The sequence below is a fragment of the Streptacidiphilus sp. EB129 genome (genome assembly GCF_041262645.1).
In the GTDB taxonomy this organism is placed as follows: Bacteria; Actinomycetota; Actinomycetes; order Streptomycetales; family Streptomycetaceae; genus Streptacidiphilus.
Map to the genome: position 1 here is coordinate 1 of NZ_JBGCCS010000042.1, position 52,569 is coordinate 52,569.

29 protein-coding genes and 2 pseudogenes are annotated in these 52,569 nt (G+C 73.4%); 6 read left to right on the forward strand and 25 right to left on the reverse strand.

What is annotated here, in order from left to right; translation table 11 throughout:
- Nucleotides 1–270 precede the first annotated feature (270 nt).
- Nucleotides 271–765, reverse strand: a complete 495-nt coding sequence (locus ABH925_RS32510; protein WP_370153892.1) for a hypothetical protein — start codon at nucleotides 763–765, stop codon at nucleotides 271–273.
- Between the two features lie 299 nt (nucleotides 766–1,064).
- On the opposite strand from ABH925_RS32510, the pseudogene ABH925_RS32515 reads away from it, so the two are divergent.
- The 3 genes and pseudogenes from ABH925_RS32515 to ABH925_RS32525 form a co-directional block, all read left to right on the forward strand.
- Nucleotides 1,065–1,475 (forward strand): annotated as a pseudogene (locus ABH925_RS32515) (DUF6879 family protein); the annotation flags it as partial.
- Nucleotides 1,476–1,508: 33 nt separating this feature from the next.
- A pseudogene (locus ABH925_RS32520) lies at nucleotides 1,509–1,712 on the forward strand (helix-turn-helix domain-containing protein); the annotation flags it as partial.
- 285 nt (nucleotides 1,713–1,997) lie between these two features.
- Complete coding sequence (locus tag ABH925_RS32525; protein WP_370153945.1) at nucleotides 1,998–11,159, forward strand: hypothetical protein; 9,162 nt, start codon at nucleotides 1,998–2,000, stop codon at nucleotides 11,157–11,159.
- Between the two features lie 42 nt (nucleotides 11,160–11,201).
- Here ABH925_RS32525 and ABH925_RS32530 read toward each other — a convergent pair whose 3' ends face one another.
- The 11 genes from ABH925_RS32530 to eccD form a co-directional block, all read right to left on the reverse strand.
- Nucleotides 11,202–11,408, reverse strand: coding sequence for a zf-HC2 domain-containing protein (locus ABH925_RS32530; RefSeq protein ID WP_370153894.1), 207 nt, complete (start codon nucleotides 11,406–11,408; stop codon nucleotides 11,202–11,204).
- A 39-nt stretch (nucleotides 11,409–11,447) separates the two neighbouring features.
- Nucleotides 11,448–21,713, reverse strand: a complete 10,266-nt coding sequence (locus tag ABH925_RS32535) for a hypothetical protein (RefSeq protein ID WP_370153896.1) — start codon at nucleotides 21,711–21,713, stop codon at nucleotides 11,448–11,450.
- A gap of 47 nt (nucleotides 21,714–21,760) precedes the next feature.
- Nucleotides 21,761–22,054, reverse strand: coding sequence for a hypothetical protein (locus ABH925_RS32540; protein WP_370153898.1), 294 nt, complete (start codon nucleotides 22,052–22,054; stop codon nucleotides 21,761–21,763).
- Nucleotide 22,055: 1 nt separating this feature from the next.
- Complete coding sequence (locus tag ABH925_RS32545) at nucleotides 22,056–22,469, reverse strand: YbaB/EbfC family nucleoid-associated protein (RefSeq protein ID WP_370153900.1); 414 nt, start codon at nucleotides 22,467–22,469, stop codon at nucleotides 22,056–22,058.
- An 83-nt stretch (nucleotides 22,470–22,552) separates the two neighbouring features.
- Entirely contained in the window at nucleotides 22,553–23,794 is a 1,242-nt protein-coding gene (locus ABH925_RS32550; protein ID WP_370153902.1) for a hypothetical protein, read from the reverse strand.
- 39 nt (nucleotides 23,795–23,833) lie between these two features.
- Nucleotides 23,834–24,343 carry a WXG100 family type VII secretion target gene (locus ABH925_RS32555; RefSeq protein WP_370153904.1) on the reverse strand — a complete coding sequence of 170 codons (510 nt, stop codon included), beginning with the start codon at nucleotides 24,341–24,343 and terminating at the stop codon, nucleotides 23,834–23,836.
- A 43-nt stretch (nucleotides 24,344–24,386) separates the two neighbouring features.
- Nucleotides 24,387–24,818 (reverse strand): hypothetical protein, encoded by a 432-nt coding sequence (locus ABH925_RS32560; protein WP_370153906.1) that lies wholly within the window; start codon nucleotides 24,816–24,818, stop codon nucleotides 24,387–24,389.
- A gap of 11 nt (nucleotides 24,819–24,829) precedes the next feature.
- Nucleotides 24,830–25,144, reverse strand: a complete 315-nt coding sequence (locus tag ABH925_RS32565; RefSeq protein WP_370153908.1) for a WXG100 family type VII secretion target — start codon at nucleotides 25,142–25,144, stop codon at nucleotides 24,830–24,832.
- Between the two features lie 57 nt (nucleotides 25,145–25,201).
- Nucleotides 25,202–25,558, reverse strand: a complete 357-nt coding sequence (locus ABH925_RS32570; protein WP_370153910.1) for a WXG100 family type VII secretion target — start codon at nucleotides 25,556–25,558, stop codon at nucleotides 25,202–25,204.
- A gap of 119 nt (nucleotides 25,559–25,677) precedes the next feature.
- Complete coding sequence (eccB, locus tag ABH925_RS32575; protein WP_370153912.1) at nucleotides 25,678–27,156, reverse strand: type VII secretion protein EccB; 1,479 nt, start codon at nucleotides 27,154–27,156, stop codon at nucleotides 25,678–25,680.
- Between the two features lie 3 nt (nucleotides 27,157–27,159).
- Nucleotides 27,160–28,536 carry a type VII secretion integral membrane protein EccD gene (eccD, locus tag ABH925_RS32580; RefSeq protein ID WP_370153914.1) on the reverse strand — a complete coding sequence of 459 codons (1,377 nt, stop codon included), beginning with the start codon at nucleotides 28,534–28,536 and terminating at the stop codon, nucleotides 27,160–27,162.
- Nucleotides 28,537–28,702: 166 nt separating this feature from the next.
- Here eccD and eccCa point away from each other — a divergent pair, with 166 nt between their 5' ends.
- Nucleotides 28,703–32,677, forward strand: coding sequence for a type VII secretion protein EccCa (gene eccCa / locus ABH925_RS32585; protein WP_370153916.1), 3,975 nt, complete (start codon nucleotides 28,703–28,705; stop codon nucleotides 32,675–32,677).
- A 90-nt stretch (nucleotides 32,678–32,767) separates the two neighbouring features.
- Here the strand turns inward: eccCa and ABH925_RS32590 are convergent, their stop codons facing one another.
- Together ABH925_RS32590 and mycP are read right to left on the reverse strand one after the other, a co-directional pair.
- Nucleotides 32,768–33,154, reverse strand: a complete 387-nt coding sequence (locus tag ABH925_RS32590) for a hypothetical protein (RefSeq protein WP_370153918.1) — start codon at nucleotides 33,152–33,154, stop codon at nucleotides 32,768–32,770.
- Between the two features lie 75 nt (nucleotides 33,155–33,229).
- A complete protein-coding gene (gene mycP / locus ABH925_RS32595; protein ID WP_370153920.1) occupies nucleotides 33,230–34,441 on the reverse strand; it encodes a type VII secretion-associated serine protease mycosin in 1,212 nt (403 codons plus the stop codon).
- A 303-nt stretch (nucleotides 34,442–34,744) separates the two neighbouring features.
- Between mycP and ABH925_RS32600 the strand changes: the two genes are divergently transcribed.
- A complete protein-coding gene (locus ABH925_RS32600) occupies nucleotides 34,745–38,239 on the forward strand; it encodes a right-handed parallel beta-helix repeat-containing protein (protein ID WP_370153922.1) in 3,495 nt (1,164 codons plus the stop codon).
- A gap of 7 nt (nucleotides 38,240–38,246) precedes the next feature.
- On the opposite strand, the gene ABH925_RS32605 is transcribed toward ABH925_RS32600, so the two are convergent.
- The 3 genes from ABH925_RS32605 to ABH925_RS32615 form a co-directional block, all read right to left on the reverse strand.
- Nucleotides 38,247–39,305, reverse strand: coding sequence for a hypothetical protein (locus ABH925_RS32605; RefSeq protein ID WP_370153923.1), 1,059 nt, complete (start codon nucleotides 39,303–39,305; stop codon nucleotides 38,247–38,249).
- A 43-nt stretch (nucleotides 39,306–39,348) separates the two neighbouring features.
- Nucleotides 39,349–41,604 (reverse strand): hypothetical protein, encoded by a 2,256-nt coding sequence (locus ABH925_RS32610; RefSeq protein WP_370153925.1) that lies wholly within the window; start codon nucleotides 41,602–41,604, stop codon nucleotides 39,349–39,351.
- A gap of 90 nt (nucleotides 41,605–41,694) precedes the next feature.
- The gene (locus ABH925_RS32615) at nucleotides 41,695–42,264 is read right to left on the reverse strand and encodes a sigma-70 family RNA polymerase sigma factor (protein ID WP_370153927.1); all 570 of its coding nucleotides are present in this window, start codon (nucleotides 42,262–42,264) and stop codon (nucleotides 41,695–41,697) included.
- Nucleotides 42,265–42,588: 324 nt separating this feature from the next.
- Between ABH925_RS32615 and ABH925_RS32620 the strand changes: the two genes are divergently transcribed.
- Entirely contained in the window at nucleotides 42,589–44,004 is a 1,416-nt protein-coding gene (locus ABH925_RS32620) for an AAA family ATPase (protein ID WP_370153928.1), read from the forward strand.
- A 28-nt stretch (nucleotides 44,005–44,032) separates the two neighbouring features.
- Here the strand turns inward: ABH925_RS32620 and ABH925_RS32625 are convergent, their stop codons facing one another.
- From ABH925_RS32625 to ABH925_RS32660, 8 genes are all read right to left on the reverse strand, one after another.
- Nucleotides 44,033–45,289 (reverse strand): histidine kinase, encoded by a 1,257-nt coding sequence (locus tag ABH925_RS32625; RefSeq protein WP_370153930.1) that lies wholly within the window; start codon nucleotides 45,287–45,289, stop codon nucleotides 44,033–44,035.
- On the reverse strand, nucleotides 45,286–47,040 hold the full coding sequence (locus ABH925_RS32630; RefSeq protein WP_370153932.1) for a cation acetate symporter: 1,755 nt from the start codon (nucleotides 47,038–47,040) through the stop codon (nucleotides 45,286–45,288). Before ABH925_RS32630 ends, ABH925_RS32625 begins: the two co-directional genes overlap by 4 nt.
- Nucleotides 47,037–47,396, reverse strand: coding sequence for a hypothetical protein (locus ABH925_RS32635; protein WP_370153934.1), 360 nt, complete (start codon nucleotides 47,394–47,396; stop codon nucleotides 47,037–47,039). Before ABH925_RS32635 ends, ABH925_RS32630 begins: the two co-directional genes overlap by 4 nt.
- 170 nt (nucleotides 47,397–47,566) lie before the next feature.
- Nucleotides 47,567–47,836 carry a hypothetical protein gene (locus ABH925_RS32640; RefSeq protein ID WP_370153936.1) on the reverse strand — a complete coding sequence of 90 codons (270 nt, stop codon included), beginning with the start codon at nucleotides 47,834–47,836 and terminating at the stop codon, nucleotides 47,567–47,569.
- A gap of 195 nt (nucleotides 47,837–48,031) precedes the next feature.
- The gene (locus tag ABH925_RS32645) at nucleotides 48,032–48,862 is read right to left on the reverse strand and encodes a LytR/AlgR family response regulator transcription factor (RefSeq protein WP_370153938.1); all 831 of its coding nucleotides are present in this window, start codon (nucleotides 48,860–48,862) and stop codon (nucleotides 48,032–48,034) included.
- 59 nt (nucleotides 48,863–48,921) lie between these two features.
- Nucleotides 48,922–49,764 carry a carbohydrate ABC transporter permease gene (locus tag ABH925_RS32650; RefSeq protein WP_370153939.1) on the reverse strand — a complete coding sequence of 281 codons (843 nt, stop codon included), beginning with the start codon at nucleotides 49,762–49,764 and terminating at the stop codon, nucleotides 48,922–48,924.
- Nucleotides 49,761–51,110, reverse strand: coding sequence for a carbohydrate ABC transporter permease (locus ABH925_RS32655; protein ID WP_370153941.1), 1,350 nt, complete (start codon nucleotides 51,108–51,110; stop codon nucleotides 49,761–49,763). Before ABH925_RS32655 ends, ABH925_RS32650 begins: the two co-directional genes overlap by 4 nt.
- Before the next feature lie 7 nt (nucleotides 51,111–51,117).
- Complete coding sequence (locus ABH925_RS32660) at nucleotides 51,118–52,452, reverse strand: ABC transporter substrate-binding protein (RefSeq protein ID WP_370153943.1); 1,335 nt, start codon at nucleotides 52,450–52,452, stop codon at nucleotides 51,118–51,120.
- Nucleotides 52,453–52,569: the final 117 nt, after the last annotated feature.

Here is a 52,569-nt window from a genome sequence, read left to right on the forward strand (position 1 = left end):
ACCACGCCTCAACTTGTTTGACCGTCAGCTCATCAGCACACAGTCAGACCAACGAGCACGCACGCTCACAGTCACGCCCAGATGCGGTTGCAGTACTAAGGGCTTTGGCCGTGATCCCCGACGTGACGCAGGGCCAGAAGGGCCCCAGGCTGAGAACGTCGTCCCGGCCTAACCCCTGCTTGCCGCGGCGCCCCGTACCGGACTGGTGCGGGGCGCCTCGCTGTTCCCGGGCTGCGTGGTCAGCTGCACCACGCAGGCCCCGTTCAGTCGTCAGCCGGTGACGTTGAGGGTCCAATCGCACTCGGAGTTGATCTCAAGGTGGTGGGTGCCCCCGGTGTACTGGGGGCTGGACCCTGATCCTTTGGCCTTAAGTTCGTTGACGAGGGGCATGCCGGTTTCGTCGGACACGACGAAGTTGCCTTGGCTGCCGAACGCGGTGCAATCGAACGTGTAGGCCACGGTCCAGGCTGAGCCGGTGGTGAACTGGGCGGTGTTCTTGATGCCCGTGCCCTTGAGGGTGAGGAGGGTCTTCGGGGCGGCTGCTGCTGGTGCGGGTGCTGCTGCTCCGCTGGTGGGTGCACCGGCTATGACCGGGGCGGCGCTGCTGCTCGTCGGGGTGTTCTTGTTGCTCATGGCGGAGGCGACGCCGATGATCACGATGACGGCGATGACGCCGAGGCAGCCGATTCCGGCGCAGCCCTTCGCCTTGGACTTCTTGGGTGCGGGAGTAGCGGGTGCCGGCTGGCTGAACTGAGGCATGGTCATGGCGCTGGTCCCCCAGAGGGTGGTTGGAGCGGCCAGCGTTCCAGGGTTGCGAGAGGCGTGTGCGCAGCGTTACTGAACGGTTACTGCCCCACTTGCCGGGGTGGCAGCCGCTGGTCCGAGCCGGACAGATATGCGACGCCACACCTCCCGCCTACCGCGATGTGACCGCGTCTTGACGGGCAGTCACCAACCCGAGAGGGTGACCAGGACCGCGAAGGCCTCACAGGCGCGGAGGGGATCATGACGCTCCACTACCTCGGCATCGACCCGGCCACCGAGACGGGAGACTCATCAACCACTGGCGCCAGACCGGGGAACGGGACAACGACCCTCACTCCTCGCACTGGCAGCCCTGGACGACGCTGATCAAGGACATGATCTCCTCCGGCGTGGTCGTGCGCCGGGCCCGGATCGTGTCCGAACCGGTGACCGACTACATCAAATATGAGCACTCCGGCACCCACGTGATCCTCTCCGCAGGTGAGCTGGTCCGGTGGCTCCCGCGGGCCCAGGCCTCGGACCTCGCGCTGCCCGGGAACGACTTCTGGCTGTTCGACGGAGCCCTGGTCCGCTTCGGCCACTTCACCGGTGACGGCGCCCTCGCCGGCCACGAGTACCGGAGCGAGCCCGCCGTCGCGAAGCTGTGCACCGACGCCTTCGAGGCCGTATGGGACCGAGCTGTCCCGCACGAGGACTACAAGATCCGATAGGCGAACCGTCGCCCTGAGCGCAGGTCGGGATCCATGACCAAGTCTCCCTCCTCCAGCGCCCAGGCGGCCCGTGAACGAGTCGCCGCACAACTGCGCGACATCCGCCTCGATGCAGCACTCAGTGCCCATGAGGTGGCCCTGCGCTGTGGCTGGAGCGACTGCAAGTCCTCCCGGCTGGAGCACGCCAAGGCCATCCCCTCCGACGGTGATATCCGGGCGTGGTGTGCGGCCTGCGGCGCTGTGGGTGCCGACAACTCATCCGGGCAGGTGAGGCCGCATGTGCTGCTCGTCGGGCGCGGAGGAGACCGAAACCTGTTCCAACTGAGTGGGCTGAGCTGGCGGTGGGCTGATCCGACGACACCCGGCAGTCGGCGTCCATGCTCAGGCAAGCTCCGATTTACCTCGCGGGGCAGCCGTGAACAGTTGCCGACCGGAACATGGCAGCTCCGTACCTGGGGCGCTGCCGGGCCTGGGACGCGCGCATCCTCGGAGCAGCAGTGGTTACCGACGGGGAGCGTCACCATGGGTATCCAGTTTCCCGAGTCGCTGGACTGGCTGGCCAAGATAGCCGCAGGGACCTTTCCCCGGCTGGACGAGGACGAGGTCCGGTCGCTGGCGGCCACCGTCTCGCTCTTCGGTGACCAGTTCGACGGTCTCGCGAACGACGTCGGCGAGGCGCTGGCAACCGCCGGAGGTGCGGTGGGCGGCCAGGGCGGTGAGCAACTCAACGCCTACATCAAGGGCTTGGGGACGGACGGCCCGCAGGTGCTGCACGGGCTGGGCGACAGTCTGCGGGACACCTCGGCGAGCCTGAAGGCCACCGCCCTGTCGGTCGAGTCGGCGAAGCTGCAGGTCATCGAGATGCTGGCCTGGCTCGCCGGGGAACTGCTGTGGGCGGCGGCGATGGCCCCGTTCACCGGCGGCGCGAGCGAGGCGGCGGTGCCCGCACTGGTCGAGGCGACCCAGTCGATCCTGGTCACGGTGGCCCGGACCGCGCTGCAGGAGATCGCCAAGGGCGCGGCGATGATGGCGGGAATGGACGCGCTCACCCAGGCCATCGAGATCGCCCAGGGCTACAAGCAGAACTTCGACTTCAAGGAGTCCCTGGAAGCCGCCGGCATGGGCGCGCTGGGCGGGGCCGTCGGGATGGGCCTCGGCCTCGGCGCGGGAAGGGTGCTGGGCGACACCGCCAACACCTTCGCCGGCAGGGTCGGCACCGGAGCGGTGGTCGGCGGCGCGTCCAACTACATCACCCAGGTGATCGTCTCGACGGCGCAGGGCGAGGCCGACTTCGACCCGATGGGCTTCGTCACCGGTGCGTTCGGCGGCGGGCTCGGCGGGTCGATCCACGGGGGCGGCGGGCACGGGTCGGGGAGCCCGGACGGCGGCCCGGAGCTGGGGCAGGGGCCGGAGGGCAAGCTGGGCGTGGTGCCGCCGCCGGTGCTCCCGCCGGTCGTCCCGCACCCGACCGAACCGTTGTCGGCTGCAGGGGCGGTGACCGGCACGGGTGGGCACGGGGCGCCGGTGCAGGAGCACAGTGCCCCGGTGGTCGAGCCGGCCGTCGTCCCGGTCGCCGTGCCGGGGGAAGAGGGGCTCGGCCAGGGGCAGGGGCCAGGACGGGGACAGGCCCGGACGCCGTCGCAAGCGACGGTGCCGAGCCCGGAGCCGGGCCTGGGGACTGTGCATCAGGAGCACGGCGGGCAAGCGCAGTCAGGCGCAGGTGCGGGGCTGCCTCCGGTGGCCGGTGTGCGCACCGGTACCGGAGAGGCGGGCACTGGCATTACCGAGGGCGTCCCGGCGGGGCGGTCCGATGCGCCCCGCACGCCGGAGCCGGTGGCCGGCGGACAGCAGCCCTCGACCGGGACGAGCACAGCGCCGGCCACCGGGACAACCACAACTCCGATGCGCGGCACTGGAACCGGCGCCGGGACGGAACGGACGACCGGCACCGGCGGCAGCCCGGGCAGCGGTTCCCACGGGCCCGAGAACACCGCCGCGCCGCAGGCCCAGGGCGAGCGCCCGGTCGGTGCGCCCACCGAACCGGTGCCGTCCTCGGTCGGCATCGACACCGGGCGTCCTGCGCCGCTGCCCGGCGGGACCGCGGCGCCGCATGTCGGCGAGTCCGGCACCACGGGTCCGGTGAACCGGTCCGGATTCCCGGAGGCGAGGACCGCGACCCTTGTCCCGTCTGGTACACGGGGAGCGGCCGAGCACCAGACCACGGCTACGCCGTCCGCGTCCACGTCCATCGGACCGGGCGGTGCGCCCGAGGAGGGTGGCGCACCGCCGTCGTCGAGGACGCACACCGAGCCGGTGGTCGGGCGCACCGGCTCGCCCGGGTCCGCGACCTCGCCGCCCGAGCGCAGCACCCCCGCACCGGTCGTGTCGACGCCGGAGGCCACCGGGTCGACGGGTCACGGCAGCGGGCTGCCCGAGCCGAAGGCCGCTCAGACCCGGGGGCCGCAGGAGCAGCACTCCCCCGGGGAACCGGCCACCTCCAACGCCACCGCCAACGCCGTCGCAGGCGGCCGCCCGGAGGTCGGGCAGCCGGGCCGGGGCGGCACACACCAGCCGGTCGCCGAGACGAAGCCCGGCACCGAGACGAAGCCCGGCACCGGGCATCCGTCCGTGGTGCGGACCGGACGGCCCGATCCGTCCCGGTTCGAGCAGGGGCCGCTGTCGCCGACCGGCGCGCACTCCGCTGCCGGACACGAGGCCGTGCCGCTGCCGGACGGGGTGTGGTTCCCCCGGCCGACCCGCAGTTCGCTGACCGAGACCGCCGCACGCGCCGTCCCAGCCGCCGACGGCTGGAAACTGATGGTGGGTCACGGCGCGCCCGGCGGAATCGAGGTGAACGGGCACCTGGTCGGCGCGGACTCCGCGCTGCCGCACGTCGGAACCGGCGACGACCTGGCGTTCGTGGTCTGCTACGCCGCCGCGCCTGGTGCCGGAGGCGTGTCCCTGCTGCAGCACGCGCACGAGCTGTCCGGCAAGGCGGCGCTGGGTCCCACCCACGAGGCCGTGGTCACCCCGGACGGCGATGTGGTGTCGGGTGTGCTCGGTGTGGACGCGACCGGCCGTCCGGTGGTCGTGCCCAAGGGCGGCTGGGTGGTCTACCGGGACGGCAAGGCCACGCCGCTGGGCACGGTCTCGCTCAAGGAGGCCTGGTTGAAGCTGGGCGGCACCAGCAAGCCGGCGGCCGGGCCCGCGCCGGACGAGGCGCTGGCCTTTGTCCGCAAGCCCGGCGAGGGCGACCCGACCACGCCCGCACCGAAGCCGCCGGCCACCCCCACCGCACCCCAGCCCCGGCGCACCCCCCGGGTCCACGTCAACGCCGTGGCCGGCGGCAGCCGCGATCCGGCCCCGCCGCTGCGCCACGCTCCGCCGCAGCAACCCCTGGCCACGCAGCACACCGACAATCACATCACCAACCACGCCGACATCATCACCGAGCACCGGACCGCCGACGACCACACCGTCCCCGCGCCGCCCCTGCATCCGCGCTACGACCTGGCGTTCGGCCCGCCCGTCCCGCACCCGCCGGAGGCCGTGCGGCTGCCGCCGTCCCGGATCACCGCGGACCACCAACTCGGCGCGTCGGACCTGTTGGTCGGCCTGCACCAGGACGACGAAACGGTCACCAACCAGATCACCGACCTGGTCTCGCACGCCTTCGGCAACGACCTGGAGGCGGCGAGGACGATCTCACAGAGCCTCTTCGACGCCCCGGCGCTGCGCCCCAAGCTGTCGGTGCTGTCACGCGGCGACGTACTGGAGGCGCACTTCGACTCCAACGGCTGGTCCGGGAAGGTGACCGCCCGGGTCACCGTCGAGGAGCACGTCTACCTGGACACCGCACCCAAGGTGGAGTTCGAGGGCGGTTCCGAGCAGCAGGGCTCGTCCGCCCTGATCGGGGACCGCCGTTGGCGCTTCACCGGCGGTGTGCTGGGCAAGTTCAAGCCGGCCGGCGGCGAGGTGACCATCCCGCTGACCTACAGCCACGACCGGATGCGCCGCACCGGACGCCTGGACGCCGGCCGCACCATCGCCCGTGGCAAGACGGTCGAGAAGGGCGCCCTCTACGGGACCGGACTGCGGCTGCACCTGGACTTCTCCGACCTGAAGCGGTGGGGCACCCCGTTCCGGCCGGCCCCGGGCCGGAACACCCACACCCTGGACATCGGGGCGACGGTCGCGGTCCCGCACCGGGAGACGACCGCGTTCGACGGCAACCGGCCGCCGCTGCGGCAGCGGTTCGCACCGCCGCAGCGGATCGTGGACACCCACCGGCTCGGTGGTTCCGACATCGTCACCGACATCACCGCGGGCCCCCACGGCGGCCCGGCGGGGCCCAGGGGCACCGAGGCGGTGCTCGCCCAGGCGGACCCGAACGGCCGGGCCTTCTTCGGCGACCAGTGGCCGGACGTGCGGGCCAAGTTGGGCGAGGAGCTGGACCTGGGACGGATCCAGCAGGACCTCAAGGGCATGATGGCCGGCGACCGGATCCGGGTCGAGGTGGTCAGCCGGACCGGACAGGTCGCGCAGGTCGAGATCGGCGCGTCGGTGGCGTCCATGCACCATGTCGGCAACACCGACCAGACCGAGTTCAACGTCGGTACCGGTGTCATGCGTTCGGATTCGCAGCAGAACAGCCGCAACACCATGCTGACCGTCCCCGCACCGGCCACCGGCAGCGCCACGGCGACCGCGCCGGGGCTGATCGGCGGCGCCGGTTCGGTGCAGGGCGGTCGGCAGCGGATCGCGATCTCCGGCAGCACCCAGGAGGTGACGGTCACCAGCAAGCTCAAGGCCCCCGGCGCACTGTTCGACGGGCAGGCCAGCCTGGGCATGGCCTTCACCATTCGCCCGACGCTCGGACGCCAGGTCCGCAACGGCGGGGCCACTGCCCACATCGGGTTCACGTCCCTGGTGGAGCAGCGCGAGGCCCGCCCGGTCGTGGACCCGCCACCCCCGCCGGTCAACGACCCGACCACCGCGCACCCCGATCCCCACCACCCCGACACCGCCCATCCCGGACAGCCGGCCGCGCCGCCCGTCGACCCGACGCGCTTCACCGCCGCCGGGCCGACCACCGTCCCGGCCCGCCGCACCTTCGACACCGGCAGCGAGGTCCCCGCACCCCCGGACGAGGTCTGGGCGACCGGCCCCGGTGGCGGCCTGCGGGACACCGTCACAGTCCGCGACCTCGGCAACATCCAGGCCCTGCACGCCGAACTCGACACCATCGGCCTACGCGAGCTGGGCAACGACTGGCACGACATCAGGGACGAGGTGCTCTGCACCTACAGCCACACCCTGGTGTCCTCGCGGATCACCTCGATGACCCGCGGCCTGCCGCTGGAGACACCGGAGTTGACGGCCGCCCTGCTGAAGCGCGGCATCAAGTTCTCGGCCACCGCGCATGTCACCGAGCTGGAGTACAAGCGCACGGACGACAAGGCCGAGCTCAACACCGTCGCCGAGAGCACCACCTTCGACTCCAGGCGGACCGTGCTGCAACGCACCTGGGCCGGGCAGGTCCAGGGCGGCGGCACCGCGCCGCTGCACGAGTCGAGCACACCGAAGCTGGACTCGGCCGGTCATCCCGTCCTCGACTCGACCGGGAGCCCCGTCCTTGACACCACCAAGGAGTCGGCGGACATCCAGGGCAACTACGGCCTGCAGATCCGCAACCGCAGCGGCTGGCGCAGCGGCGACTCCGGCAAGGTCCACGCCAACGGCAAGTACGCACAGCCCCAGGCGCTGTTCACCGGGAAGGTCGCCGTGGACCTGCGGATCACCCGCGGCAACCGCGCCTCCACGCCGTCCACCGTCTCGCTGGACGGCGAGTTCAGCATGGACGCCCGCGACACCCGCAGCCACCAGGTCGGCGACGACGGCCGCGGGGTGTTCCGGGCCCCCGGCAGCGGCGCGCCGAGGACGGACGCCCGGCCCGCGCCCGCCCGGCTCCACGACGCCCCGCAGCGGATCACCCAGCGCGGCGCGATGGGCGCGTCCGACACCGTGCACAGCCTCGGCGCGGACGACACCAGGCTGCTCCGCAGCATCGAGACGACGCTCGGCACCCATGCCGGGCCGATCCCGGACGATGTCGTGATGCGGCTGCGGCAGCGCTTCGACCCGTTCACGGTGAAGGCCGAGCTGTCCCGGCTCAGCCGCGGCGGGGAGCTGACCGAGACGGTCTCGATCCACGGCTGGAGCGGGACCGTCACCGTCCGGCCCCGGCTGAACAACTTCACCCACACCGAGACCGTCAACGGCTTCGAGTTCGAACTGGGCAGCCAGCTGCGCGGCTCCGCCGGGATATCCCGGGACAACCGCACCCGGCACATCCTCGGCGGGAACATCAAGTTCAAGGTCCCGCACGTCGATATCACCGGCGCCTACAACCGGCTGTTCGACACCTCGACCAGGCTGACCGCCAACGGGGTGGGCGGCACCTCCAGCCGGGGCAAGACGGTCGAGCCCGCCGGGCTGTTCACCGGCGACGCCGACTTCACCGTGCACTACTCGCTGACCCGGCTCGGCAGGCGCTTCCCGGTCCCGCAGGAGGCGGTGACCCTGCACCCCACCATCGCCGTGCCGCTGCGCGACGCCCCCCTGCACGGCCAGGCCGCCCCGCCGCCGGTGGCCCACCCGATCGAGGTGCCGAAGCGGATCCGGGCCACCGAGCGGCTCGGCTCGTCCGACATCGTCACCGACGTGTATCCGGTGTTCCCCGGCGCGGACCAGCGGGCTTCGCTCCAGGCCACGGTCGATCACCTCAACAACTCGGGCAGCCGGACCCTGGGCTCGGACTGGCCCGGGATGCGCGCCAAGATCCTGGACGCGATCGATCCCGGCAAGCTCCAGCCGATGCTCAAGCCGATGATGTCCGGGCACCAGATCGTCATCGACCACGGCCGCAGCCGGACCAGGATCAGCGCGTCGGTCAACCGCATCGAACAGAAGGGCAACACCGCCGCAACCGAGTTCAACTCCGGTACCGGCGTGCAGAACTCGATCACCCGGGCGGACGACGACTCCACCGCGACCAATGGCCGCAGCCACAATGTCACCGTCACCGCGCTCGCCACCAGTGACCCGTTCGGCAGCGGCGCGGCCGTGGTCGGCGGCGGCGGCGTGACCCGCGCCTGGGGGCAGGAGCGGCTCGGCGCGCAGGCCGGGTCGACCACGGCCGGCATGACCACCAAGTCCAAGATGCCCGGGTCGGTCAACGACGGCGTCGCGAACCTGATCGTCACCATGGAGCGACGGCCGCTGCTCTCCCTCGGCAGCCCGGACCGGATCGTCCCGGAGCCGGTGCCCCGCGTCCACGGCGGCGAACCGGTCAACCGGAACACCCCGCGGCCCCCGCGCACCGTCGGCGAGGACGACCGGCAGGCCGTGCCCGTCCCGGCGCCGAACGTGCCTGCGCATGTGCCCGGCGAGGGCGGCACGGGCGGGAACGGCGGGCACGTGCCCGCCGAGGGCGGGAACGGTGCGGGCGCGGCCCACCCCGGGGGTGGCGGGACCGGAACGAACGCGGGGCGGTTCGCCGGGAAGGTGCTGCGCTCGGTGCAGCGTCTCGGTACCACCAGACGCACCGTCGGGGTGACCAGGATCGGCTTCGAGAGCACCGTCCAGGCGTCCGAGGGCCGACCGACCGACACAGTGCGGCCTTTTACCGCCCCCGGCCCGGGCGACCGGCAGCCCATGCCCAGGGAGCCGATGGCGGGACCACCGGTCCAGGTCCCGGTGCGGATCCCGCCGCAACGGCTCTGGGACGGCGGTATGCGCGACGTCGACGTGGTGCGCTGGCTCGGCGACTCGTCCGGCGTCCAGGACATCCTGCGCAGCGTCGGCCCCACGTTCTTCGGCAGGCAGACCTGGAACCGGCTGGAGAGCGTCTCCCGCAGCAGCGTCGGACACAGCCAGCTCTCCGGCAGGTTCGGCGGCGCGACCCGCGGCGAGGAACTCGGCACACCCGAGTCGGGGCACCTCGTCGGGACCAGCCGGGCCGGGGTGACCGGCACGGTCCGGCTGATCCAGCTGGAGTACCGCACCACCGAGACCGGGGTGGAACTGAGTCCCGCCAACGAGACCGTCAGTTCGTCCGGGAGTACCCGGCTCGACTGGGGCACCTGGGGCGGGACCGGGCAGATCGGCGTCAAGGCCGAAGCGGGCAAGGCAGAGGCCAGCGTGATCTTCACCGGCGGCGCGCAACGCCGGGGACGCGACGGCGTGACGCGGACCAACGGCGGACGGGTGATCGCCAGCGCCAAGTTCAACACCCCGATGGCCCGCTACGACGGCTACGCCGAGGTCACACTGAACTTCCGGGACGGCAACCGGACCCGCCGGGAGAGCGGGATCGTCCCGGTCACCATCGACATCCCCGCGCTGGAGACCACGGCGGGGACGGTGCCCGGCAACCACTACCTGGCGTTCAGCGCGGAGGATCCGCAGGGCCGTCAGATCCCGTTGGACCGCACGGACCTGGGCGACCCGCCGCCCCTGGACGCCGACTCCTCCGCCGAGGAGCTGACGTTGCAGCAACCGCCGCCACCCCTCCGCATCACCGTGCCGAACACCACCCAGCAGGTCCGCAACCCCCTGCCGGTCATCCAGGAGCACCCAGCGACCGGGCGGCAGCCCGAACCCGCGCAGGAACCCATCGCCCAGCCGACGCCTCCCGAGCCGCCCAGGACCGTCCTCGAAACGCCCGCCCCGGTCATCGAAACGCCCGAGCCCGTCATCAAGGCCCCGGAACCGGGCGTCGAGGCCCCAACAGCACCTCCCGAACCACCCAGGACGGTCATCACGACACCCGCCCCGGTCACGGAAACACCACAACCCGTCGTCAAAGCCGCGGATCCAGCCGTCGAGGCACCCCGCCAGGGCGCCGCAGCGGCCGCAGCAGTGCCCCCGCCGACCACCGAGCAGGCCGCACCACCAGCGGCGGAACCGCAGATCGTCGTCGAGGTGCCGCCAGGCCGGCCGGGTCCGGTGCGACCCCCGCAGCCGACCCGCACGCCCCCGCCGCCGCCCGTCCTCGAACAGTCCTCGGTGTCCACCACGCCGACCACGGCGTCGTTCCCCCACGCCGTGGCGTCGTCCTCGAAGCTGCCTCCGCCCGTGGCCTCGTCCACGTCCGAATCCAGCACCGTGCACCACACGCCGACGCTGGAGACCCCGGCCCCCCAGGAGCCGCAACCGCTTCCCCACCACCCGCTCGTCCCGCAGCCGGAGCCGACGGCACTGCCGCCCGAACCGGTCCTCGCACCGGCGGAGCGGACGGTGCCGCCGCAGCGGCCGGTGGTCCCGGCCCCGGAACCGACCCCGCTCCCGCCGGAGCAGGTCGTCCCACCGGCGCAGCAGGCCGCGGTCCCGCCGGAGCAGGTCGTCCTGCCGGCGCAGCAGGTCATCGTCCCGCCGGCGGCGGCCCCCGCCCCGGAGGGGCAGATGCTCCCGCCGCCGCCCGGCGATGAGAATTCCATCCCGCTGCAGACCCTGCCGCCCGCAGTGGTCATCACCCCGGCACCCGCCCCCCAAACGACACCCCAGCCAACCCCGCAGCTGGTGGCCCCGCAGATCACGCCCGGCGCAGACGAGACACCCCTGGAGTCCGAGCCGGAGCCAGCGGTGGGCAGCGTCGCCTGGATCCTCTCGGGTCACCGGTGACAACGCCGCGCCCCTGAGCCGTTGTCGCAGACGAAGGGCGGATCAGTTGCGAGGGGACGGACGCCGCGGCGGCGGATCGCCCAGGAGGGTGAAGGCCGCCGCCGTGTCGACCATCGCGATGAGCTCCTGCTCGCAGTCGGGGCAGACGGCCAGGTGTCGGGCCATCAGTTCGTCCTGCTCGGAGCTCAGTGCGCCGAGCAGGTAGCCGCCGAGCGCTTCGCGCAGCCGGGCGTGTTCCCCGTACACCATGTCCTCATACTGCGGCATCGGGCTTTGACGGTCCACTGCTCAGCCCTGCCCCGCGAGTACCGAGGCGATGCCGCCGGAGACCGGCCCTGCTGCCACCGGCTCCGGCTCCTCCGGGATCACGGTCAGCGGTGTCACCGGCGGCCGGCCGGCCCCGCGGGTGGGGAAGGCCGGCGAGGAGCCGGTGCCGCCCCAGCGCACCGGGGCGGCCGGGGGCAGGACGGCCGGGGTGGTGACGACCACCGGGTGCGGAAGGGCGACCGCCCCCGGTGGCAGGTGCTGGTCGATGCCGGCCCGCAGCGCGGCGGCCAGGTCCGGGCCGAGGTCGACCACCGGTCCGCCGCCGCCGGGGCTCAGCTGCCAGCTCCCCGGCTGCCAGCTGCCGGTCTGCGGGCGGCCGTTGGCGTCGTACTGGAGGTTCCCCGCGAGTACCGACCCGTCGGGCCCGGTGAAGGCCGCACCGCCGGCGGTGATGATGTGCACGCCGGGGTTGGCGGCGCCGAGCAGCCCGGCTGCGGTGGGGCCGCCGGGGCCGCCGACGGGGGTGTTGACGTCACAGCCGACCAGCACCAGCGCCTGACCCGGCGTCAGGTTGTGCCGGGCCAGCACCTCGGCCTGGAACTGCGGGGTCGTCAGCGAGCGGTTGCCGACCAGGAAGTTCCCCGCCACGGCCGGGTCGCCGTGGACGTGGACCACCGTGGTGTTGTCGACCTTGGGGAACGAGGCTGCCGCCTGGAACTCCCGGGGACCGTCGTCGGGCACGGTGGCGTGGCCCCTGACCGGTACGATCACCCCGGAGCGGGTCGGGGTGCCGTTGCTGTGCAGGGCCTGCGAGTCCAGCAGCTGGTGGGCGAGCTCCGGGGTGAAGCCGATCTCCAGGCCGTTCCTGACGTGGAAGTCCATCCGGGTGGTGCCTCCGGGCACATTGATGGGGCCGCGCACATTGCGGGCCTCCACCGTGATCCGGACGATCGCGTCGGACTTGGTGCGCAGCCAGGGCACCTCGCGGTTGCGGGAGACCACCCTGGGCATGTCCTTGTGCACCACGAAGCTGGACTTGCCGCTGCTCTGGTTGGCGCCCACACTCAGCGTCCCGGTGGGCTTCTGCGCCTCGTGCGACCCGGGCGGCAGGTGGGCGTCGGTACTGCCGGTCAGGCCGGTGAAGCCGGCCGAGCCGCCGATGCTCCAGCCGTCCGCGGAGGACTCGTTCTGCCCGTTCTCGTTGAAGTGATAGGAGTTGGACTCCAGCCAGCCGTCGAAGTGGTTCTGCACCCGGGCGTCGAAGGGCTCGACCTGGACGGTGATCCTGGCGTGGGTGTCGGTCAGCAGGCCGCCCTCGCGGACCAGCACCGGCGAGACCAGCCCGTTCGCATCGACCATGAACTCCAGCTCATTGGTCATCATCGGGTGCGACAGCATGGCGTGGATGGCGTCCCTGGACCGGCTGCCCAGGGCGGCCGTCCGCTTGGTGCTGAAGTTCTGCGATCCGTCCTGGGTCGGGGTGTTGCCGGCCAGCCGGGCCAGCACCTCGTCGGTCAGCACCCGCAACTTGTCGTGGTCGAAGCCCAGGTTCACGGCCTTGCGGTCCAGCAGGTGCTGCTTGCTGAGCCCCAGCGGCCGACCGCCGAGTCCGGCGACCGTCTGCCCGCGCGGGACCTCCGCGACCGCGACGTGGTTCGGCGCGGGAACGTAGGGCTCCAGGTCGGGCCGGTGCAGTTGCTTCGGTATCAGCACCCGCTCGGTGAGCGTGACCGATCCGGTGCCGTCGGCCCGGCCCATGTCCAGATGGCCGGTGGCCAGGGCGATCTTCTCGGGAACGGTCAGCAGCGCGGTGTTGAGGAAGCGGGACGCGTGCGTGGTGCGCACCACGGTCATCTCGATCCGCAGGTCGCCCGCGTAGCGGTCGGCCGGGCCGCTGATGAAGAGGGTGTTGCGACTGGCGTCGACGCCGGCGGAGGAGCTGCCGGTGCCCCTGGCACGGGAGGTGCCGCCGCTGGGGGTGAGTCCGACGCCCTTGAAGGTGCCCGTATTCGACGGATTCTCGGCGAACTTGGAGCTGAGGCCCCACTCCCGGCTCTCCGGCCTGGAGCGGCTCTGTTCCTCACGGTTGAGCCGGAAGTGGTAGCGGGAGACGCTGGCCTGGGGCAGTTGCTCGACGAAGTGATAGCCCTTGTTGTCGGGGTCGCGGGTGGCTCGGAGCCGCAGCCAGGTGCGGTTGTTGTGGAGCGCGCCGCTGTCGGTGGTGTGCAGGATCAGCCCGGAGCCGAGCGCGGTGTCGAGCAGGGCCTCCGAGGAGCCGACGTTGAGCAGGTTGGCGAGCTTGGTCGGCACCGGCTGGTGCCGGCTGTTCTGCGCGCCGTCGTGGACCTGCCAGTAGTCCTCCAGCGCGCCCTCCGCGTGTTGCTGCAGCAGTTCCTGGGCCCGGTCGAGCAGCGGGTTGCCGTCGCCGCTGACCTCGGTCCGGCGCGGGTGCGGTACCGGGTTGCCGGGGTGGTTGGCCGGCACCAGCAGCCGTTCCGAGGCGGCGACATGCGGGACCAGAGGTTCCACCGGGAGGGTGCGGCCGGGGCGGCCCGCCGCGATCTCGGCGGCGTCGTGCGGGGTGGCCGCGAAGGTGGGTACCACGCGGTCGTTGGGACGCTGCTGGGGTCCGACCACGCCCGCGCCTGCCGGACGGTTGCTGCGCAGCAGCGTGGGCAGGCCCGCCGGGGCCGGGTTGGTGGCGGCCACCAGCGCCGGATCATGCGGGTCGGGGTGGACACCCGGATCGCGGCGCAGGAACTGCACGCCGTCGGTGATCCGCAGCACGCTGCTGCGGACTCTCGGCAACGAGGAGCCGAACATGTTCTTGGACTGGTTGATCACGGTGATCCGGTAGACCACGTCGGCGGTCTGCTCCTGGAAGTTCTCGCGGACCTGGGTGAGCCGGCCGGACACCGGGCCGAGCGTGTGGGAACTCGCGTAGCCGTGGTTGGGCAGCCCGGGGATCTCACCCGAGCGGCTGAAGCCGGGGAAGACCTGCTGGCTGCTGCTGTCGGCCTGCTGGTGGGCCAAGGCGCCGAAGCTCGCGCCCACCTTGAACCGACTCGTCGCGGAGCCGCCCAGGCTGCCGCTGACGTTGCTGCCGCCCTCGGCGACGTCCATCCGCAGGGTGTTGATGCGCTGCGGGGTGGGGCGGTGGGCCTGCGGGAAGGCCTCGATCCTGACGATGGTGTCGCGGTCCTTGATGATGCCCTGCTTGGACAGGGTGGCGGTGATCGGCGAGGGGCCGCGCACCTGGGCCCCGCTGAGCATCTCGGTGCCGGTGGAGGTCCAGCTGATGTCCCCGGCGGCCTCGGGGCTGATGCCGACGCCCTGCAGCAGCAGTTGCACCTCGGACTCCAGGTGCTCCGAGCCGATGGTCTCCATCACCAGGTCGTCGCCGTGCAACGGTCGGTGGGCGTTCTTCAGCGCGGCGGGGAGGTCGGGCAGGTCCACGATCGGCCGGTGCAGGCCCTGCTCGTGGTTGATCCGGGTGATCACGGGATCCCGCTGCGGCACCCGGGTGAGGTGCCCCGGGCGCAGCCGCTGCTGGGCCGGCGGGACGTGCGGGGTGGTCAGGGCCAGGTTCTCCGGGACCACGAAGCGCACGGTGTGCTCGTTGCCGGGGTCTCCCCTGACGACGGCGGGCAGGCTGCGTCTGCCGTCGCGCAGCCGGGTGGCGATCAAGGCGGCGAAGGGGTCCTGGGGGCCGAACAGCGCCTTGACCTTCTGGTAGGCACGGCCCGGCAGGTCGCTCCAGGCGAGGGGGGTGCCGAGGCGTTTGACGCCGACCTCGATCCGGTACTCGACCTGGTAGTCGAAGGTCCGGGCGGGGCCCTCGTAGAGCATCGCGTGGAGCTGGAAGCCGGACGAGCCGACGCTGGTGGAGGCGCTGTCGCCCTTGCTTCCCGCGGCTTCGCCGCTGAAGCCGAACTGCCGCAGGTCGCTGCCGTCCAGCTTGCCGACACCGGCGGTGAAGCCGCCGTTGACGGCTCCGGACAGGGTCGCCGACAGGCTGTCGCCACCGCCGCCGCCGGCGAAACCGGCGGGCATCAGCTCCAGTTTGGCGTTGTCGACCCGCCCGGCGACCGGCGGCACCGTCGGCACCTTGTGGCCGACCACCCTGACGGTGATCTCCTCGGTGCCGCCCGGCACCTGACGGTAGAACCTGTCCTTGACCCCGCCCGGCTTGAACAGTGCGCTGCCCCGGTTGATCAGGCCTTCCCTGCTGTACTTGGCGAGCAGCTGCCGGCGCAGGTAGGCGTCCTCCAGGGTGGTGCGCTTCGGGGCCCAGGTCCGGCCGAACTCGACCCGGCGCAGGGTCTGCTCGATGGTCGGGATGACCCGCTCCGCGCCGGCGAGCCGGCTGATCGCGGAGAAGCCGATGCCCCTGTCGGCGGCCAGGGCCACCGGCGGGTGCCTGACCTGTGCCTCGGCGGTGACCATGGCGTTCCGCGCGGCGGCACCGCGCGGCCGGGGGTCGAGATCGGGGTGCACCTGCGCGTGGGCCGCGGTCCACGGCGCCGTCGCGGGCGCTCCCGCGGCTTCGCGGGAGATCAGCGCCTCGAACCGGTCGGCCTCGCGGGCCGGGACCCGGATGAACTGGGTGACGTCCTCGGTGACCAGCGGATCGTGCTGGTGGCCCAGGCCGGGCAGATCGGAGAAGACCCTGACGTCGACCCGGCTGGTGACCCGGAACAGCACGCTCTTCTCCGGGTAGACCAGGCCCCGGACCTCGCCCGCGCCGGTGTTCTGGTTGTGGCTGCGGGTGGTCCCGAAACGTGCGCCCAGGTTGAAGCCGACGCTGGCCGAGTGGTTGAAGCCGAACGGGAGGGTGGGGTCGCCGACGGTGTAGCCGAAGGTGCCCTTGATCGGGGTGATTCCGAAACCGCCGGACTCGCTGGTTCCGCTGTTGGTGTTGACCCAGCGCTGGCTCTCCTCCTTCATCGGGACCGGGTCGGTGCCGACCCGCTGCGCGCCCAGCATCCGCGACTGGACGTCCAGAACCGCCGACGACTTGCCGTCCGCCGTGCGGTAGGCCGGGGACATCGCGCCGACCGAGCTCAGGTCGCCGTAGTTGCGCAGCAGGTTGGGCTCGCTGATCCAGTGCCCGATGCCGTCGTGCAGCGGCGATCCCAGTGCCACGGCGGGCGCGGGCAGGCTCGCGACGACCCGCTGGCGCAGCCGTCCCAGACCGGAGAGCGACTCGGGGATGTGCATCACCTGGCCCAGCACGGAGGTGATCCGCCCGGCGGTCGCGGTCGCCACCGGTCCCCCGGCGTCCAGCGCCTGCGCGGTGATCCCCCGGTACGGTCGGGTGGTGCCGCGACGGGCGGCCGGGGCGGGCAGGACACCGACGTTCCCGGGCTGCTGGCGCGGCGTCAGCTCCTTGGGGAAGGCCAGCCGGGTCGACGTCGGCACGACCTGTGGATGCGCAGGGGCGGGCGCGCCCCGGCGGGTGAACTCGATCCGCACGGCGGCGTCCGGGAACTCGAAGTGCGACTCCTGGCCGCCCAGGTCCAGGAAGCGCTTGGTCGCCGACACCCCGTCGTTGCCGAAGGACCAGCCCTTGGCGCTGTCGCCCCCCAGCGAGAACTCCGCGGTGGCGGAGAAGATCTTCGCCGGCAGTTCGCCGAACGGTACCGCGACGTTGACCGCCGCCGACACCGAGCGCCCACTGGAACCCGTGGTCCGGGACCCGGCGATGTTCTCGTGGTCGCCCTCGACCGCACCGTGGTGCTTCTGCCCGTACTGCTGCTGCTGGACCGCGGGGGCGTCGCGCTCGTCGCCCTGGGCCTCGAAGGCGGGCTGGTAGCGGGCTCGGGCCGGATCACCCAGGTCGAGCGAGACGTTCAACTCGTAGTGCACCCCGCCGACGGTCACCGCAGACCGTAGCCCACCCTCCTCCAGCATCTGCTGGGTGACCGCCCGGCCGCCCAGCCGGGTCAGCTGCTCCCGCATCACCCGGTTCACCGCGCGCCGCGCCCCCGCGCTGGTGCCGGCCGGGCCGTTCCTGCTGACCAGATTGGCCATCGCGGCGTCGTCACCGATCCAGGTGGCGCCGATGCGCTGCACCCGGCCCCGGTAGCCGAGCGGGTACTGCCGCCGGTTGTGGGCGTCCAACTCGGCGAACCCGGGCGGCAGCTGACGCGGCGGGTCGGTGCGCAGCCGCTGCTGCCGGGCGGCCTCGCGGCGCAGCCGCCACTCGGCGGCGGACTGGGCCGGGTCCCGGTGCGGGTCCTCGATCTGCCGGCGGGTGTGTTCGGCGGCGCCCGCGCCGAGCTGCTCGCTGTTCCTGACCGCATGCGGCTCGGTGCGCATCAGCGAGGCCCAGGTGAGCCGGTCCTGCTGGTCCGGCCCGTACAACCGGGCCGCATGGCGCTGCAGTTCGGTGTTCTCGGCGGTGAGCTGGGCCTGCCGGGCCGGGCCGGCGGCGCGCTGTTCCGCCTCCCTGACCCGCTGCTGGTGCCAGGTCCGGCCGGCCGCGAGGGCCTCCGCCGAGGCGTTCGCAGGGGGCTGCAGCGGCACCGAGTCGCGCGCCTCGCGCAGCACCCGGTCCCTGGCCTGGATCCCGGCGGCGAGCTTCGCCTGACGGGCCACCGCGCCCAGGGTGCCGATCCGCGCCCTGATGCCCCGGCCGGGCGGGGGCGGGACCGCGACGGCGGCGTTCACCGCCTCGCTGAGTTCCTGGTAGGCGTGCACCCGGGCGGCGGTCCGGGCCGCGACCGGGCTCGGTCCGGCCAGGCCGGCCGCGGTGGCGGCGTTGGCGAGGAGCTGGACGTGGTCCGCCTCGTTCAGCCGGTCGTTCGCCGTGGTGGTCACCTGCTCGTGCACCGCGGACATCCGTTCCAGGATGTCCAGGCGGTCGATCGCGGTGACGTCGCCCTCCAGCGCACGGGCCGTCAGCTGCCGCACCTGGGCGACGTGGTCCGGCAGTCGTCCGGCGATGCCGGAGCCGGTGACGGCCTGCTCGTGGGCCGCCACGGTCTCCAGTTCCACCCGCTGCTCGATGTCCGGACGCCGCACGGCGTCCGCCCCGGCCTGCCGGACCAGGGCGCGTTCGCCCGGGGTCAGCGGCCGGGACCAGGTGCTCGGCCCCGGTCCGGCCGGGACGCCGTGCACCGTGCTCGGGTCGGGCACGGCGCGGCCGCCCGGCCCCCGGTCGGTGGGCACGAAGTGGCTGTCGCCGACCCGGGCCAGCATGAACGGGTTCCCGTCCGCGCGGGCGGTGCGCGGGGCGGCCAGCAGCTGTCCCGCGCCCTCCGGGATGCCGTCGGCCCCGACCACGCCCAGGTCCAGCTGGAAGGTGTCCGCCGCCAGGTGCGGGGCGAGGGCGCCCAGTTCGGGCGTCCAGCGGGCCGGGTCGCCCAGCGATCGGAGCAGCTGGTCGGGGGTCTGGCCGGGCGCGAGGAAATGCGCGTAGCGGGGGGCCGGGCTGCGCAGGTCGGTGCCGAGGTGGGCCAGCATGGCGCTGCGGACCATGGCGACGGTCGGCGCGGTGCCGTGGAAGTGGTTGGTGAGCTCCGGGGTGGTCATGTGGAGCAGCGCGGTGAAGAAGGAGCCCGGCCGGTGCGCCCCGGCCAGGGCGGCCGCGACCGGGGCGTACCCGTAGCGGGCCAGCCCGGTGACCTGCGCGTCGCTGACCCCGTAGGCGAAGCCGACCGCGGTGTCCGGTCCGGGACCGCCGGGGCGCGGGGTCGCGCCCAGCCGGGCCCAGGCCTCGGTGAGCGAGGCGGTACCGAGGCTGCGCGGGCCGTCGCCGTCGTGCACCACCCAGTCGCCCTTCGGGACGACGACGGGGCGGCCGGTGGCGTCCACGCCGATCACTCCGGAGATCACGTCGCCGGCGGGTGTGACGATGGCCTCGTGGGTGGGGCCGAGCGCGGCGTTGCCGGAGGCCTCGAACACGCCCGCGAGCAGCGAGCGGCCACCGTCGGCGGGGGACGCCGCGGCGTAGCAGGTGATCAGCGCGAGGTTGTCCCGGCCGGCGTCGAGCTGCGCCACGGTGGCGTCCGCGCCCAGCAGCCGGCCGCCGAGCTCGGCCTTTCCGCGTTCCCCGTGGGCGACCAGCAGCTTCCAGCCCTCGGCCCCCGGCACGGCGTGAGCGGCGGCGGTGTGCAGCGCGGTTCCTCCCTCCCGTGGGAACCAGAGGCCTCCGCCGGGCAGCGGCATCGGGTCGGTGACCCGGCCCTGCGGCGGGGCGACCGGCTCGGGCCGGCGGGCACCCGGCGACGGCACGGTTCCGCTGTGCGCGGGAGCAGCCTGATGGTTCGCCGGCGGCTGCGGGGAGGAACCGTCAGGCCGCACGCTCTTCGCCCCCGGCAGCCCGGAGCCGTGGACACCTGTAGCAGAACCGGCACGTGCGGGTTCGTGGACGACCGGACCCGAAGTCGCCCCCTTGGCCTCCGGCAGGCCGGTTCGCTGCGACTGCGCGGAAGCCGTGGCCGTGGCCTCGGTCGGCACCGGTTCCCGTACCACCGGGCCCGAGGTCGCGCCCCTGGCCTCCGGCAGGCCCGTGCCCACTCCGGCAGCCCCCGACTGCGGCACCTCGTGCGGCACCTCATGTGTCGCCTCAACGGACGGCAGCCCCTTGCCCTGCGACTGCGCGGAAGCCGTGGCCGTGGCCTCGGTCGGCACCGGTTCCCGTACCACCGGGCCCGAGGTCGCGCCCCTGGCCTCCGGCAGACCGGTGCCCACCCCGGCAGCCGGCGACGGCGGCACCGCCCGCGCGGTCCGGGGCGGCAGTACCCCCTCGGCGAGTGGCAGAGCCGCACCGCTCGCGGGGTTCGTCCCGCCCGGCTCCGGCGTGGTGCCCGGTGCCGGCGCCGCGCCCTTCGTGGGAGCCGAGCCCGGCGTCGGGCTGATGACCTGCCAGCCGCCCTCCCCCGGGGCCCCGGTGCCGGCGCCGGCGCCGACAGCGCCGCCCTCCCCCGTGACGGGTCGGGTCACGACCAGCCCCTGACCGCCCGTTCCGACGGTCACCGCTCCGTCCGGGGCGAACACCGCGACCTGGTGGTCGTCGGCGAACTGCTGCAGCCCCGGGTACTCCTCCGGGCCGACCGGCGAGGTGATCACGACGCGGCTGGGCAGCGGCAGCTCCGCGCCGAGCTGCTGCCGGGTGCCGCTCCAGACCGTGGCGAGATGGTCGCCGAGGCCGCCCTCGGGGATCGGCTCACCGTCCGCGCCGGTCCGGGCCGCGCCCGAACTGCCCAGTACCAGCACGTCCGGGAGGTCGGAGACCGCCGTCAGGAACTCCTCGCCCGGCCCGGGCTCCGCCCCGAGGTGCACCAGCAGCGAGCCCTCGCCGTTGGCCTGGACCCGCAGCGGTGCGCCGGGGACCGACGGCGGCCCGAAACCGACCGGTGGCTGCTCCAACGCGGGAGGGCCTTCCAGCAGGTCCGGCGGCAGCTTCAGGTCCTTCCCCGGCAGGCCGCCGCCGCCCCGTGCCGCGAGGCCGGCGTGGACGCCCGCGCTGATGCCGCCGCCGACCGCCCCCTGGACGAAGCCCAGGTAGCCGAAGTCGGCTTGGCCCTGGGCCGCGGAACCGATGATCTGGGTGATGTAGTTGGACGTGCCACCGACCACCACACCGGTGCCGACCTTGCCGGCGAAGGTGTGCGCCGCGTCGCCGAGGATGCGGCCCGCGCCGAGACCCAGGCCCATCCCGACGGCTCCGGACAGCGCCCCCATCCCCGCGGCGTCGAGCATCTCGTTGAAGTCGAAGTTCTTCTTGTAGCCCTTGGCGATCTCGATGGCCTGGGTGAGGGTATCCATCCCCGCCATCATCGCCGCGCCCTTGGCGATCTCCTTGATCGCGGTGCGAGCGATGCTGACGACCACCGACTGGGTGGCCTCGACCAGCGCGGGCACCGCCGCCTCGCTCGCACCGCCGGTGAACGGGGCCATCGCCGCCGCCCACAGCAGCTCCCCGGCGAGCCACGCCAGCATCTCGATGACCTGGAGCTTGGCGTTGACGATGGACAGCGAGGTGTTCTGCAGTTCGGTGCTGACGTCGCTGAGGCTGGACTGCATGCCCTGCAGGACCTGCGGGCCGTCCGTGGTGAGCTGACGGATGTACGCGCCGAACTGCGCGCCGCCCTGCCCGCCGACCGCGCCGCTCGCCCCGGCCAGGGCCTCGCCGACGTCATTGGCGATGCTGCCGAAGTCGTCGGAGAACTGCGAGGTGGTCCGGGCCAGGGCGTTGACCTCGTCCTCGTCGATCCGGGGGAAGGCTCCTGCGACGATCACGGCGAACTTCGCGAGCCAGTCGGGGATCTCGATGCCCATGGACGGCTCTCCCGTGCTCGTGCCGGTACCGGCGGGTGGGGGTGGGTTCAGGCGCCGGCTGCCCGGTCGGCGGCGTGGTAGCTGTCGCGGGTGATCTCGATCGCGGTGCGGGTGTCACTGACGGTGCTGCCCATGCCCTCTGCGCCCTCGACGGTCTGCGTCAGCGCGGGCTCCAGCCAGCCGCGCAGGCTGTCCGAGTACGGGTCACCCGGCTCGCCGGGGACGTATACGGCGTCACGGAAGTCGTCCGCGGTGTGCTTCAGGTGGTCGCTGACCGAGGCCAGCCGGGTCATGGCCGCGGTGAGGTCGCCGTGGTCGGCGTAGATTCCGCTGTCGGACATGTCAGCTTCCTTCCTCGGGGGCGAGCAGCTTCCTGATCTCCTCGGGCGTGCGGGGCTTCTCCGGCAGCAGCTTGCTCCAGTCGAGCTTGCCGTCGGCGAGTTCGTCGAAGGCCGTGCCCTGCGGCAGGAACGGGGTCATCAACTGCCGGGCCTCGCCGCGGACCTTGTCCCTGGCCTTGCCGAGGGTGTCCAGGATGACCTCGCTGAGCTCGGCGGGCTCCATGGTCTGGTAGTCCTTGGACTCGAACTTCAGGGCCGTCAACTGGCCTCTGGCGTCCACGGTGACACTGACCGATCGGTCCCTGGACCGCACCGTGGCGGTGGTCCCGCCGAGCTGCTTCTGCAGCTCCATGAAGCCGTCGCGCTTGCGCTGGTAGCCGTCGAGCAGTTCCTTCAGCCGGGCTTCGGCGTCCACAACCAACTCCCCTCCGTATGAGTGCTTCTACGGAGGGGCACGGTCATCGGGCCGCCACGGTTCAGTCGTCTTCTGTTCACTTCTCAGTAGCTGTCGTCGTCATCGTCGAACGGGCGGCCGATCGCGCCGAGCAGTACGTCCTCGTCGCCGCCCCAGACGTCGCGGTCCTCCTCCAGCCAGGTGGTGCGCCCCCGGTCACCCTGGCCCGCACCACCCATGCCGCCGCCCATGCCCATGCCGGGCATCATCGGCATGCCGCCGGCCTCGCCGCCCATCGCCGCGGCCTCCTCGGCCGCGCCGGCCGCACCGAGACCGCCGGGTCCGGTGCCGCCCTGTTGCTCGGCGAGGGCGGCGCGTTCGGCCGCGCTCAGCGGCAGGCCGTCCGCGCCGAGCGGTTCGCCGTTGGGGCCGACACCGCCGGCGCCCAGCCCGCGCGCGCTGCTGACCCCGTCCAGGCCGCCGAGGCCGCCGCCGGCCAGACCGCGCGCACCGAGACCGCCGCCTCCGGCCAGGCCGCCAGGGGTGGGCAGGAACGCACCCGCACCCAGGTTGGCGATGCCGCCCCCGCCCGGGCCGCCGGGACCGGAGCCGGGACCGAGGCCGCCGAAGGCCCCGCTGGTGCCACCGCTGCCCAGCGAGCCGGGGTCGAACGAGGTGACCGGGCCGCCGGAGAAGCCCGCGCCGAGGCCGCTGGTACCAGGGGTGAAGTCGGCCAGGTGGGTGCCCGGGTCGAGCGACCCGCCCGGGCCCAGGCCCCCGCCCGCGCCGAGTCCGGTGCCCAGCGTGCCGCCGGGGCCGAGCGATCCGCCGGGGCCGAGACCGTTCGCGGCGAGGTCGCTCGCACCGCCAAGCGGTCCCAGGCTGCTGGCTCCGCCGAGCGGGTCCAGTGCCTTGGCATCGCTGAGACTCGCGGGGCCGAGGTCGTTACTGGCACTGGTCATCCCCTGCAGTCGGGGCAACGTGTCGGACCCGACCAGCGGCGCCAGGTCGGCCGGGCCGTTCGGCAGGTTGGTACCGGGACCGTTGCTGCCCGGGTTGAAGTTGGGGTCGGGCGGCGCGGGCTTGAAGGTCGGCGCGACGGTCTGCTTGAGCTGGCTCTCGATGGTCTGGTAGTTGCCGGCCAGCAGCTTGATCAGGCTGCGCGACGAGGCCACCAGCTCCGGCGAGCGCTGGCTGTGGTAGATCGTCACCGCCCCGCTGTAGCCGGGATAAGTGGCGCTGATGTCGGCCGGCAGGCTGATCGACGAGCTGGGGCCCGACGAGTTGAACACCGAGGTGTCCGGTGTGTCGGGCATGTCGGTCGACGGACCCGTGCTCGCAGCCATGACAGCCTTCCTCTCCAGTTCGGGTACGGGTGGTGCGAGTTACTCGTTGACCCAGTCGGAGTACGGGTCGCTGTTGGCCGCCGCCGCCGCGTCCTGCGCCGCCTGCCACGTGTTGACGGCGTCGTAGGCCATCTTGTTGAGCGCCAGCTGGGCGTCCGACAACTGCTTGCCGGAGGCGGCCATCAGCACGTTGTACTCGTGGCCGATCCGGGTGACGGTGTCGGCGAGCCAGCCGAGGATGCCGTCCATGATGGCGGCGAACTCATTGGCCGCGTCGCCGGTCCACAACGGGTCGTCATGGGTGCCGAGCAGCTGTGTCAGCAGGCTCTGGAAGGTCTTGCCCGCCGTGATCAGCGCGGTGGCGGCGGTGCCGAAGTTCTCGCCGGCCTGCAGCAGGGTGTTGGGGTCGACCACCTCGGCGCTGGGGTCGTTGGCGAAGCCACCGGAGAGTGCACCGACGACCTGCTCGTAGCTGTAGGAGTCGTACATGCCGACGGCGCCCTTGGGGCCGTCGCCGTTGGTGCTGAACGGTGGGGTGTCGTCACTCATGTCGGCCCGACCTCCGGTCAGGTAGTTCGATGCTTCGGCTGGCTCAGACGTTGATGGTCGGCGGGTTCACCACGGGTGCCGGCTGCGCGCCCACCACGCCGGGGAAGTAGGCCTCCAGGTCCGGCCCCACCGCGCTCCACATGTCCTGGGAGGAGGCCTTGGCCAGCGCGTCGGCGTCGGTGTACCTCGCTGCGAAGGCGATCAGGTCGGTGGCGAGCTTGTCCATGCCGTCGGTGAAGGCCTGGATGTTGGTCGCCGCGGTGCTGGCGTAGCCGGTGATGGTGGACTTGAGGCTGTCCGCCTCCGGCATCAGGCCGCGCCCGGCGAAGGTGAGGTTGTTGACGTCCTTGAGCTTCATCTTCGCCTCGGACAGCGAGCCTGCGCCGGTGGCGTCGGCCATCGTCTGCACGGCGGTGGCGAAGGACCTCAGGGCCGACGGTGCTACCGCGATGACCTGCGAGGAGTCGGTTGCCATGATCGGATCCCCTAGCGCATTCCGGCCCAGGCGGCGGCGATCTGCGAGTCCACCGTGCCGTACAGGTCACGGGCCTGACTGACGGTGATGCCGGCGCTCTTCAGCAGGGACTGCATGTCGGCGGCGGCCGCGTTCCACTCCGCCTGGCAGGAGGTGTACATGTCCTTGGCGTCACCGTCCCAGGAGTTGAGCATGGGGCGGATCTGCTGGTCGAGGTCGTCCAGGATGGACGTGAGCTTCTGCGCGGCGATCATCAGATCGTCCATCGCCTGGTCCATGGTGGGGATGTGCGCGTAGAAGCCGCTGCTGCTGTCGCCGGTGGCCATGACTGTCCCTTCGTCTTCGCTGGATGGTGGTGGTGGTGATTCGGGTTGCTGTGCGGGTTACTTGGGGACGACCGGCGTCATGCCGGACAGGGTCCGGCTGAAGTCGCTGGTCAGGCCCATCGCTTCGTACTGCTGCTTGTCGTAGTGGAACTTGGTGTTGGTCAGCTGCGCCTCGATGCGCTCCAGCGAGGCGATGACGTTCACCATGTCCTGGTCCCACTGCTGCATGATGCCGTTGAACGAGCTCGCTGCGTCGCTGGTCCAGCCGCCGCTGAGCGAGGTCACGGCCTCGTTGGTGGCGACCAGGATGGTCTTCACCTCGCCGATCTTCCCGTTGATGACCTGGGCGCCCTGGGCCATGACCGCCGGGTCGCCCCGCTTGACGCTGCCGCCGGTGCTGGTCGCATCCGCCATGTCGCTGCTCCTTCACTCGGTGTACCCCGCCCCTCGGCGGGTGTGGTCCTCTATCCGGTTACACGTACGGACGCGCGTCGGGTTCACCGTCCGCGCGGGACTTTTCGCCGTTGCCGGCGCTACGGCGCGGCGGCCGTGCTCGCCGCCGCCATCGGGAGCGTCTCGCCCGCCGTGGCGGGGTCGAGCACCGGCCCGGTGGGCAGCAGCGCGAGCAGCGTGGTCGGTACCGGCACCGGGTCGACCGCGCCGTAGCCGAGCGTCTTGGCGACGTTCGCCGACGCCAGCGGGTACTTCAGGCCGAGGTCGGTGACCAGGTAGAGGGTGCCGCTGCTGACCCCGGGCGCGGCCAGGGCGACGGCCTCCAGGCCGCCGCCCGGGGGCACCTGGACGTGGTCGGCGACCGGTCCGTCGACCGCTCCGCCGGTCCCGCTGCCGCCGCCGGTCGGTGCGGTGCTCTGCAGCGGGTCGGCCGCACTCTCGGTGGCCACCCGGTAGACCGGGCCCGCGTCGGGCCCGGTGGCCGCGGTGAAGCAGGGGACCTGGGTGCCGCCGGCGGTCGCGCCGACGGCCTGCGGCACCGTCGGCGGGTAGCCGGCCGTGATCGCGGACGTGGCCGAGGGCGGGACCGCGCCGAGCGCGGCGGCGCTGACCGGGATCGGCGCGACCGGGCGGCTGCCGTAGGCGCGGATGGTCGCCGGATCGCCCAGCAGCAGGGCCGCGTCGACCGGGGACAGCGGTGCCAGGCCGTCCCGCAGCAGCACAAACAGGTTGCCGGGGCTGCCGGGGGTGCTGGGGCCGTCCGAGCGGAAGATCTGCCCGACCGTACCCCGGCTGCCGTTCACCACGGGTCCGCTGCTGCCGAGTCCGTCCACCGCGCGCGCCGTCAGGTCCGGTCCGGCCGGCAGTGCGCTGACCCAGGAGGCGCCGACCTGGAACGGCTGCACCGCGTCGTAGCCGAGCGCGGTCCTGGACCCCGCCGGGATCAGCAGCCTTCGGTCGTGCCAGGCCAGGAAGGTGCTGCCGTCCGGGGTGCGGACCAGTAGGGCGCGCCGGTCGTCCAGCACCGTCGGCAGCCGGGCCGGGCCGACCTCAGCGGTGACCACCGGCTGCGGCCGCCCGGCGCTGTCCGGCACCGTGGCCGCGCACACCGACCAGGCGCCCCTGGTCGGTGCGGTCGGCGAGGGCAGCGTCTCCGGCGCGTCCGGAATGCCCACCGGCAGTCCGTGCGGGGCCCCGTCCAGGGCCGAGGAGCTGACCGTCTTCACGGTGGGCGTCGCGGAGTTGAGGATCAGCAGTGCCGAGCTGTAGTTGAGCACGGGGCGCAGCTCGCCGTCGAGGTAGAGGTAGCGGGCCCCGGTCCGCTGGTCCACCAGCAGGGTGTTGGACGCGGTGATGCCGGTGGACGCGGACGGGGAGATCAGTCCGAACAGCGCGGAGCCGACGATGATCAGCATGGTGACCGCGACGCCCACGAAGACCCCGGTGGTGGACCGGCGCATCGGGGTCTCCGGAACGTCCGGCTCGCCCTGGACCAGTCCGGACACCAGCCGTCCGACGGTGAAGAGATGGGCCTGCAGCTGGTCGCGGCGGGTCTGCATCGCTCAGGCCGCCAATCCGTGCGCCCAGCCGAACACGCCGAGCAGACCGGCGGCCATCGGCACCAGGGCGACGGCGGTCAGGATCTCCAGGATCTCCGCGGTCCGCCCCCAGTACGGCAGCATCGGGCGTTCCGGCAGGCTGCGGGACAGTGCGAGCAGCAGCAGTGCGACGGCGAGCACTACCGCCAGGCCGATGCCCAGCCTGCTGTGCGCGGACGCGCCGGCCGCCAGCCGTACGCCCAGGGTGGCCAGCCCGTAGGCGGCGGGCAGCAGCAGGCCGAGCCGCTGCCAGGCGCTGCCCAGCAGCCGGGAGCGCAGCAGCAGCGCCGCGCAGCCGGTGCCCAGCACCACCCGGGCGCCCCAGCCGGCGTCGTGGCCGAGTGCGGTGAGCGCGCCGGCGCAGGCCGCGCCGACGCCGAGGAACAGCGCGGCCTGGAATCCGTCCACGGCGCGGGCCCGGTCGCCGAGTTCGGCGGCCGGCAGCGGGCTGGTGTGCTGCAGCAGCTGCTCGGGGCCGGACGGCAGCGGCGGCACCCGGAGCCCGCCGAGTCGGAACGACAGCATCGGCACCGCCGGATTGAGCGCCAGCGCCACCACCAGCACGCAGGCCCCGGTCTGTGCGCCGCCGATGGTGAAGAACGTCGCCACCAGACCGCCCAGCACCCCGAACAGCGCGGCGGTGCCGGCGCCCAGGTACACCAGGACATGACTGCCGGTCAGCACTGCCGCGAGTACCGCGGTGAGCAGCACCGCCGTGGCCGCGCCCAGTTCGGCCGTGGAGCCGGGCCCGTGGTGCGGGCGCGGGACGATCGCCAGCAGTCCGCCGACGGCCGCGTACGGGAGCGCCGCGCAGCCCAGCAGCAGCGCGGCGGGGGCGTCGTCGTAGGCCCGGCCGAGCGCGCAGGCCGCCAGCAGCAGCAACAGGGCGACCGACCCGGCGGCGACGGCGCGGGGGGCGGACGGGCCGGGCAGCAGCAGCACCGCGACGCCTGCGGCGAGGGCTGCCCCGAGCAGGCCGAGGAACAGCCACCGGGTCAGCGCCGGGGTCCACCGGTCGGCGCGTTCCTTGATCCCGCCGGCCAGACCGGCGACCAGGTCGTCGAAGTCGATGGCCGGCAGGCTCTCCCGGCGCGGCCGGAAGTACAGCCGCTCACCGTCGTGCAGAGCGCAGGCGGCGACCGTGGTCTCCTCGTCCAGCGGTTCCTCGCCGAGGCGCTGCAGTACCCAGCCCTCGTGCTCGGCGCCCTCCTCGGCCAGGTGGGCCCCGGCGTGCTTGAGCAGCGTCGGCAGCAGGTAGGAGATGGGCACGTCCACCGGCACCGCGACGTCGAGCGAGCGGTCGGGGGTCACCAGCACCAGTCGGCACAGATCGTTCGTCATGTCGCGGCGTCCAGGGTCGGCGGTCGGCGGAGGATTTGCGCAGTGCCTTCGATGGCGGTGCGTCCGAAGGCAGTGCACTCGGGTGCACGGCTGAACCGGCCTGCCGGTTCGACCGTGTTTCCCGGTGTCGACGCCTCCCGGTGTCCACCCAGCGAAGGGAGCTGCCGTGACCACCGTGGTCTTTCGCCGGCCGCCGCGTCAGAAGGTTCCGCCGATGCCGCGCGGGGAGCTGACGCTGCAGGAGCCGCCGGTGCTCCCCGAGGCGGGGCGCGGCGGGCTCGGCCAGTCGCTGATGATGCTGCCGATGGCGGCCGGGTCGGGCGCGTCCATGCTGTTCTTCGCGCAACCGGGCAGCAACCACACCATGAGCTACCTGTCGGCGGGCATGATGGCGATGTCCAGCGTCGGTATGGCGGCGGGCAGCATCGGCCGCTCCGGCGGCGACCGCAAGCACAAGCTGCGCGGCGAACGCCGCGACTACATGCGCTACCTGGGCCAGATGCGGCGCCAGGTGCGGGAACTGATCGTGCAGCAGCACGAGTCGCTGCGCTGGAACCACCCGGCGCCCGAGTCGCTGTGGTCGGTGGCGATGAGCCGGCGGCTGTGGGAGCGGCGTACCAACCACCCGGACTTCTGCGAGGTCAGGATCGGCACCGGGCCGCAGCGGCTGGGCACCAGACTGACGCCCCCGCAGACCAAGCCGGTGGAGGACCTGGAACCGCTCTGCGCGGGCGCGCTGCGGCGCTTCCTCAGCAGCTACACCACCGTCCCCGAGGTGCCGATCCCGGTCTACCTGCGGGCCTTCGGGCGGGTGCTGTTCGACGGCGACGAGGCGGTGTCGCGCGGCATGGTCCGGTCGGTGCTGGCGGAGCTGGCGACCTTCCACTCCCCCGACGACCTGCGGATCGCGGTCTGCACCTCGCCGGAGCGGGAGGCCGACTGGGAGTGGGTGAAGTGGCTGCCGCACGCCCAGCACCCGTCCGAGCGGGACGCCTCCGGCAACGTCCGGCTGGTCGCCGGAAGCTTCAGCGAACTGGAGGAACTGCTCGGCGGCGAGGAGTTCCGCGAGCGCCCCCGGTTCGACCCCAAACCCAGCGCCAATCCGGGCGAACCGTATGTGGTGGTGGTGCTGGACGGGGTGCGCATCCCCGACGGCTCGCAGGCCGCGGTCGCCGGGTTCCGCAACACCGTGCTGCTGGACGTCGGCGGCTGCCTGCCGTTCAAGGCGGCCCGCACCGCGCTGCGGCTGCGCACCTCGGCCGCGAAGGTGGAACTGGTCGGCGAGGAACGCACCGGCAAGGACACCTTCAGCACCATCTGCGTCCCCGGCACGCTGAGCGTGGTCCGCTGCACCGCCCTCGCCCAGACCATTGCGCCGTTCCGGCTCGGCGTCACCGCCGAGGCCACCCAGGCGCTGGCCACCGACATCGAGCTCACCGCACTGCTGGGCGTCGGCGACGCCCGCGCGCTGGACCCGGCCGTCACCTGGAAGGCCCGCTCCACCTGGGACCAGCTGCGGGTGCCGATCGGCATCGCCGAGGACGGCACCCCGGTGGAACTGGACATCAAGGAGGCCGCCCGAGGCGGCATGGGCCCGCACGGCATGCTGATCGGGGCCACCGGCTCCGGCAAGAGCGAACTGCTGCGCACTCTGGTGCTGGCGCTGGCGGTGACGCACTCCTCCGAGGTGCTGAACTTCGTCCTGGTCGACTTCAAGGGCGGGGCGACCTTCCTCGGCCTGGACGACCTGCCGCACACCTCCGCCGTGATCACCAACCTGGCCGACGAACTCCCGCTGGTGGACCGGATGCACGACGCCATCACCAGCGAGATGAACCGCCGCCAGGAACTGCTGCGCCGGGCCGGGAACTTCAGCTCCATCCACGACTACGAGAAGGCCCGCGCCGCCGGGGCCCAGCTGGCCCCGCTGCCCACGCTCTACCTGGTGGTCGACGAGTTCAGCGAACTGCTGGCCACCAAACGCGAGTTCATCGACCTGTTCGTGATGATCGGACGGCTCGGCCGCAGCCTGGGCATCCATCTGCTGCTCGCCTCGCAGCGGGTGGACGAGGGCCGGATGCACGTGCTGGAGTCGCACCTGTCCTACCGGATCGGGCTGCGCACCTTCTCCGCCGGGGAGAGCCGCAGCGTGCTGGGCGTCGCCGACGCCTACGAGCTGCCGTCCGCACCCGGCAACGGCTACCTCAAGACCGGCACCTCCAACCTGACCCGCTTCAAGGCCGCCTACGTCTCCGGCCCCTACCAGCAGACCGAACCGGTACGGCGGGCGGCCGTGATCCAGCAGCAGATCGTGCCGTACTCGGTCGGTTTCCTGGCGCCGCCCGCCGAGCAGCCGGAGACCGAGGAGGAGGCCAGGGAGCGGGAGGAACTGGAGGCGGCCCGCGAGGAGAGCGGCGAGACCCTGATGGAGGTGCTGATCGACCGCCTCCGGGACCAGGGGCCGCCGCCGCACCAGGTCTGGCTGCCGCCGCTGTCCGCGCCGCCGCTGCTGGACGAGATCCTGCCGCCGCTGTCCGACGACGCCGAGTACGGGCTGCAGTGCGCCGACGCGCCCTCGCGCGGACGGCTGACCGTGCCGCTGGGCGTGGTCGACCGGCCCGCCGACCAGCGCCGCGACCTGCTGATGGCCGACCTGTCCGGCGGGGCCGGACACGTCGGGGTGGCCGGGGCCTCGCAGTCCGGCAAGAGCACCCTGCTGCGCACCCTGATCCTGTCGCTGTCGCTGCTGCACACCCCGCGCGAAGCGCAGTTCTACTGCCTGGACTTCGGCGGCGGCACGCTCTCCTCACTGCGCGGACTGCCGCACGTCGGCGGCGTCGCCAGTCGGATGGAACCGGAGAAGGTCACCCGCACCATCGCCGAGATGGTCGGCCTGCTCGCCTCCCGCGAGGAACTGTTCCGCCGCCACGAGGTCGAGTCCATGGCCGCCTACCGCGAACTGCGCCGGGCCGGCGGCTTCGCCGAGGACCCGTACGGTGACGTGTTCCTGGTCATCGACGGCTGGTTCACCCTGCACCAGGACTACGAGTCGCTGGAGGGCGCCATCCAGGAGCTCGCCGCGCGCGGGCTGACCTACGGCATCCACCTGGTCGTCTCCGGGGTGCGCTGGACCGAGATCCGGCCCTGGCTGCGGGACCAGCTCGGCACCAAGTTCGAGCTGCGGCTGCCCGACCACATCGACTCCGAGGTCAGCCCCCGGCTGGCGGCACTGGTGCCGGAGGTACCGGGCCGCGGCATCACCCGTGACTCCATGCACTTCCTCGGCGCGCTCCCCCGGATCGACGGCAAGCCCACCTCGGAGGGGCTGGCCGAGGCGGTCCGCGACCTGGTCGACGAGATCGCCACCGCGTGGACCGGGGCCGGGGCACCCGCCGTCCGGCTGCTGCCCACACTGCTCCCGGTCGACCGGCTCCCGCCCGCGGACGGCGACCTGCGGGTCCCGATCGGCCTGGACGAGATCCAGCTGCACACCGTGTGGCACGACTTCGAGCAGCACCCGCACCTGATGGTGTTCGGGGACACCGAGACCGGCAAGACCAATCTGCTCCGGCTGGTCGCACACGCCGTCGCCGGCCGCTACAACCCGGACCAGGCCCGGGTGATGCTCGCCGACACCCGCCGCGACCTGCACGACGTCGTCCCGGCCGAGCACCAGCTCGGATACGCGGTGTCCAGCGGCGCACTGTCCACCAACATCAAGGAAGCGCTGTCGATCCTGCGCGGGCGCGTACCGGGGCCCGACATCGACCCGTCCCGGCTGCGGCTGCGGGACTGGTGGATCGGCCCGATCCTCTACGTCCTGGTCGACGACTACGACCTGCTGTCCTCGCCGATGGACAGCCCGCTGGCCCCGCTGATGGACCTGCTGGCCCAGGGCAACGAGATCGGCCTGCACCTGGTGGTGGCCCGCTCCAGCGCCGGCGCCGGCCGCTCCATGGGCGACCCGGTGATGCGCCGCCTGTGGGACCTCGGCACCCCCGGCCTGATGCTGTCCACCCCGAGGGAGGAGGGCCCGTTCCTCGGCTCGGCGATGCCGAAGAAGCTCCCGGTCGGCCGCGCCCAACTGGTCACCCGCCGCGGCGCGGTGCTGGTCCAGACCCCGGTGGCCGACCGGGCCTGATCGCTCCTGCACCTACGGCGACGGCCGGGTCCCCCTTCCAGGAGGGGGACCCGGCCGTCGCCGTAGGTGCAGGAGCGGTGGGTGGGCGGGCTACCAGGTGTAGTAGTAGTAGTTGTCCGTGGTCCCCTCGGCGCCGATGCCGATGCCGGAAACGCTGCCGTTGTACCAGACCTCGCCGAGGTCGATGGGCTTCGGCGAGCCGGGGTAGATGCCGTACACGTCGATCGGCTCCCAGGAGTCGCCCCCCATCCACCCGTACCAGCAGTCGCCCGGGTTGACCACGGTGGTCGAGAATCCGCCCCGGTAGGGGAACGTCGCGTACGCCGCGTACTTGCCCTGTGCGCAGACCTGCACAAAACCGTTGCTGATGGTCGAGGCCGAGGCCGGACCGGCGGCCACGCCGACCGCCACCGCACTCAGCGCGGCCGTGGCGGCGACGGTCGCGAGCACACGCCTGCCGGATCGAATCGAGATCATGTGAGGAACCCTTCTGACCCGCACCTCCCGCCGAGGTGCGCTCATTCGGGTACACGGTCAATCGTCCGCAGGCGTTCAGTCGGTGTCGGGGGCGGGTCGTCCGGCCGGGCGCCAGCCGCGGCGACGGGCCCTGGGCAGGACGGCGGCGACCGCGAGGACGGCAGCGGCGGCGGTGAGGCCGGCTGCGGCGAGCAGCAGGACCGGGGTGTCGGAGCCGGCCGCGGCGGGCGCGGCGGCGAGGTGCAGCGGGGCCGGGTGCGAAGCGGCCGGGGCCGGGCCGCCGGCCTCCTCGGGCAGGACGGCGGCGACGGCGTTGTAGGGGTTGACGGTGCCCCAGCCGAGTTCCGGGTCCGGCAGGCTGCTGCCGGGGTGGTCGGCGGTGGCCTCCAGCCGGTGCACCACCTGGGCGGCCGTCAGGCCCGGGTGGTAGGCGCGGACCAGCGCCGCCGCGCCGGTGACGAACGCCGTGGCGAAGCTGGTGCCCTGGTCCAGGGCGAGCCCGGGGCCGCCGGTGCCGAGGCTGAGGATGTTGGTGCCCGGCGCGACCAGGCCGACGAAGGACCCGCTCTCGGAGAAGTCGGAGCGTTTGCCGGTGTCGTCGACCGCGCCCACGGCGAGCACTCCGGGGTAGGCGGCGGGGTACGTCACCGGGTTGCCCTGCAGCGCGGAGTTGGAGGCCGCCGCGACGATCAGCACGTCCCGGCTCAGCGCGTAGGCGACCGCGTCCCGCAGCGCCGGGCTGGGTGCGTCCGCCGCGACCGAGACATTGACCACCCGGGCGCCGTCGTTGACGGCCAGGTCGATGGCGCGGGCGAGGCTGGCCGAGGAGCCGTCCCGGCCGTCGGTGGTCTGCCGGATCGGCAGGATCACCACACCGGGTGCGATCCCGACGAAGCCGATGCCGGGGGCGGGCTGGGCGGCGATGATCCCGGCCACGAAGGTGCCGTGGCCCTCGCAGTCGCTGTCGCCGCGCCCGGTCCCGGCCGAGTTCACCGTGTCCGAGCCGCGCAGCACATGCCCGGCGAGTTGCGGCACTCCGGCGTCGACCCCGGTGTCCACGACTGCGACGACCACGCCCGTGCCCCGGGTCAGCGTCCAGGCCCGCTGCGGGTCCAGCCGGATCTGCTGGGACGGCACGGCGCGGACGACGGTCGTGGCGGGGACCGCGCAGTCGGCTGCGGCGGCCGGGGCGGCGGGGAGGGCGAGGGGTGTCAGCGCTCCCAGGCCGAGCAGGACGGCGCAGGCGATCGCCCGCCGGGTGGCACGGGCCGGTTGACGGTTCGTCACGGGTGTCTCCTGGTCGGGGCGTGCGCGGTGCGGTGGCGATCGCGGTGCGGTGGCGTTGGCGGTGCGGTGGGCGTTCGCGGTGCGGTGGGCGTTGGCGGCGCGGTGGGCGTTGGCGGCGCGGTGGCGTTGGCGGTGCGGTGGGCGTTCGCGGGCCGAGGGCGTGCGCAGGACGGGGCCGCTACCCGGTCCCACGTCCGCCGGTCCGGACGGGTTCAGCGCCGGGTCGAACCGATCCGGCCCGGCGCTCGTGCACCGCAGTGGGGCGGTAGCCCCGCACGACAGTGGAACAAGCAGAGGTGACGCATGGTGTCCGTACCTTCCGCGCCGCACCGAGCCGCGGGCGGTCCCGCACGCCAGGTCCTCACCGTGTCGCCGTCCGGGGCCGGCGGGTCCGGGGTGCACCGGAGCATCGGTGCGGCCCTGGCCGTCGCCCGGGAGGGCGCGATCATCACCGTGGGGGCCGGGCACTACTCCGAGCGGCTGGAGATCACGATCCCGGTGACCCTGCGGCGTGAGCCGGACGGCGAGGGCGTGACCGTGAACGCCCCCGGCGGCAGCGCGGTGCGGCTGACCGCCGAGGCCGCCACCCTGTGCGGGCTGACCCTGGTGAGCAGCGACCCGGAGGCCCCGACCGTGGACGCCGCCACCGGGCGGCTCACCCTGGAGGAGTGCGAGCTGCGGGCCGACGCCTGGGGCGCCGTGCTGGTGCGCGCGGGGGCGGCGGCGGTGCTGCGGGACTGCCTCATCAGCAACCCGGGCGGGGCCGGGATCGTCGCGGCCGGCGGCGAGGCACTGGCCGAGGGCTGTGTGATCGAACGGATCGGCTCCTCGGCGCTGGTGATCTCGGACGCCGCCAACCCCGTGGTGCGGGGCTGCACGGTGCGGGAGGTGGCGGGCAACGCGGTGTGCGCGGCGGACCGGGCCCGCGGACTGATCGAGAGCTGCGACATCTCCCGGATCGAGGGGCCCGCGCTGGCCTTCGAGTCGGAGAGCACCACGACGGTGCGGTCCTGCCGGGTGCACGACGTGGCGGACACCGCCGTGCACATCGCGTCCAGGGCCCGGCCGACGCTGGAGGACTGCGAGTTCAGCGATGTCGGCGGCCACGGCGTGAGCGTCACCGACCACGCCGATCCGATCCTGCGCCGCTGCACGGTGCGCCGCACCCGGGGCCATGCGCTGAGTGTCACCGCGGGCGGCCGGGGCCGCTACGAGGACTGCACGATCAGCGAGATCCACGCACCGGCGGTGTGGGTCGGCGGCGACTGCGACCCGGTGCTGACCGGCGGGGTGATCAGCGACTGCGCCGATGTGGGCCTGGTGCTGGGCGACGGCGCGGCCGGCAGCTTCGAGGGCCTGGAGATCCGTGACATGCGCAGTCACGGCATCGGCATCCGGGGCGGGGCCAACCCGCTGCTGCGGCGGATCACGGTGCACGGCTGCCAGGGCCACGGGGTGGTGGCGCTGGAGAACGGCCGGGGCCGGATCGAGGACTCGGAGATCAGCGACACCCGCTTCGCGGCCGTGGCGACGTCCGACGGCGGCAATCCGATGGTGCAGTCGACCCGGCTGCTGGGCAGTTCCGACGCGGGCGTGCTGGTCGGGGCGGGCGGCCTGGGGGTGTTCCGGGACTGCGAGATCCGCGGCGCGGCCCTGCACGGCGTGGCGGTCGAGGACGGCGGCGACGTCTCGCTGACCCGGACCAGGGTGGACGACTGCGGCGGCGACGGGGTGCACCTGGCCGGTGCGGCCCGCGGCTCGCTGACCGACTGCACCCTGGAGGCCAACCAGGGTGACGGACTGGCGCTCCACAGCACCGAACCGGTTTCGGTCCGCGGTTGCGCGGTGCGCGGCAACACGGGTTCGGGGATCCGGCAGCAGGTCCCCAACCAGCGGTTGACCGTGTCGGACCTCACCAGCGAGCGCAACGGCCGCCCCGACGCCTACGGGACGCTGGGCGCAGCCGCGCCGCCCGCCCCGGGCCGGTCCCGGGGGCCGCGGCCGGAGCGGACCGGGGAGCACGAAGGACCGGCCCGGCCCGGGGACAGGCCGGGGGACGGCGGCCGGCCCGGACCGGACCCTGCCGGGCCGCCCGGACGGCACGAGCCTGCGGCATCCCCGGAGCCGCCGCTCCCCGAGGAGAAGTCCCTCGCCGAACTGCTGCGCGAGCTGGACGGACTGGTCGGCCTGACCGGGGTGAAGCAGGAGGTCGCCTCGCTGGTGAGTCTGAACCAGCTGGCGCAGCGCCGCGCCGCCGCCGGGCTCCCGATGCCGCCGATGAGCCGCCATCTGGTCTTCGCCGGGCCGCCCGGCACCGGCAAGACCACCCTGGCCCGCCTCTACGGGCAGATCCTGCGCGCGCTGGGGGTGCTCAGGCTCGGCCATGTGGTGGAGGTGGCCCGGGCCGACCTGGTGGCGCAGATCATCGGCGGCACCGCCATGAAGACCACCGACGTCTTCGACTCGGCCCGCGGCGGGGTGCTGTTCGTGGACGAGGCCTACACCCTCAGCGCCAAGGAGGGCGGCGGGCCGGACTTCGGCCGGGAGGCGATCGACACCCTGGTCAAGCTGATGGAGGACCACCGCGACGACGTGGTGGTGATCGCGGCCGGCTACTCGCACGAGATGCGCGGCTTCCTGGCCGCCAACCCGGGTCTGTCCTCGCGGTTCACCCGCACCATCGAGTTCGACGACTACCGCAACGAGGAACTGGTCACCATCGTCGAGCGCGACTGCGCCCGGCACGAGTACGTCCTGGACGCCGCCACCAAGGTCGCGCTGACCGGCTACTTCGAGCGCATCCCCCGGGACGGCAACTTCGGCAACGGCCGTACCGCCCGCCGGGTGTTCGAGGAGATGGTGGGCCGCCAGGCGGAGCGGCTCGGCGGGCTGCCGGACGCGGCCGACGCCGACCTGGTCCGGCTGCTGCCCGAGGACCTGGGGCCGGGGGCGGCCGCCGGGGTGAGCACCTCCGCCCGCACCGCCGACGCCCCCGGCGTGGAGGACCTGCGGGCCCAGCTGTCCGCGATGGTCGGCCTGGCCGAGGTCAAACGCGAGGTCAACGACCTGGTGAACCTGATCGCGGTGGCCCGGCAGCGGGAACGGGCCGGGCTGCCGGTCCCGCCGCTGTCCCGGCACCTGGTGTTCTCCGGCGCGCCCGGCACCGGCAAGACCACGGTGGCCCGGCTCTACGGCCAACTGCTCACCGCGCTCGGCGTGCTGGCCCGGGGCCAGCTGGTCGAGGTGGCCCGGGCCGACCTGGTCGGCGAGTTCGTCGGTCAGACCGCACAGCGGACCAGGGACGCCTTCGACCGGGCCAGAGGCGGGGTGCTGTTCATCGACGAGGCCTACACCCTCGCCCCGCAGGGCGCCTCCGGCAGCGACTTCGGCCGCGAGGCCGTCGACACCCTGGTGAAGCTGATGGAGGACCACCGCGACGAGGTGGTGGTGATCGCCGCCGGGTACGCGGAGGAGATGGACGGCTTCGTGGCCGCCAACCCCGGCCTGGCGTCCCGCTTCTCGCACCGGGTGGAGTTCGAGAACTACACCCCCGAGCAGCTGCTGACCATCCTGGCCCAGCACGCGTCGCGGTCCGGCTACGAGCCCTCCGAGACGGCGGGGCAGGCCCTGCTGCGGCACTTCGCGGCAGTGCCGCGCGGTCGCACCTTCGGCAACGGCCGCTACGCCCGGCAGGTGCTGGACGGCATGATCACCCGTCAGGCCGGGCGGCTGGCCGGGATCACCGCCAGCCGGGACGACCTGCGGCTTCTGCTCCCCGAGGACCTCGGCCCGAGGTGACCGACGGTCACGCGCGTTCGGAGGTCCAGGCGGGGTCCGGGTCGGCGGCGTCCGGGGGCGCCAGCAGGAAGGCGGAGGCGCGGAGCACCGTCTCGTCGTCCGGCTGCGGCGGGACGAAGCCGAGGAGCCGGACATGGGCCAGCAGTTCCGGGTCCGGCTCCAGGCCGTGCCGTTCCAGGAAGTAGCCGACCGCCTCTGTCCAGATCCATTCGCCGTCGGTGAGGAACCCCAGCGGCACGCTCTCGCCGGCGGCAGGGTCCAGCGGGTCGGCCATCCGGGCGGTGGTGCTCAGGACCGGACGCCCCGAGGCGAGGTAGGCCAGCAGCCGGCTGCTCAGCTCGGCGTCGACGATGTGCGGGTGGTCCCCGGCGAAGCCGGGGCCGGTCTCCGGGTCCACCCGGTCGAACACCCGCGCCAGCATGAACTCGGGTCCGGTGGAGCCCCCGTCGGCCCAGAGCAGCAGGGCCGCGTCCAGCGCCCGGCGCTGGTACCGGCCCGGTTCGGCGTCCACGGCGAACGCCTCGACGTCCACCAGGTCCGCCAGGGCGGGGTGCTCCTGCCGCAGCGCGCGGTGCAGTGCGGCGGCGACGGCGGGGGCTTCCGCCTCGGACCCGACCTGCACCAGATAGACCCGGACGTCCGGCTCCGCGCCGAAGCCGTCGCCCCGCCAGCAGCGCCACAGCCCCACCGCGCGCCCTGCGGCGGCCTCGGCGACACGGACGGCGGTGAGGTCGCAGGCGTCCTCGCCGGACGGACCGCCGCCCGGGCGGAGTGCGCTGAAGCCGTGTGCGGGTTCGGGAAGTTCGGCGACGATCCACGGCTGGTCGTCACCGTCTCCGCCTTCCCCGCCGTCCTCGCCTTCCCCGCCGGCCTCGCGCGATTGGGTGAGCACCCGCTCCCACTCGTCCTCCGTGACCGGGAACTGGCCCGTCGCCAGCACCGCCGCCAGCATGGCCGCTGCTCGCGGCGGACTTTCGGCCAGCGCGATCCGCATCTCGGCGAGCACCGCCTCCGGAAGTCGGCCGGCCAGGGACAGCAGCAGCCGATGACACGTCAGCTCGGTCATGTCGGGCGAACCTCTCGGCGAAGACGACGGGCTGGGCGGACTCTTACGAGGGCGGTGGCGCGGCGACGGAGAGGTACGGGCGGCCCCGGCCGTCGAGACCGATCGGAAAACGATGCCGTGGCAGCGGCGCGGGGCGCTGTGCGGCCTGCTTGGCCCGGACCGGACGGCCGCGCCCGGTCGGCGCGGCCTCGGGGACGGCGGAGACCGCGGCCCGCAGGCGTTCCAGGATGCGGGCGTCCGCCCCGTCATCGCGGCCGCGCTCCCGCAGGTGGACGACGACTGCGCCGCCCTCCCCGGCGGCCGGGTCGGCCGCCAGCACGGTGAACCGGGTTCCGGTCGCGAACACCAGTTCCTCGACACCGCGGCCGGTGTCCAACCAGGCCGTGCGGCGCGCCGACTGCGACCACACCGCGAACAGCACGGCCTCGGACTCGCCGGACCCGTCCGGAGTTCCGGGATCGTCGGCCTCGCCCGGCAGCGGCACCGCGCAGACGAACCCCGGTTCGACCAGTTCCCGGCCTGTCCGGTACTCGGCCAGCGCGGTCGGCGCCAGACTCGCCCGGCGGAAGACCGCTCCCCGGAAAGCGGGCAGCACCCGAAGTCCGGACACCAGGCAGGCGGTCTGGGCCCGCACCGGCTCCGGGTCCGTACCGCGCAGCGCCGTGTCCAGGTCGGCGGGCTCACCGCAGAGGTACGCCCGGAGCGCGGCCAGGTCCTCGGCCTCGTGCGAGGACGCACCGCGCAGCGCGGGCCGCTGCGCGAGGAGCCGCGCGACCGCGATCACATGCTTCTCGTGCCGGGTGCCGGCCGACTCCCGGTAGCGCTGGCGCTCCTCGGGACTGCTGTCGTGGTCGCGCTCCACCAGCAGCACCGCCCGCGCGGCGGCCGGCACCGGCGCCTGCGGCCCGGCCGGCTCTGGCGCGGGCTGCTCTGGCGCGGGCTCGGTCGGCGCAGGCACCTGCGGCTTGGCCTGCTCCGTCGCGGGCTCGGTCGGCTCGGCGAGCTCGGTTGGCTCGGTCGGCGCAGTCGGCTCGGTCGGCGCAGTCGGCTCGGTCGGCTGAGGTGGCGTCACCGGCAGCCGGTGAACCGTCGTGGCCTGCCGCTGCACCGGGAACATCGACGGAAGGACGGCCGGGGGGCCGGTCCGGGTCGGGTGCTCCGGCACACCGGGTGCCGTCGCGGACTGTTCCCGGTCCGGCACGACCGCCGGCGCGGGTCCCGCGGACAGGGTCAGCGTCGGCCCCAGGGCCAGCGCCGCGGCATGCGGCGTGAACCGGTACCAGCAACCGTCCGGGCCTCTGGCCGCCGCCGCCGAGCGCAGGCACGCGGGCCCCTCCGGGTGCACCTCGGAGTCCGGCGCGGTGATCTCCGCCCCGTAGCGGTCGGCCAGCGCCTGCAGCCCCTCGCCCTGCCCGGCCGCGGCCGCGTGCGGCCAGAGCAGCCGGAGCCGCAGCGGTGCGGCCCGGTGCAGCGCGCCGAGCAGCTCGCCCAGCGCGGCCCGCATCGCCGCGTCGCGGCCGTTGGACCGCACCAGGACGGTAAGCCGCTCGGGGTCGGGGCGCACCAGGCCGGCCACCCGGACGAACGCGGCGACCTCGTCGGCGTGCTCGTCCGCACCGTGCAGCACCAGGCCCCCGGCCACCCGTCGGACGTGGATGTCCGGTATGCCGGGGATCCGGCCGGTGCCGACGTGGCGCCGGACCAGGGCCTGCTCCCAGGGCGGGCAGGGGTGCAGGGCCCCACAGGGCTCGGCGGGGCGGCCGGGCCGGTAGCGGTGCCACTGCCAGAACGCCTGCGGGTGTCCGGGGTGGAAGCCGGTGGCCACGGCCAGCCCGTTCGGGGTGATCAGGACCCGCCCCGCGGGCGCGACCAGGTCGAGTTCGTGGCGCTCGGCGAGTCCCTGCCCGAGCGCGGCGTCCACCAGCGGGAGCACCAGCCGCAGGCCGCGCGGCCCCTGCGGGGTGAGCAGCGCCAACGCGGACTCGACCACGGCGACGACCTCGTCGTCCGGCCGGTCCGCCTCCACCACCAGGGTGAGCCGTGCCGGGTCGGCGGCGACCAGGTCGGCGGCCGCCCCGCCGGCCCGGTCCTCCGGCTTCCGGGTGAGCCGCAGTCCGGACTGGACCCGCGTCGCGGTCCAGCCGCCGCCCAGCTCCGGGAGTCCGGCCCGCAACAGCGGCTGCCACCAGACCAGGTAGCGAAGGTTCGAGGATCCGGTCGCGGGCGACGGCGCGGGGGCGGCTGCCGGGACGGGAGGCTGTGCGCCTGTCCCGGCCCGCTCGGCCTGTTCGCTGTTCATCCCTGACTCCTTGCCTGGACCTGCCGTCGCCCTGCCCGTCGTACCGCGCCCTGCCCCTGGTGCACAACACGCGCGGGGCAGCCGTTCGGTTCAGCAGTCGAGGTGCCCGCGCAGGGCGCGAAGCGCGTAGTAGCTACGGGACTTGACGGTGCCCTCGGGAACACCGAGCCGCTCCGCGGCCTCGGCGACCGAACTGCCCCGGTAGTACAGCTCCAGCAGCACCGCCCGGTGGGCGGACGACAGTTCGGCCAGCGCCTGCCGGAACGCCTGTGCGGCCTCCAGTCGTTCGAAGCCGTCCTCCAGCGCCCCGCGCCACTCCAGGTCCGCGTCGTCGACCTCCTGCGGGCGCAACGCCTGGGCGCGTACGGCGTCGATGACGATGCGTCGGGCGACCGTGAACAACCAGGGGCGGATCGAGGCATGCGGACTGTGCAGCGCCTCGGGGTGCCGCCAGAGCCGCAGGAACGCCTCCTGGACGACGTCCTCGGCGCGCTGCCGGTCGCGTGTGAGCGAGGTGGCGAAGCGCAGCAGCGCAGTCCCGTGCGCGGTGTAGACCTCGCGCATCGACCGCTCGTCCAGGCGCTCCGGTGCGGCCACGACCGGGACCGCAGCGGTGACCGCGAGGGGAACCGGGCGGAAGAGGGTGAGTGTCTGGCTCACGATGTCACCGTCCTTCACGAGGAGCGTCGGTGTACATGACCGTAGGGAGGCGTTCCGGGCCCCGGAAGCCTGATCGGGGCCCTGCCCGTCGAACGGAAGCTGCGGTGCGGCACACGGACGAGCGATCTGCGGCGAGCGGGCGAACGCGGGCGACAAGCGGTCGGAATGCCACCGCCGAACGGTTCGGCGGCGGCGGGGAAGCCGTCCGGGGCGGCGGCCGGGGCGGATTGAACCTCCGGGCTCCTCCGGCCGTGCTCCCTGGGGGACCACCCCCGACGCCGGCCGTGTCCGGCGGTCCGGGCGGCAGCCGAGAGGAGCACAGGGATGGCGGACGGAGCGGGTGGCGGCACCCTCATCCAGCAGATCCGGTCGGGTGCGGGCGCCGCCCCGGAACCCGACCCGGTCCCGGACGCCTGGCCCGCCGAGGAGCCCGACGGCTGGATCGGCGGCCCGGCAGCGGACGGAGCGGCATCACCCGACATCCTCGGCACCGTCTTCGCGCCACCCCGGCCGCCCGCCGCCGGCCCGCCCCTCCCCGTCCCGACCGCCGTGCCCACCCCGCCCGCACCTACCTGTGCCACCCCGGCAGTCCAACCCGCGCCGGGCCAACCAGCACCGGGCCAACCCGCCCCCGCGCTACCCGGCTGGGCTCGGCCCATCCCGGCCCTGCCCGTCCCGGTCGCCCAACTCTCGCCATCCGCCCGGCCGGACGGCCCCGCTCCGGGGTCCGCCGCCGAAGCCCCCGGTGCGCAGCAGCCGCCCGCCCCGGCATCCACTCCGTCGCCTGCTCCGGCGCCGGGGCTGGACCCGTCCCCCGGTGCCCCGACCCCGCTGGGCCACGCCGCCTCCGTCGAGCTCAGCTCGGACCGGCTGCTCCGCAAGCCCCCGCGACGCACCCGGCTGGCCCACCGGATCCGCTCCGGCCGCGCCCCGGCGCAGCCGGGGCTCGGTTTCCCGCAGGTCCCGCTGACGCAGTGCTACCGGGTCGCGGTGGTCAGCCTGAAAGGCGGCGTCGGCAAGACCACCACCACCATGGCGCTGGGGGAGGTCTTCGCCTCGGCCCGCAACGACAAGGCCATCGCGATCGACGCCAACCCGGACGCGGGCACTCTGGGCCGCCGGGTGCACCAGCAGACCACCGCGACGATCCGCGACCTGGTCGCCGCGATCCCCGAGATCAACGGCTACCTGGACGTGCGCCGGTTCACCTCGCAGACGGCGGGGCGGCTGGAGATCCTCGCCAACGACGTGGATCCGGCGGTGGCCACCACCTTCGACGACCTGCACTACCGGCAGGTGATCGAACTGCTGCAGCTGCACTACCCGCTGGTGCTGACCGACTCCGGCACCGGTCTGCTGCACAGCGCCATGCGCGGCGTGCTGGATCTGGCCGACCAGCTTCTGATCGCGGCCACCCCCAGCGTGGACGGTGCGGCGAGCGCCAGCACCACCATGGACTGGCTGCGGGCGCACGGCTACCAGGACCTGGTGGACCGCAGCATCACGGTGATCTCCGAGGTCCGCGAGACCGGTCGCCGGGTGCGGACCCAGGACCTGGTGGAGCACTTCCAGACCCGCTGCCGCGGCGTGGTCTCGGTCCCCTTCGACGAGCACCTGGCGGCCGGCGCCGAGATCGACCCGGCCAGGCTCCGGCCGCGGACCCGGGCCGCGTACCTGCAGCTGGCCGAGCTGGTCGCCGAGGACATCCAGCGGGTGCGGCGGCAGGTCCCGCCGAGCTGACCGACCCGGCGTCAGCACCCGTCCTGCGTCAGCACCCGTTCGCGGGACGGTCCGGGGCGGAGGCGTGCACGCCGGGGGCGAACTTGGGGATCCGGACCGTGATCCTGGTACCCGCGTCCACGCCGGTCTCGATGACCAGGCCGTGGTCCTCGCCGTAGACCTGGCGCAGCCGGGCGTCGACGTTGCCCAGGCCGATCCCGGTGCTGGGGCCGCCTTCGCCGCGCAGGATGCGGCGCAGCCGTTCCGGGTCGATGCCGGCCCCGTCGTCCTCGATCACCACCTGGGCCTCAGCACCCGCGTCGTTCGCGGTGATGCTGATGGTGCTCAGTCCCGGGCGGCCCTCGATGCCGTGCTTGACGGCGTTCTCCACCAGCGGCTGCAGGCAGAGGAAGGGCAGCGCGACCGGCAGCACCTCGGGGGCGATCCGCAGGCTGACGGCCAGCCGGTCGCCGAAGCGGGCCCGGACCAGCATCAGGAAGTGCTCGATGGAGCGCAGTTCCTCGGCCAGGGTGGTGAAGTCGCCGTGCCGGCGGAACGAGTAGCGGGTGAAGTCGGCGAAGTCCAGCAGCAGTTCCCGGGCCCGCTCGGGGTCGGTGCGGACGAATGACGCGATGGCGGCGAGCGAGTTGAAGATGAAGTGCGGGGAGATCTGCGCGCGCAGCGCCCGTACCTCGGCCTCGATCAGCCGGGTCCGGGAGCGGTCCAGGTCGGCCAGTTCCAGTTGCACGCAGACCCAGCGGGCGACCTCCTCGGCGGCCCTGACCAGGGCCGGGGACTCCGCCGGTGCGTAGGCGGCGAGGGTGCCCAGGACCCGGCCGTCGACCAGCAGCGGAGCCAGCACCGCCCGGCGCAGGGTGCAGCCGTCGTCGTCGCAGTCCACCGCGAAGGTCATCGCCCGGCCCGAGGCGATGACCTGGCCGGCGGACGCCATCACCGCGGCCCGGTGGTGCTCGCCGGTGCCGTCCCAGGCGAGCGCGGTGACGGTGTCGGTGAGGCTGAGCGCGGGGGTGCCGAGCAGCGAGCGCAGCCGCCGGGCCGCCTTGCGGGCGGTGTCCTCGGTGAGTCCGGCCCGCAGCGGCGGAGCCGCCAACGAGGCGGTGTGCAGGGTGCGGTAGGTGGCCTGCTCGACCGGTGTGCCGGGCCAGGTGTCACGGCCCGCGACGACCCCGCCGGGGTCGTCGGTCCGGCCGTCGCCGGCCCTGGTCGCGGCCCACTGCCCGGCGGCCCCGACCAGCAGGCCGAACAGGGCGGCGAGTACGACCGCGCCCCATCCCGCCGCGCTCACGGCCGACCGGCCGGGGAGTGGCTGCGGCTCGGCGGCAGCGCCGGCGTCGCTTCGGGCAGGTGCAGCCGGGCCAGGGTGGCCTCGGTGCCGGGCGGCACGCTCCCGGCCGTGGCGAGCGAGACCAGCACCATCACCAGGAATCCGGTCGGCACGCTCCACACGGCCGGCCACGCGAGCAGCGCGGCGGGCCAGCCGCCGGAGTACAGGCCGCCCATGGTGGCCAGCACCGCGCACACCGCCGACCCGCCGCCGGCCAGTATGCCGGCGATGGCGCCGGGCGGGGTGAGCCGGCGCCACCAGATCCCGAGCAGCAGCAGCGGGCAGAACGAGGAGGCCGCGACGGCGAAGGCCAGCGCGACCGCGTCCGCCAGCGGGAGTCCGGGGACGGCCAGGGTGCAGGCGGTGGGCACCGCCACGGCGAGCAGGGTGGCCCAGCGGAAGGAGCGGACCCCGACCGAGGGCAGCACGTCCTGGCTGAGCACTCCGGCGATCGAGACGGTGAGCCCGGACGCGGTGGACAGGAAGGCCGCGAAGGCCCCGCCGACCAGCACCGCGCTGAGCAGCCGCCCGGCGGTGCCGCCGACCAGCCGCTGCGGCAGCACCAGGATCGCGGTGTCGGTGTTCCCGCTGAGCACCAGGTCGGGGACGTAGATCCGGGACAGCGCCCCGTACAGCGGCGGCAGCAGGTAGAAGGCGCCGAGCAGGGCCAGCACCACCAGCGTGGTGCGACGGGCGGCCCGGCCGTCCGGGCTGGTGTAGAAGCGGACCACGACGTGCGGCAGTCCCATCGCGCCGAGGAAGGTGGCCAGGATCAGGCCGTAGTCGGCGTAGAGCGGGTGCTGTCCGGGGCTGCCGTTGAGCGGACGGCCCCAGGCCCGGCCGCCGCTGCCGTCCGCGACCGCCCCGGCCGGCTGCGGGACCGCCGCACCGGCCGGGAAGGCCAGGTCGGTTCCTGCCCCGATGGTGTGCGGGCCGGGGACGAGGGTGACCGCGGCCCGCCGCTCGGTCCGCCCGTCGAGGATGCCGGTGACGGTCACCCCGGTCGCGGCGGTGACGTCCACGACGACGCTGCGGTCCACCCGGACCACGGTGGCACGGTGGAACGAGGCGGGCTGTTCCGCCGACGCGCCGGGCGCCCCGTCGCCCTGCCAGGCGAGTGCCAGGAACACCAGCGGCACCAGCAGGGCGCTGAGCTTCAGCCAGTACTGGAACGCCTGGACGAAGGTGATGCTGCGCATCCCGCCGGCGGTGACGGTGCACAGCACCACGACCGCGACGACCACCCCGCCGAGCCATTCCGGACCGCCGACGGCGGTGCGCAGGGTCAGTCCCGCACCCTGCAGTTGCGGCAGCAGGTAGAGCCAGCCGATGCCGACCGCGAAGACGCTGGCGACCCGGCGGACCGGGCGCGACTCCAGCCTGCTCTCGGCGAAGTCCGGCAGGGTGTACGCGCCGGAGCGGCGCAGCGGGGCCGCCACGAACAGCAGCAGCACCAGGTAGCCGCAGGTGTAGCCGACCGGGTACCAGAGGATGTCCGCGCCATGGGCCAGCAGCAGGCCGGCGATGCCGAGGAAGGACGCCGCCGACAGGTACTCGCCGCTGATGGCGGCGCCGTTGAGGCCGGGCCCGACCGAGCGCGAGGCGACATAGAAGTCGGACGTGGTCCGGGAGATCCGCAGCCCGAGAGCGCCGATCAGGACGGTGGCCAGCACCACCAGGGTGACTGCCAGGACGCCGTATCCCCCGATCACCGGCCGTCCTCCAGCGGTTCGACGGCGGACTCGTTGCGCTCGGCCCGGCCCAGGTGCAGCCTGCCGATCAGCAGCAGTACCGGGTAGACCAGGACGCCGAGCAGGATCCAGGCGATGCCGACTCCGGCCACCCTGACCGCGGCCAGTCCGGGCACCAGCGCGAAGTCCAGCGGCAGCGAGCCGACCAGGACCAGCAGGGCGGCAGCGGAGATCGCCGCGGTAGTCAGTTGACGCCGCATCAGTTCGACCGCCCGGGGGTCGGCGGGAACGCGGTCGCCGTTCGGGCGGGCGCCGGTGCGGCCCGGGGTCCGCTCGGACCGGACCACCTCGCGCCGCGGGCGCTGCTGCGGGTTCACCTGAGCTCCCCTCTGACTCCTCCGGCCCCTGCGCCACGTCATTGTGTGCGCAGCGGGTGAACAGACGGAGGCTGCGGGCAGAGTCTACGCACGAACAGTCGTGCGGTCAGCGCTGCGGAAGGTCCGGTTTCACCCTGTGTGTTCCACCATCCGGAAAAGCGGACAGGCCGTCATCTCCGGTAGGTGTCAAGGGCGGCGCTGTGGGCGATCTCCAACTCGACATAGGACTGCTCGGCGCGGCGAAAGGCGATTTCCAGGGCGGAGGCGGTGCCCGAGTCGCTGAGACCGCGGCTGTGCTCGCACACCTCCAACAACAGGTCGGCCCAGCGGCCGGCCACGCTCTTCAGCCGGACCAGGTGGTCGGCGAGCTCGTCCGGGCTGGTCGGGGCGGCCGAGGGCAGCCGGTGCACCTCGGCGAGCAGCGCTTCGTGTTCGGACACGCCCACCCTCCGCCTCCGGTCTGCCGTCAGTGAGCCGGTTTCCCACGGTAGGGCACCGAGGTTGCCGCTCAGCCCGGGACGGTCCCCGGTTCGCCGAGCGGCACCGGGCACGCGCCGTACGGGCGGGCACCGGCGACGAACGGTCGGCGGAACGGGCGGACGGCAGACACCCTCAGTGGCCAACGGGCACCGTCGTCAGCCACGCGCCCGGTCGCCCTCCCCCGGCCGGTTCACCAAGAGTTCCCTCAGGTCGCGGGCATGGCGCCGGCTCACCGACAGCAGCGCGCCGCCGACCCTGACGCTCAGCGCCCCGCCCTCCGAGTGCAGTTCCTGCACCGCGCCGAGCGCGACCAGGTAGCGGCGGTGGATCCGCAGGAAGCCCCACTGGCTCCAGCGCTCCTCCAGCGCCGACAGCGGGATCCGTACCAGATGGCTGCCCTCGGCGGTGTGCAGCCGCGCGTAGTCGCCCTGGGCCTCGGCATAGTGGACCTGCTCGACCGCGACGAAGCGGGTGACGCCGCCCAGTTCCACCGGAACGGTCTCACCCGACGGCGGCCGGGGGTCACGTGCTCCCGGCGCCGACGGGTCCGCCCCCTCCGGCCGCCGCTCACGCTCGCCGCGCTCCGCCGCCCGCGCCTCGGCGAGCCCGTTGACCCGGCGCACCGCCTCCGAGAGCCGCTCCCTGCGCACCGGCTTCAGCACATAGTCGACGGCCTTCAGGTCGAACGCCTGGACGGCGAAGTTCTCGTGCGCGGTGACGAACACGATCAGCGGTGGACGGGCGAACCCGGCCAGCAGTCTGGCCGTGTCCAGCCCGCTCAGCCCCGGCATGTTGATGTCCAGGAACACCACGTCGAGCCCGCCCTCGCCGTCCTCGCCCTGTTCCAGTGCCGCACCGATCCGCCGGAGCGCGGCGTTGGCGTCCGCGGCTCCTTCGGCCCGGGCCACCCGGGGGTCCTCGCGGAGCAGGTACAGCAGTTCCTCAAGGGCGGGAGCCTCGTCGTCGACAGCCAGTACTCGCAGCATGGCGCTGGATCGTAAGCCACTCCCGGGCCCGGCGGAAGGCGTCGGCCATACCTTCCGCGTCATTTGACGGATCCCGCCATCGCGCCCTGCACGAAGTACCGCTGGAAGGCGAAGAACACTGCCACCGGCACCAGCAGGGAGAGGAACGCCCCCGGCGCCAGAATGCTGAGGTTGCTGCCGAACTGCCGCATCTGGGACTGCAGCAGCACGGTGAGCGGCTGCGAGGACGGACCGGCGAAGATCAGCGCCACCAGCATGTCGTTCCAGACCCAGAGGAACTGGAAGATGGCGAGCGAGGCCAGGCCCGGCGCGGCCAGCGGCAGCGCCAGCGAGCGGAAGGTGCGCCACTCGCCGGCCCCGTCCACCCGGGCCGCCTCCAGCATCTCCCGCGGGATGTCCAGGAAGTTGTTGCGCATCAGGAACACCGCGAACGGCAGCCCGTACGCGACATGGAAGAGCACCACTCCGGGGATGGTGCCGAATATGCCAATCACACCCATAAGCTTCGCCACCGGTATGAATCCGATCTGAACGGGAACCACCAGCAAGCCCACCACCACCAGAAATATGACGTCGCGGCCGGGGAACTCCAGCCAGGCGAAGGCGTATCCGGCCAGTGCCGCCAGCGCCACCACGGCCGCCGTGGCGGGCACGCTGATCAGCACCGTGTTCCAGAGCGCCCCCGTCACGTCGTTGCCCCGCAGCAGCGAGGTGTAGTTGCCGAGCGTGAGCCGGGTCGGATGCAGCAGCACGGTCCACCAGCCGCTGGACGAGGTCAGCGCGGCCGGCCGGAGCGAGGAGACCAGCAGCCCCAGCGTCGGGGTGAGCCACACCAGTGCCGCGGTGATCAGGACCGCCCGCACCAGCCCGCCCCTGGTGAGCGCGACAAGGCGCTTCATCATGTCCTCCTGCGGAAACGTCGGATGTTGAGCACCATGAACGGCACCACCAGGAGGAGCAGCAGCACCCCGAGCGCGCTGCCCAGGCCCTGGTCGTCCGCGCCGCCGAAGGAGTCCAGCCACAGCTGCAGGGCCAGCACATCGGCGTTCTGCTGCACCGGTTGCGGGGCGATGATGAAGACCAGGTCGAAGACCTTCATCACATTGATCACCATGGTCACGAACACCACCCCCAGCACCGGGGCGAGTTGCGGGACGGTGATGCGCCGGAACACCTGCCACTCACTCGCCCCGTCGATCCGGGCCGCCTCCAGGGTGTCCCTGGGCAGGTTCGCCAGTCCGGCCCCGATCACGACCATGGCGAACCCGGCCCAGATCCAGATGTAGGCGCCGATCACGGCCGGGGTGACCAGGGTCGGGCCGAGCCAGCTGACGCCCTGGTAGGGCTGGGCGAAGTCGGAGGCCGGCAGCACCACCTGCATCGGCCCGCCGCCGGAGGGCCGGGCGAGGTGGAACGTGCCGTCCGCCGCGGTGGTGGCGGTGCCCACCTTCCGGCCGTTCTGCAGCAGTTGCACGGTCAGTCCCGGCAGGCCCTTCTTCCCGGGCCCGGGCACCCCGGGCCGGCCCCCGCCGCCGGGGACGAAGTCCAGGAAGGCGACGCCGTCCACGGCGCTGCCCGATCCGGCTGCCGGGATCGCGGCCGGGCGGGCGTCCCTGGGCAGCGCGGTGGGCGCGACGCCCAGCAGCGGCAGCAGCACCCCGCCCGGCGAGGCCGGGTCCACGCTGATCCTGGCCGAGCCGTCGTCCGCGGCGACCAGCGGGTTGTCCTCGCGCGGGTGCACCCCGGGGTAGGGGGACGGCGGCGCGAAGGTGTCGTGGACGGCGACGACCACGGCGTTCAGCACGCCCTGCTGCGGGTCCTGGTCGTAGACCAGCCGGAAGATGATGCCGGCGGCGAGGAAGGAGATCGCCATCGGCATGAACACCAGCAGCTTGAACGCGGTGCCCCAGCGGACCCGTTCGGTCAGCACCGCGAAGACCAGGCCGATCGCGGTGACCAGAGCCGGGGCGACGGCGACCCAGATCGCGTTGTTGCGCAGCGCGGTGAGGGTGGCCGGGTCGCGAAAGGCGGTGCGGTAGTTGCCGAGGCCGATGAAGTGGCTGCCGCCCGAGTCGAAGGTGCTGCGGACCACGGAGTAGACGATGGGATACACGACCAGCGCGCCGAGCAGCAGCAGCGCGGGCAGCACGAAGGCGGTGGCGAGGCCGCGGCCCCGGCGCCGGCGGGAAGCGCCGGCGCCCGGGGTCCGCGTCCGCCCGGGTGGGGGCGTGCGCAGGGTGGTGGACACGGCGGGCTCAGCCCTTGAAGGCGGCGGCGGCGTCGGCCTCGAGCTTGGTCGCGGCACCCTGGACGTCACTCGGCTTGGCCAGGAAGTCCTGCAGGTCCTTCCATTCGCCCGCGCCGGGGGTACCGCCGAAGGCGGGGGGCGCCTGGTCCGACATGTCGAAGCGGAAGCCGTCGCCGGCGCCGATCAGCGCGGTGGCCAGGGCCTTGGTGGTGGCGTCCGGGTAGACCGAGGGGTCCAGGTTCCTGTTCGGCGAGAGGTAGCCGCCGAGCCTGGCCCAGACCGTCGCGGCCTCGGTGCTCGCCAGATAGTCGACCAGGGCCTGTGCGGCGGCCTGGTCCTTGCCGGCCTTGAGGATCACCGCGGCGTCCCCGCCGCCCATCACCGGCGGCTTGCCGCCGTCCACGGCCGGGAACGGGAAGAAGTTCGCATCGGTGCCGACGGTCTTCTTCAGGCTGGTGATGTTCCCGGCGACGAAGTCGCCCTCGTAGACGATACCGGCCTTGGGCTTGGGGCCGAAGACGTCGGAGACCGAGGTCGGGAAGTCGGTGTGCAGCGCGCCCTGGTCGCCGCCCACGATGATCTTCTGGTTCGCGAAGAATGCGCCCAGCGTGGTCAGCGCCCTGATCACGGACGGGTCGGTCCACGGGATCTGGTGCTTGGTCAGCTGGTCGTACTTGTCCGGCCCGGCCTGGGAGAGGTAGATGTTCTCGAACCAGTCGGTGAGGGTCCAGCCGTCCTGACCGCCGACGGCGATGCCTCCCGCCCCGGAGTCGGTCAGCGTCTGCGCGTCCTTGAGCAGGTCGGGCCAGGTGGCGGGCGGGGCACTGATGCCCGCGTTGGTGAAGGCGGCCGGGCTGTACCAGACGCTGGACTTGAACGCGGCCTTGAAGTAGAGGCCGTAGTAGGTGTTGTCGACGGTGCCGAAGCCGGTCCACACGCCGGAGAAGTTCTGCTTGGCGTCCGCACTGACCTGGGCGTCCAGCGGACTGAGCCAGCCCTTCCGGGCGAACTCCTGGATCACGCCGATCTGGGGGGCCATCACCACGTCCATGGCGTCGCCGCCAGCGATCTTGCTGCCGACGACGGCGGTGAGGTTGTCGCCGGTCGAGGTGAAGGTCGCCTTGATCCCGGTCTTGGCGGTGAAGGCGGCCAGCACCTGCTGGAAGGCCGTCTGCTCGGCCCCGGTCCAGACGGCCGCGACGGACACGGTCTGCCCGGCCAGCGGGGACGTGCCGGCCGCGCCGGGGGCGGCGGGCTTGGCGGAGCTGCCGCAGGCGGTCGCTCCGGCGGCGAGCACGACGGCGGTGGCGAGGGCGAGGGCGGTGCTGCGGAGTCGCATCATGGAGCCTTTCGGGTGGGGGCCGGGTGAAGTCGTTCGGTGGGCGGTGAAGTCGTTCGGTGGGCGGTGAAGTCGTTCGGTGGGCGGTGAAGTCGTTCGGTGGGCGGTGAAGTCGTTCGG

Excerpts from the sequence above, each read along its gene's own strand:
- ABH925_RS32550 (WP_370153902.1), bottom strand. The coding sequence starts at position 23,794 with ATGGCTGCGAGCACGGGTCCGTCGACCGACATGCCCGACACACCGGAC.
- ABH925_RS32590 (WP_370153918.1), bottom strand. The coding sequence starts at position 33,154 with ATGATCTCGATTCGATCCGGCAGGCGTGTGCTCGCGACCGTCGCCGCC.
- ABH925_RS32540 (WP_370153898.1), bottom strand. The coding sequence starts at position 22,054 with ATGTCCGACAGCGGAATCTACGCCGACCACGGCGACCTCACCGCGGCC.
- ABH925_RS32510 (WP_370153892.1), bottom strand. The coding sequence starts at position 765 with ATGACCATGCCTCAGTTCAGCCAGCCGGCACCCGCTACTCCCGCACCC.
- ABH925_RS32610 (WP_370153925.1), bottom strand. The coding sequence starts at position 41,604 with ATGAACAGCGAACAGGCCGAGCGGGCCGGGACAGGCGCACAGCCTCCC.
- ABH925_RS32620 (WP_370153928.1), top strand. The coding sequence starts at position 42,589 with ATGGCGGACGGAGCGGGTGGCGGCACCCTCATCCAGCAGATCCGGTCG.
- ABH925_RS32660 (WP_370153943.1), bottom strand. The coding sequence starts at position 52,452 with ATGATGCGACTCCGCAGCACCGCCCTCGCCCTCGCCACCGCCGTCGTG.
- ABH925_RS32600 (WP_370153922.1), top strand. The coding sequence starts at position 34,745 with ATGGTGTCCGTACCTTCCGCGCCGCACCGAGCCGCGGGCGGTCCCGCA.
- eccB (WP_370153912.1), bottom strand. The coding sequence starts at position 27,156 with ATGCAGACCCGCCGCGACCAGCTGCAGGCCCATCTCTTCACCGTCGGA.
- ABH925_RS32570 (WP_370153910.1), bottom strand. The coding sequence starts at position 25,558 with ATGGCGGATGCGACCAGCACCGGCGGCAGCGTCAAGCGGGGCGACCCG.
- ABH925_RS32535 (WP_370153896.1), bottom strand. The coding sequence starts at position 21,713 with ATGGGCATCGAGATCCCCGACTGGCTCGCGAAGTTCGCCGTGATCGTC.
- ABH925_RS32605 (WP_370153923.1), bottom strand. The coding sequence starts at position 39,305 with ATGACCGAGCTGACGTGTCATCGGCTGCTGCTGTCCCTGGCCGGCCGA.
- ABH925_RS32565 (WP_370153908.1), bottom strand. The coding sequence starts at position 25,144 with ATGGCCACCGGCGACAGCAGCAGCGGCTTCTACGCGCACATCCCCACC.
- ABH925_RS32645 (WP_370153938.1), bottom strand. The coding sequence starts at position 48,862 with ATGCTGCGAGTACTGGCTGTCGACGACGAGGCTCCCGCCCTTGAGGAA.
- ABH925_RS32650 (WP_370153939.1), bottom strand. The coding sequence starts at position 49,764 with ATGATGAAGCGCCTTGTCGCGCTCACCAGGGGCGGGCTGGTGCGGGCG.
- ABH925_RS32525 (WP_370153945.1), top strand. The coding sequence starts at position 1,998 with ATGGGTATCCAGTTTCCCGAGTCGCTGGACTGGCTGGCCAAGATAGCC.
- ABH925_RS32530 (WP_370153894.1), bottom strand. The coding sequence starts at position 11,408 with ATGGTGTACGGGGAACACGCCCGGCTGCGCGAAGCGCTCGGCGGCTAC.
- eccD (WP_370153914.1), bottom strand. The coding sequence starts at position 28,536 with ATGACGAACGATCTGTGCCGACTGGTGCTGGTGACCCCCGACCGCTCG.
- ABH925_RS32560 (WP_370153906.1), bottom strand. The coding sequence starts at position 24,818 with ATGGCAACCGACTCCTCGCAGGTCATCGCGGTAGCACCGTCGGCCCTG.
- ABH925_RS32555 (WP_370153904.1), bottom strand. The coding sequence starts at position 24,343 with ATGAGTGACGACACCCCACCGTTCAGCACCAACGGCGACGGCCCCAAG.